General features: G+C 73.4%; 39 protein-coding genes, 1 pseudogene and 1 riboswitch (1 of these 41 only partly in view). Of the genes and pseudogenes, 27 read left to right on the top strand and 13 right to left on the bottom strand.

The window, feature by feature from the left end:
* Together ACZ6S8_RS14010 and ACZ6S8_RS14015 are read right to left on the bottom strand one after the other, a co-directional pair.
* Positions 1-809 carry the 5' portion of an SCO0930 family lipoprotein gene (locus ACZ6S8_RS14010; RefSeq protein WP_469455388.1) on the bottom strand. 163 nt of this gene lie to the left of the window's left edge, so only the first 809 of its 972 coding nucleotides appear in the window; it begins with the start codon at positions 807-809; the stop codon falls past the left edge of the window.
* A 117-nt stretch (positions 810-926) separates the two neighbouring features.
* Positions 927-2,030, bottom strand: a complete 1,104-nt coding sequence (locus ACZ6S8_RS14015; RefSeq protein WP_469455389.1) for a GDSL-type esterase/lipase family protein — start codon at positions 2,028-2,030, stop codon at positions 927-929.
* Between the two features lie 422 nt (positions 2,031-2,452).
* Between ACZ6S8_RS14015 and ACZ6S8_RS14020 the strand changes: the two genes are divergently transcribed.
* Both ACZ6S8_RS14020 and ACZ6S8_RS14025 read left to right on the top strand, forming a co-directional pair.
* Complete coding sequence (locus ACZ6S8_RS14020) at positions 2,453-3,943, top strand: amino acid permease (RefSeq protein ID WP_469455390.1); 1,491 nt, start codon at positions 2,453-2,455, stop codon at positions 3,941-3,943.
* Between the two features lie 10 nt (positions 3,944-3,953).
* Entirely contained in the window at positions 3,954-4,409 is a 456-nt protein-coding gene (locus ACZ6S8_RS14025) for an Lrp/AsnC family transcriptional regulator (RefSeq protein WP_007262967.1), read from the top strand.
* Positions 4,410-4,454: 45 nt separating this feature from the next.
* On the opposite strand, the gene ACZ6S8_RS14030 is transcribed toward ACZ6S8_RS14025, so the two are convergent.
* Positions 4,455-4,760, bottom strand: coding sequence for a WhiB family transcriptional regulator (locus tag ACZ6S8_RS14030; RefSeq protein WP_469455392.1), 306 nt, complete (start codon positions 4,758-4,760; stop codon positions 4,455-4,457).
* An 81-nt stretch (positions 4,761-4,841) separates the two neighbouring features.
* Positions 4,842-5,534, bottom strand: a complete 693-nt coding sequence (locus ACZ6S8_RS14035; RefSeq protein WP_469455394.1) for a GNAT family N-acetyltransferase — start codon at positions 5,532-5,534, stop codon at positions 4,842-4,844.
* Positions 5,535-6,021: 487 nt separating this feature from the next.
* Here ACZ6S8_RS14035 and ACZ6S8_RS14040 point away from each other — a divergent pair, with 487 nt between their 5' ends.
* From ACZ6S8_RS14040 to ACZ6S8_RS14050, 3 genes are all read left to right on the top strand, one after another.
* Positions 6,022-6,405 carry a hypothetical protein gene (locus ACZ6S8_RS14040; protein WP_469455395.1) on the top strand — a complete coding sequence of 128 codons (384 nt, stop codon included), beginning with the start codon at positions 6,022-6,024 and terminating at the stop codon, positions 6,403-6,405.
* Positions 6,406-6,595: 190 nt separating this feature from the next.
* A complete protein-coding gene (locus ACZ6S8_RS14045; protein ID WP_469455397.1) occupies positions 6,596-7,396 on the top strand; it encodes a carbon-nitrogen hydrolase family protein in 801 nt (266 codons plus the stop codon).
* A gap of 42 nt (positions 7,397-7,438) precedes the next feature.
* Positions 7,439-9,151, top strand: coding sequence for a flavin monoamine oxidase family protein (locus tag ACZ6S8_RS14050; RefSeq protein WP_469455399.1), 1,713 nt, complete (start codon positions 7,439-7,441; stop codon positions 9,149-9,151).
* Between the two features lie 81 nt (positions 9,152-9,232).
* Here the strand turns inward: ACZ6S8_RS14050 and ACZ6S8_RS14055 are convergent, their stop codons facing one another.
* The 3 genes from ACZ6S8_RS14055 to ACZ6S8_RS14065 form a co-directional block, all read right to left on the bottom strand.
* The gene (locus tag ACZ6S8_RS14055; RefSeq protein WP_469455401.1) at positions 9,233-9,934 is read right to left on the bottom strand and encodes a DUF5995 family protein; all 702 of its coding nucleotides are present in this window, start codon (positions 9,932-9,934) and stop codon (positions 9,233-9,235) included.
* A gap of 76 nt (positions 9,935-10,010) precedes the next feature.
* Positions 10,011-11,432 (bottom strand): uracil-xanthine permease family protein, encoded by a 1,422-nt coding sequence (locus ACZ6S8_RS14060; RefSeq protein WP_469455402.1) that lies wholly within the window; start codon positions 11,430-11,432, stop codon positions 10,011-10,013.
* Between the two features lie 117 nt (positions 11,433-11,549).
* Positions 11,550-12,764, bottom strand: a complete 1,215-nt coding sequence (locus tag ACZ6S8_RS14065; protein WP_469455404.1) for an MFS transporter — start codon at positions 12,762-12,764, stop codon at positions 11,550-11,552.
* A 55-nt stretch (positions 12,765-12,819) separates the two neighbouring features.
* Between ACZ6S8_RS14065 and ACZ6S8_RS14070 the strand changes: the two genes are divergently transcribed.
* From ACZ6S8_RS14070 to ACZ6S8_RS14085, 4 genes and pseudogenes are all read left to right on the top strand, one after another.
* Complete coding sequence (locus tag ACZ6S8_RS14070) at positions 12,820-14,007, top strand: ROK family transcriptional regulator (RefSeq protein ID WP_469455406.1); 1,188 nt, start codon at positions 12,820-12,822, stop codon at positions 14,005-14,007.
* A 51-nt stretch (positions 14,008-14,058) separates the two neighbouring features.
* Positions 14,059-15,705, top strand: a pseudogene (locus ACZ6S8_RS14075) (alpha/beta fold hydrolase).
* Between the two features lies 1 nt (position 15,706).
* Positions 15,707-16,351: a hypothetical protein gene (locus ACZ6S8_RS14080; protein WP_469455408.1), complete on the top strand. Its 645-nt coding sequence runs from the start codon at positions 15,707-15,709 to the stop codon at positions 16,349-16,351.
* A 132-nt stretch (positions 16,352-16,483) separates the two neighbouring features.
* Complete coding sequence (locus ACZ6S8_RS14085) at positions 16,484-17,056, top strand: hypothetical protein (RefSeq protein WP_469455409.1); 573 nt, start codon at positions 16,484-16,486, stop codon at positions 17,054-17,056.
* A gap of 51 nt (positions 17,057-17,107) precedes the next feature.
* Here the strand turns inward: ACZ6S8_RS14085 and ACZ6S8_RS14090 are convergent, their stop codons facing one another.
* Positions 17,108-17,275 carry a hypothetical protein gene (locus ACZ6S8_RS14090; RefSeq protein WP_469455411.1) on the bottom strand — a complete coding sequence of 56 codons (168 nt, stop codon included), beginning with the start codon at positions 17,273-17,275 and terminating at the stop codon, positions 17,108-17,110.
* A 159-nt stretch (positions 17,276-17,434) separates the two neighbouring features.
* On the bottom strand, positions 17,435-19,804 hold the full coding sequence (locus tag ACZ6S8_RS14095; protein ID WP_469455413.1) for a chitinase C-terminal domain-containing protein: 2,370 nt from the start codon (positions 19,802-19,804) through the stop codon (positions 17,435-17,437).
* A gap of 279 nt (positions 19,805-20,083) precedes the next feature.
* Positions 20,084-20,214, top strand: a riboswitch (FMN riboswitch).
* Positions 20,215-20,382: 168 nt separating this feature from the next.
* Between ACZ6S8_RS14095 and ribD the strand changes: the two genes are divergently transcribed.
* From ribD to ACZ6S8_RS14145, 10 genes are all read left to right on the top strand, one after another.
* On the top strand, positions 20,383-21,537 hold the full coding sequence (ribD, locus tag ACZ6S8_RS14100; protein WP_469455415.1) for a bifunctional diaminohydroxyphosphoribosylaminopyrimidine deaminase/5-amino-6-(5-phosphoribosylamino)uracil reductase RibD: 1,155 nt from the start codon (positions 20,383-20,385) through the stop codon (positions 21,535-21,537).
* Positions 21,538-22,161 carry a riboflavin synthase gene (locus ACZ6S8_RS14105; RefSeq protein WP_469455417.1) on the top strand — a complete coding sequence of 208 codons (624 nt, stop codon included), beginning with the start codon at positions 21,538-21,540 and terminating at the stop codon, positions 22,159-22,161.
* Positions 22,158-22,811, top strand: a complete 654-nt coding sequence (locus ACZ6S8_RS14110) for a nicotinamide mononucleotide transporter family protein (RefSeq protein ID WP_383923714.1) — start codon at positions 22,158-22,160, stop codon at positions 22,809-22,811. Before ACZ6S8_RS14105 ends, ACZ6S8_RS14110 begins: the two co-directional genes overlap by 4 nt.
* Positions 22,808-24,109 (top strand): bifunctional 3,4-dihydroxy-2-butanone-4-phosphate synthase/GTP cyclohydrolase II, encoded by a 1,302-nt coding sequence (locus ACZ6S8_RS14115; protein ID WP_469455419.1) that lies wholly within the window; start codon positions 22,808-22,810, stop codon positions 24,107-24,109. Before ACZ6S8_RS14110 ends, ACZ6S8_RS14115 begins: the two co-directional genes overlap by 4 nt.
* A gap of 77 nt (positions 24,110-24,186) precedes the next feature.
* On the top strand, positions 24,187-24,675 hold the full coding sequence (gene ribH / locus ACZ6S8_RS14120) for a 6,7-dimethyl-8-ribityllumazine synthase (RefSeq protein ID WP_150520523.1): 489 nt from the start codon (positions 24,187-24,189) through the stop codon (positions 24,673-24,675).
* A 32-nt stretch (positions 24,676-24,707) separates the two neighbouring features.
* The gene (locus ACZ6S8_RS14125; RefSeq protein WP_351275676.1) at positions 24,708-24,989 is read left to right on the top strand and encodes a phosphoribosyl-ATP diphosphatase; all 282 of its coding nucleotides are present in this window, start codon (positions 24,708-24,710) and stop codon (positions 24,987-24,989) included.
* Positions 24,990-25,064: 75 nt separating this feature from the next.
* Complete coding sequence (gene hisG / locus ACZ6S8_RS14130; RefSeq protein ID WP_469455422.1) at positions 25,065-25,913, top strand: ATP phosphoribosyltransferase; 849 nt, start codon at positions 25,065-25,067, stop codon at positions 25,911-25,913.
* Between the two features lie 50 nt (positions 25,914-25,963).
* Positions 25,964-26,428 (top strand): PH domain-containing protein, encoded by a 465-nt coding sequence (locus tag ACZ6S8_RS14135; protein WP_469455424.1) that lies wholly within the window; start codon positions 25,964-25,966, stop codon positions 26,426-26,428.
* 200 nt (positions 26,429-26,628) lie between these two features.
* Positions 26,629-28,101: a hemolysin family protein gene (locus ACZ6S8_RS14140; RefSeq protein ID WP_469455426.1), complete on the top strand. Its 1,473-nt coding sequence runs from the start codon at positions 26,629-26,631 to the stop codon at positions 28,099-28,101.
* On the top strand, positions 28,098-29,174 hold the full coding sequence (locus ACZ6S8_RS14145; RefSeq protein WP_469455427.1) for a hemolysin family protein: 1,077 nt from the start codon (positions 28,098-28,100) through the stop codon (positions 29,172-29,174). The genes ACZ6S8_RS14140 and ACZ6S8_RS14145 overlap by 4 nt, the downstream gene beginning before the upstream one ends.
* A 135-nt stretch (positions 29,175-29,309) precedes the next feature.
* Here the strand turns inward: ACZ6S8_RS14145 and ACZ6S8_RS14150 are convergent, their stop codons facing one another.
* Together ACZ6S8_RS14150 and ACZ6S8_RS14155 are read right to left on the bottom strand one after the other, a co-directional pair.
* Complete coding sequence (locus tag ACZ6S8_RS14150; RefSeq protein WP_469455429.1) at positions 29,310-31,241, bottom strand: AAA family ATPase; 1,932 nt, start codon at positions 31,239-31,241, stop codon at positions 29,310-29,312.
* 380 nt (positions 31,242-31,621) lie between these two features.
* Entirely contained in the window at positions 31,622-32,266 is a 645-nt protein-coding gene (locus ACZ6S8_RS14155; protein WP_469455431.1) for a uridine kinase family protein, read from the bottom strand.
* A gap of 124 nt (positions 32,267-32,390) precedes the next feature.
* On the opposite strand from ACZ6S8_RS14155, the gene ACZ6S8_RS14160 reads away from it, so the two are divergent.
* The 6 genes from ACZ6S8_RS14160 (at position 32,391) to ACZ6S8_RS14185 (ending at position 37,690) form a co-directional block, all read left to right on the top strand.
* On the top strand, positions 32,391-33,752 hold the full coding sequence (locus tag ACZ6S8_RS14160; protein WP_469455432.1) for a peptidase C39 family protein: 1,362 nt from the start codon (positions 32,391-32,393) through the stop codon (positions 33,750-33,752).
* 173 nt (positions 33,753-33,925) lie between these two features.
* A complete protein-coding gene (locus ACZ6S8_RS14165) occupies positions 33,926-34,078 on the top strand; it encodes an SCO1431 family membrane protein (RefSeq protein ID WP_469455435.1) in 153 nt (50 codons plus the stop codon).
* A 437-nt stretch (positions 34,079-34,515) separates the two neighbouring features.
* The gene (locus ACZ6S8_RS14170; RefSeq protein WP_469455437.1) at positions 34,516-34,941 is read left to right on the top strand and encodes a GntR family transcriptional regulator; all 426 of its coding nucleotides are present in this window, start codon (positions 34,516-34,518) and stop codon (positions 34,939-34,941) included.
* Positions 34,934-35,863, top strand: a complete 930-nt coding sequence (locus ACZ6S8_RS14175; RefSeq protein ID WP_469455439.1) for an ABC transporter ATP-binding protein — start codon at positions 34,934-34,936, stop codon at positions 35,861-35,863. Before ACZ6S8_RS14170 ends, ACZ6S8_RS14175 begins: the two co-directional genes overlap by 8 nt.
* Positions 35,860-36,876, top strand: a complete 1,017-nt coding sequence (locus ACZ6S8_RS14180; RefSeq protein WP_469455441.1) for a transporter — start codon at positions 35,860-35,862, stop codon at positions 36,874-36,876. The genes ACZ6S8_RS14175 and ACZ6S8_RS14180 overlap by 4 nt, the downstream gene beginning before the upstream one ends.
* 37 nt (positions 36,877-36,913) lie before the next feature.
* Complete coding sequence (locus tag ACZ6S8_RS14185; RefSeq protein WP_469455443.1) at positions 36,914-37,690, top strand: class I SAM-dependent DNA methyltransferase; 777 nt, start codon at positions 36,914-36,916, stop codon at positions 37,688-37,690.
* 45 nt (positions 37,691-37,735) lie between these two features.
* On the opposite strand, the gene ACZ6S8_RS14190 is transcribed toward ACZ6S8_RS14185, so the two are convergent.
* Both ACZ6S8_RS14190 and ACZ6S8_RS14195 read right to left on the bottom strand, forming a co-directional pair.
* The gene (locus ACZ6S8_RS14190; RefSeq protein WP_469455473.1) at positions 37,736-38,725 is read right to left on the bottom strand and encodes a DUF6114 domain-containing protein; all 990 of its coding nucleotides are present in this window, start codon (positions 38,723-38,725) and stop codon (positions 37,736-37,738) included.
* Between the two features lie 92 nt (positions 38,726-38,817).
* The gene (locus ACZ6S8_RS14195) at positions 38,818-39,534 is read right to left on the bottom strand and encodes a DUF6230 family protein (RefSeq protein WP_469455445.1); all 717 of its coding nucleotides are present in this window, start codon (positions 39,532-39,534) and stop codon (positions 38,818-38,820) included.
* 40 nt (positions 39,535-39,574) lie between these two features.
* Here ACZ6S8_RS14195 and ACZ6S8_RS14200 point away from each other — a divergent pair, with 40 nt between their 5' ends.
* Together ACZ6S8_RS14200 and ACZ6S8_RS14205 are read left to right on the top strand one after the other, a co-directional pair.
* Positions 39,575-40,312: a TetR/AcrR family transcriptional regulator gene (locus tag ACZ6S8_RS14200; protein ID WP_469455447.1), complete on the top strand. Its 738-nt coding sequence runs from the start codon at positions 39,575-39,577 to the stop codon at positions 40,310-40,312.
* Positions 40,313-40,459: 147 nt separating this feature from the next.
* Positions 40,460-41,632, top strand: coding sequence for an acyl-CoA dehydrogenase (locus ACZ6S8_RS14205; protein WP_469455448.1), 1,173 nt, complete (start codon positions 40,460-40,462; stop codon positions 41,630-41,632).
* The last annotated feature ends 541 nt before the right edge of the window (positions 41,633-42,173 follow it).

Genomic DNA, 42,173 nt, shown 5'->3' on the forward strand with positions numbered 1-42,173 from the left:
TAGTTCTTCTCGATGATCCCCTTGGCGTTCGCCTTGTCCACCGGGGGCACGGCCGGCCACTTCTCCAGGCAGGCGCCCTCGCACTTGGAGACCATCGGCCACTGCGTGTCGGGCTTGAAGCGGTAGACGGTCATGCCCTTCCCGTCGACGATGTGATCGCCGAGCTTGGGGTCGTTGGCGACGGTGAGCGCCCCTTCCGCCTCGGCCGCGCCGCCCGCACCGGCACCCGCTCCGCCCGCCTCGGGCGCCGGAGCCGGCGCTGCCGCGGCGGCCTTGGCCGCCTTCTTGCCGTCCGGGCCGAAGGCGAACCACACGCCGCCGACGCCCTGACCGTTGACGTCGCCCGCCTTGGTGTCCTTGTTGAAGCGGTACGCGGGCCAGCCGGCCACCGTCAGCTGCTTGCTGCCGTCGGTGCGCTCGACCTCGCCCAGCAGGGCCGGGTCCATTCCGGCGGCGGCGGTCACGTCGCCCGCCGAGACCACCGGCCAGGTCTTCTCGCAGTCGCCCTCGCAGTTGGACTTCGGCGGCTTGGCGACGTCCTTGTCGAAGCGGTAGAGGGTGAGCCCGGCGCCGTCGGTGAGGACCTGCCCCAGCTGCTCGTTGGCGGCCGCCGCGAGCTGGCCGGCGGGCTTGGCTCCGGCCCCGGCGGCCGCGTCCGCCACCGGAGCGCCGTAGGGGTCCTGGGCGGAGGCGGCACCGGCGGGCTGGGTCGTGTCGGCGGCCTTGTCGTCCGAGGGGCCACAGGCCGTGGCCGCCAGGGCGACGACGATCGCTGCCGCTGCAAGGGTGGTTCCGCGCTTCATGCCCATGTCGTTCTCCCACGTGTGTGTCCGTCATGTTGTCTCCGCCGGAGCGGCGGCAACTGTGCCCAGGACACGGGGTGGTGGGCGCGATCCGTTCAAGGCGGCCGGTGTGGTCTCTTTCACTCACCCCGCGTCGAACCCGGCCCGCCGCAGGGCCGTGACCACAGCGAGGCCGAGGACCTGGTGCCCCGCGTCGTTGGGGTGCAGTCCGTCCGCCAGGTGCTCGGGTCCGAGCAGGTCACGGCCCGGGAGCACGGCGAGGCGGTCGTCCCCGGCCGCGATCCGGTCGCGGGTCGCGCGCTCCATCGCGTCGCGCAGGGCGCCCAGGGTGGCGCCGAGCCGGTTCGGGGTGCGCTCGGCGTCGGGCCGCAGGAGCGGCGAGACCAGCAGCAGCGGGGTCCGGGGGTGCCCCTGGCGGACCAGTTCGAGGAAGGCGCGCGTGGTTTCGTACAGCAGCGGAGCCGAGAACGGCACCCGGGACCAGCAGTTGGTGCCGAACGCGAGCGTGAGGACGTCGGCGGGGAGTCCGGCGAGCTGCTCGGCCGTGGCGAGTTCGCCGCGCGCGGCCCCCGCGTAGCCGAGGTTGACGGTGTCCCACCCCAGGGCGCGGCCGGCGACCGCGGGCCAGCCGTGGGCCGGGCGGGTGGACCACCAGCCCTCGGTGATGGAGTCGCCGTGCACCACCCAGCGCGGGGCGGACGGCGCCGGGGCGAGGCCGCCGCCGATCCCGCGCAGCCCGAGCACCAGCGGGGACTGCGTCTCGGGCGGGTGGATCGTGAACGGGCCGGTGCCTCCGCCCAGTTCGATGCGGACCACGGATTCCGCCGCCGGTTCGGTGAACGCCTCCGAGACCACCCCGTGGCGGTCCCACAGGGCGAAGCCGTGCGCGAGGTCGTGCAGCGCGTCGGTGGGGCCGGGCAGGGTCGCCCGGTAGTGGATCTCCACCGCCCGGGCCGTCGCGGTGGTGAACTCCAGCCGGACCCCGATGGGCAGGCCGGCGCGCTCGCCGGTGTCCCAGGGCAGCCGCATGGTGTCCGCCGGGTCGGCGCGCACCGGGCGGCCCCCGTCCAGCCAGGCGACGCCGCGCAGGAACGGTCCGGGGTCCTGCCACCCCCCGCCGGTGCCGGTACCCGTGCCCGTGTCCGCGCTCGTGTCCGCGTTCGTCTCCGTATGCGTATCCGTTCCTGTGCCCATGCCCGTACCCATGTCCGTGCCCACGGGGTCCACCCCTCTCTCCTCCGGCCGCCCCGCCCACCCCGGAGCCGCCGCGTTCACCCGTACCCCGCAGGACCCGGTTCCACCGCCGCCGGGGTGCGCCGATCCGTGCGGACCTGCGGGTCCAGGCGGCACGGTGCGGCAGATCTGACGAGGTGTCAAGAAAGGGGGTCGAGGTCGTCTGCGCAGCGATCGATCATCCGTGCGCAACAAAGGACCATGGAGAACGGATCCGCGCAACGATCGTCCGCCAATGTGCAAGGATGGTGCATTACGGGCGGTATCACTCAGCTCGTAGGCTCACTCGCTGTACGTGGAGTGGCGTGGACCGCCTGCTCGGCGGTCCCCCATGCCCAGGCTCTGCCTGCTCCTGCTCCGGACCGCTGCGGTCGATGCCTCGCAACCCCCACCCGCAGCAACCAAGGAGTCCCCTCGTGCTCGATCACGGCCAGGCGCCACCGCTCTCGTCCGAGCCCCGCAGGCCCGCCCACCCGCTGCTGCGCCGCAAGCCCGTCGAGCAGCTGGTCGCCGAGGGCGGCCAGGGTGAGGGCGGAGCGCTCCGCCGCTCGCTCACCATGTGGCAGCTGACCATGATCAGCATCGGCGCCACCCTGGGCACCGGCATCTTCGTCGTGCTCGGCGAGGCCACTCCGATCGCCGGCCCGGCCGTCTTCATCGCCTTCATCGTCGCGGGCCTGACCGCCCTGTTCTCCGCCCTCTCCTACGCCGAGCTGGCGGGCTCCATACCGGTCTCGGGCTCCTCGTACTCGTACGCCTACGCCACCATGGGCGAGCTCGTCGCCTGGGTCTGCGGCTGGTGCCTGATCCTGGAGTACGGCGTCTCGGTCGCGGCCGTCGCCGTCGGCTGGGGCCAGTACCTCAACGAGCTCCTCGACGGGACGCTCGGCCTGACCATCCCCGAGGCCTTCTCCGCCCCGCTCGGCGAGAACGGCTACATCAACCTGCCGGCCCTGGTCGTGGTCCTGCTGTGCATGGTCTTCCTGCTCCGCGGCGCCAAGGAGAGCGCCCGGATCAACTCGATCATGGTCGGGATCAAGATCGTCACGCTGGTGCTCTTCTGCGTCATCGGCTTCATGGGCATCAAGGCGGGCAACTACACCCCGCTGGCCCCGCTCGGCGTCACCGCGATCAGCACCGCCGCCGCGATGCTCTTCTTCTCGTACATCGGCTTCGACGCCGCCTCCACCGCCGGTGAAGAGGCCAAGAACCCGAAGCGCGACCTGCCGCGCGCGATCATGCTCTCGCTGGGCATCGTCACCGCCCTGTACTGCCTCGTCGCCCTGGTCGCGGTCGGCGCCATGCCGTGGCAGGAGTTCGAGGGCAGCGAGGCAGCCCTGGCCAAGATCATGGAGAACGTCACCGGACACGCCTTCTGGAGCGTCGTCCTCGCGACGGGCGCGGTCGTCGCCATCGCCAGCGTCGTCTTCGCCGTCCTCTACGGCCAGACCCGCATCCTCTTCGCGATGTCCCGCGACGGCCTGATCCCGAAGGCCTTCGCGAAGGTCGACCCGAAGACCGGCACCCCGCGCGTCAACACGATCATCGTCTGCCTCTTCTGCGGGATCCTGGCCGCCACCATCCCGCTCGGCGAGCTGGCGAACGCCACCAGCATCGGCACGCTCTTCGCCTTCGGCCTCGTCAACATCGCGGTCGTCATCCTGCGCTACACCCGCCCCGAGATGAACCGCACCTTCAAGGTGATGCTCTTCCCCGTCACGCCCATCCTGGGCTTCCTCTGCTGCGGCTACCTGATGACCCAGCTGTCGGGGCTCACCTGGGCCGTGTTCGGTGGCTGGATGGCGGTCGGGCTCGTGCTCTACTTCTTCTACGGCATGCGCCGCTCCAGCCTGGCCACTGTCGCCTCCGAGGTCACCCCGGCCGCGGAGGCCGCTGAAGAGAAGTGATCCACCCTCTGTGCGACTGAACGATCTCGACGAACGCATCGTGCACGCCCTCGCCGAGGACGCCCGCCGTTCCTACGCGGACATCGGCTCCGAGGTCGGGCTCTCCGCCCCCGCCGTGAAACGGCGCGTGGACCGGCTCCGCGCGGAAGGCGCCATCACGGGCTTCACCGTCCGCGTGGACCCCGCCGCGATGGGCTGGGAGACCGAGGGCTTCATCGAGATCTACTGTCGCCACAACACCTCGCCGGACGACATCCGGCGGGGTCTGGAGCGGTACCCCGAGGTGGTGTCCGCGTCGACCGTCACCGGCGACGCGGACGCCCTCGTCCAGGTGTTCGCCTCCGACATGCGGCACTTCGAACGGGTGCTGGAGCGGATCGCCGGGGAACCGTTCGTGGAACGGACGAAGTCCGTCCTGGTGCTCTCGCCGCTGCTGCGCCGCTTCACCTCGGGAGCGCCGGCCTAGGCCGGCCCGCCCCGCGCGGCCCGCCCGGCGTCGCGGCGCGCCCGCCTACCGCCGGGCGCGGCCCGGCAGGGCTGGCTCGCGCCCCTCCAGCAGCGCGCGGCGCTCCTCCTCCGTCAGGCCGCCCCAGACGCCGAACGGCTCGCGGGTGTGCAGCGCGTGCGCCAGGCAGGCGCTGCGGACCGGGCAGCCCGCGCAGATCCGCTTGGCCGCCGCGTCCCGCTCCTCCCGGTCGTCGCCCCGCTCTCCGGCGGGGTGGAAGAACCGCCCGGACCCCAGGTCCCGGCAGGCGGCGCGGGACTGCCACTGCCAGGAGCGCTGCGCGGAACCGGGCTGGCGTGCGACGTCGGACATGTCAGTTCCTCTCCGTGGGTTGTCCCCGCGTGTGACCACTGGACCGCCCGCGAAACCCCGCCGGGAGCCACCCGCGTCCGGTCAGGACGCCCCGGACGGCGTGCGGAGCCCCAGGAAGAGCGGCCGGCGCCGCGGAACGAACCCCATCGACCCGTACAGCCGCAGCGCCCCCGCGTTCTCCTGCGCCACGTGCAGGAACGGGCTGTCACCCCGCTCGCGTACCGCCGCGGCCACCGCGCGGACCAGGCGCCCGGCCAGCCCCCTGCCCCGGTGCCCGGGGTGCGTGCACACCGCGCTGATCTCCGACCATCCCGCCGGCCGCATCCGCTCCCCGGCCATCGCGACCAGCCGGCCCCCGTCCCGGACGCCCAGGTACGTGCCCAGCTCGACCGTGCGGTCCAGGAACGGCCCCGGCTTCGTCAGCCCCACCAGCTCCAGCATCTCCGGCACGTCCGCGAGCCCCAGCGGGACCGCCTCAGGGGCGGGCTCGGACCGCACCGCCCGGCCGTCCAGCTGCACGCCCGGTACGGACACCACGGTGTGCCACCCCGCCGGCGGGGTCACCAGCCCCGTCACCCACACGTCCTCCCCGGGCCCCGCCAGCGCGGCCAGGTCCGCCCAGGCGCGGGGATCGTCCGGGTCCGCGAGGGCCGCGAACGGGGTCGCGTCCGCGCGGTAGCGCGCCGCCAGGCCGACCGGCCCGTGCTCGGCGAAGCTCCGGTGCGGTCCGGCCAGCGCGGCCCAGACCGGATTGTCGAGTGCCTCGGGGGACATGCGTACGGGCTCCTTCTCCTCGGCGCTCCTGCGCGCTCCTCGGCGCGGCGGCGCGATCGGTGCCCACCGCCTTCTTGACGGCTCCCGGCGCCCGCCGGGAGACTGCGGGGGACGGCCGTGACGGCCGGTGCCCGCCGCGGGAAGCCTAGCCACCGCAGGACGGGCCGCCGACGACGGGAACGGGGGTGCGAGCGGTGCGGACGGACCCCACGGAGCACACCCGGACGCGGACCCCCCGGCGCTGGTGGCTGACCCGGCGCCTGCACATCGACCTCCTGCGCGTCTGCAGCGCCTTCGGCCCCCGCGCCTGAGCTCCGGACCCCGTACTCCAACGGCCCGTACGAGGCCGCCCCGACCCCACCGGGCGGGCCCGTACGCGCCACACCCGTACCCGGTACGCCGTGTTGACCGACGGCCCGGCCGCGCGCCCCACCGCGCCCCGGCCCCGCCGCGCCCCGGCGACCCCCGCGCCAGTCCCAGGAGTGCCATGTCGCCCACCGTCCTGCCCCGCACCGGTCCGGCCCCCGCCCTGCGCGGCCGCATCGGCGCCGGCTTCTCGCCGGTCCCGCACCGCTACCACCTGTACCTGTACGCAGGCTGTCCCCGCTCCGCGCAGGTGGCCGAGGCCCTCGCCCGGCTGGGCCTGACGGACTCCGTCGCCGTCACCGTCCTCGGCCGCGACCCCGACGCGCCCGGCCACACCGCCCTGCGCCTGGCCTACGAGGCCGCCGGGCACCACTACGCCGGCCCCGCGGACGTCCCCGCGCTCTGCGACACCTGGAGCGGCCGCGTCGTCTCCGACCACGCCCCCGACATCCTCGACGACCTGCGGCTCCTGGCGGCCCACCCGGCCTTCCGCACGGCCCGCTGACGGGGCACCGCAGGGGGCATTCGAGGGTCCCTGGGGGTCCCGGAGGGGCGCCGCGCAACGAATCGCCGGGCGGGCCGTGCAATGCGCAACGAATCGATGCGCAGCGCGCAACGGTCACGGCTTGTCCGCGTCGAACGCGCGAACGTACCGTCGTATGACCCCCACACCCCTCCTGCCACAGAGGTAGTCCATGCCCCCGCTGCGCACCGCCCTCCTCCAGAGCTCCGGACGGCTCGGCGACACCGCCGAGAACCTCAAGGAGCTCGACGGGGCCGCCGCGCGCGCCGCGCGGAGCGGGGCCGGGCTCCTCGTGACCTCGGAGATGTTCCTCACCGGGTACGCCCTGGAGGTCGAGGACGTCGCCGCCCTCGCCGAACCGGCCGACGGCCCGTCCGCCGTCGCCATCGGCGAGATCGCCCGGCGCCACGGGGTGGCCGTCCTGTACGGCTACCCCGAGCGCGCGGGAGGCGCCGTCTTCAACGCGGCGCAGCTCATCGGCGCCGACGGCGCCCCGCTCGCGAACTACCGCAAGACCCACCTCTTCGGCTCCTTCGAGCAGGACGCCTTCACCCCCGGCGACACCCCCGTCGTCCAGGCCGACCTCGGGGGGCTGCGGGTCGGCATCATGATCTGCTACGACGTGGAGTTCCCGGAGAACGTCCGGGCCCACGCGCTCGCCGGCACCGACCTCCTCCTGGTGCCGACCGCGCAGATGCACCCCTTCCAGTTCGTCGCCGAACAGCTCGTCCCCGTACGGGCCTTCGAGAACCAGATGTACATCGCGTACGTCAACCGCACCGGCCCGGAGGGCGAGTTCGAGTTCGTCGGACTCAGCTGCCTGGCGAGCCCCGACGGGGTCACCCGGACCCGGGCCGGACGCGGCGAGGAGCTGGTGTTCGGCGAGGCCGATCCCGAGCTGCTGAGCGCCTCGCGCAGGACCAACCCGTACCTGCGCGACCGCCGCCCGGGGCTCTACGCCTCCCTCGTCTGAGACCACTTCCCCCAGCCTGCCGCCCGCAAGGAGCCGTACCCCATGACGTCCACGGTGCCCACCACCGCCGTCCCGCACAGCGACGGACGGCCGCCGATCACCATGTTCGGCCCGGACTTCCCGTACGCGTACGACGACTTCCTCGCCCACCCGGCGGGCCTGGGCCAGCTCCCGGCCACCGAGCTCGGCACCGAGGTCGCCGTGATCGGCGGCGGCCTCTCCGGCATCATCTCGGCCTACGAGCTGATGAAGATGGGCCTGAAGCCCGTCGTCTACGAGGCCGACCAGATCGGCGGCCGGCTGCGGACCGTCGGCTTCGAGGGCGCCGGCACCGAGGGGCTGACCGCGGAGATGGGCGCCATGCGCTTCCCGCCGTCCTCCACGGCCCTGCAGCACTACATCGACCTCGTCGGCCTGGTCACCGAGCCCTTCCCGAACCCGCTGTCCGAGGCCACCCCCTCCACCGTCGTGGACCTCAAGGGCGAGTCCCACTACGCCGAGACCATCGCCGACCTCCCGCAGGTCTACCGCGACGTCGCCGCCGCGTGGAACGAGTGCCTCGACGAGGGCGCCGACTTCTCCGACATGAACACCGCGATGCGCGAGCGGGACGTCCCGCGCATCCGCGAGATCTGGGCCAAGCTCGTCGAGAAGCTCGACGACGAGACCTTCTACGGGTTCCTCTGCAAGTCCGAGGCCTTCCAGTCCTTCCGCAAGCGCGAGATCTTCGGCCAGGTCGGCTTCGGCACGGGCGGCTGGGACACCGACTTCCCGAACTCCATCCTGGAGATCCTGCGCGTCGTCTACACCGAGGCCGACGACCACCACCGCGGCATCGTGGGCGGCTCGCAGCAGCTCCCGCTGCGCCTGTGGGAGCGCGAGCCCGAGAAGATCGTGCACTGGGCCCAGGGGACCTCGCTGTCCTCCCTGCACGGCGGCACCCCGCGCCCGGCGGTCACCCGCCTGCACCGCACGGCGGGCAACCGCATCACGGTCACGGACTCCTCCGGCGACATCCGCACCTACCGCGCCGCGATCTTCACGGCCCAGTCGTGGATGCTCCTGTCGAAGATCGAGTGCGACGACACGCTGTTCCCGATCGACCACTGGACGGCGATCGAGCGCACGCACTACATGGAGTCGAGCAAGCTCTTCGTGCCGGTGGACCGGCCGTTCTGGCTGGACAAGGCCGTCGACGGAGCGGGGAACCCGACGGGCCGCGACGTCATGTCGATGACCCTCACCGACCGCATGACCCGCGGCACCTACCTGCTCGACAACGGCCCGGACAAGCCCGCCGTCATCTGCCTCTCGTACACGTGGTGCGACGACAGCCTGAAGTGGCTGCCGCTCTCCGCGAACGAGCGGATGGAGGTCATGCTGAAGTCCCTGGGCGAGATCTACCCGAACGTCGACATCCGCCGCCACGTCATCGGCAACCCGGTCACCGTGTCCTGGGAGAACGAGCCCTACTTCATGGGCGCGTTCAAGGCCAATCTGCCGGGCCACTACCGCTACCAGCGGCGCCTGTTCACCCACTTCATGCAGGACCGCCTCCCCGAGGACAAGCGCGGCATCTTCCTCGCGGGGGACGACATCTCCTGGACGGCGGGCTGGGCCGAGGGCGCCGTGCAGACCGCGCTGAACGCGGTCTGGGGCGTCATGCACCACCTCGGCGGCTCCACCGACGCCTCCAACCCGGGCCCGGGCGACCGCTACGACGACATCGCCCCGGTGGAACTCCCGGAGGACTGAGTCCCCGGTACCGCAACGACGGGCCGTCCCCGCGCGAGCAGCGCGGGGCGGCCCGTTTCCACGTTCCTGCGCCGCGCGCCGTCAGTGCCCGCCGAGCAGGCCCGTCACGGCGCGATGCCCCGAGGGGCGGGCGGGGCACGGCACCGCGACGGGGGTCAGCAGACAGCGGCCGACCAGGCCGACGCCCGCGTCCAGGGACTCGCGGAACTCCTCCGCCAGGTCGGGCGTGCGGCGCAGGGCCCACAGCAGCCGGGCCGCCGCCCAGGCGCCCGCGCGGGCGCGGTCCAGGCTCCAGGAGCCGACCAGGTGGGTCAGCGGGTCGGCGATCTCCAGGAGGTCGGGGCCCGGCATCAGCTCCTCGCGGATGTGCTCCTCCAGCGCCACCAGGGTGTCGCCGACCCGGTCGAAGTCCGCTTCCAGCGCGGCCGGTTCGCAGTCCAGGGCGACGCAGGTCGCCACGACGGCCACCGCCAGGTCGTGGCCGATGTGCGCGTTGATCCCGGCCAGGGCGTGCTGCAGGGGGCGGACCCCCGGATGGCGCCGGTGCTGGAGCAGCGGACGCCAGCAGGCCGGGGCCCGGTCCGCCTCCACCGCCGCCAGGTAGTGCTCGGCGAACCGTACGCCGAGGGTCTGCGCCCGTCGGGGCGCGGGGAAGTCCCCGAGCCCGATGCGCCGGTGCAGGGTCTCCGTCACCGTCAGGTAGACCCGGTTGAAGACGGCGACACCGTCCTGCGGCGGGAGCCGCTCGTCCAGGGCGCGCATCCGCGCCAGCACCGCTTCCATGGGAGGCAGGGTCGCAGGCGCCGGCCCGGATGCGGGGAACTTGGCCGTACGCTTCGCCGGTTCGGGCGAAAACGCGTCAACGGGGCTTGCCCGGGCCGCCTCCGCCGTCCTGGGCGCCTCCGCCGTCCGGGTCGTCGTAGGTGGAGGTGCCGGAGTCGAGGAGCGGCTCCTGCTGCTTGAGGTGCGCGGGGGCGAAGTACCGCAGGGCGTGGTAGCCGCCGACCACCACGATCGTGCCGAGCGCGATGCCGCCGAGTTCGAAGGTGTCGGTGATCTGGAGCCGGACCCCGCCGATGCCGATGATGATGCCCGCCGCGGCCGGCACCAGGTTCAGCGGATTGCGCAGGTCCACCCGGGCGTTCAGCCAGATCTGCGCGCCGAGCAGGCCGATCATGCCGTACAGGATGACGGTGATGCCGCCGAGCACCCCGCCCGGGATCGCGGCGACGACCGCGCCGAACTTCGGGCACAGGCCGAAGAGCAGGGCGAAGGCGGCCGCGGCCCAGTACGCCGCCGTGGAGTAGACGCGGGTGGCCGCCATGACGCCGATGTTCTCGGAGTAGGTGGTGTTCGGCGGGCCGCCGACCGCGGTGGAGAGCATGGACGCGGCGCCGTCGGCGGCGATGGCGGTGCCCAGCTCGTCGTCGAGCGGGTCGCCCGTCATCTCGCCGACGGCCTTGATGTGCCCGGCGTTCTCGGCGATCAGCGCGATCACCACGGGCAGGGCGATCAGGATGGCCGACCACTCGAAGGCCGGGGCGTGGAAGGCGGGCAGCCCGATCCAGTCGGCCTTGCCGACCCCGGACAGGTCGAGGCGCCAGTGGTCCACGGCCTCGCCGCCGCCCACCGGCGAGTTGATCTTCCCGAAGACGAGGTCGAAGACCCAGGAGATCGCGTACCCGAAGACCAGCCCGAGGAAGATCGCGATGCGCGACCAGAACCCGGGCAGGCACACCACGGCCACCCCGGTGAACACCATGACCAGCAGCGCCGTCCACTGGTCCTGCGGCCAGTACGTCGAGGCCGTGACCGGCGCCAGGTTGAAGCCGATCAGCATGACGACCGCGCCCGTCACCACCGGCGGCATCGCCGCGTGGATGATCCGGGCACCGAAGTGCCGCACCGCGAGCCCGGAGAGGAAGAGCGCCACCCCGACGACGAAGACCGCGCCGGTGACCACCGCGCTGTCCCCGCCGCCCGCCCTGATCGCCGCGGCGACCCCGACGAAGGAGAGGGAGCAGCCCAGGTACGAGGGGACCCGCCCGCGCGTGGCGAGCAGGAAGATGGCCGTGGCGACGCCGGACATCATGATGGCGAGGTTGGGGTCCAGGCCCATCAGGACCGGGGCGACGAAGCTCGCGCCGAACATCGCCACCACGTGCTGGGCGCCCAGCCCGGCGGTACGCGGCCACGACAGCCGCTCGTCCGGCCGGACCACCGCGCCCGGGGCGGGGGTCCGCCCGTCTCCGTGCAGGGTCCAGCGCACGCCGAGGCCCATGTTCCACCACTTCCGTTTCCGCCGGCCGATCGAGCGTCCAGGCCGTGGGGCCCCGGCGCCGGAACGACGCCCCACCGGCGCCGCGTCGACGAGAGGGCCTCGGCGGCCAGCGATATATTACGGCCGTATATCCGCAGGTTCGTCCCGGTCGCCCCGCGCGGCTTCCTGCGCCACCGGCTTCGGCCGCAGTACGGCGGCGCCCGCGATCAGCGCGAACGCCAGCAGGGTGACCAGGCCGAAGGAGACGACGAGCGAGGTGGCGTCCGCGACGGCGCCGATCGCGGACGGGGCGATCAACCCCGAGGTGTACGTGATCGTCGCGACGCCGGCGATGGCCTGCGCCGGGGCAGGCCCGCTGCGCGCCGCGGCCGCGAAGGCCAGCGGCACCACGACCGCGATGCCGAGGCCGATCAGCCCGAAGCCGGCCAGCGCCGCCCCGGGATGCCGGACGAGGACCACGAGCAGCCCGCCCACGGTGGCCAGCACGCCGCCGGCCCGGACCGTGCGCACCGGCCCGAACCGGTCCACCACGCGGTCGCCGACGAGGCGGGCGACGGCCATGGTGAGCGCGAAGGCGGTGGTGGAGGCGGCGGCCAGCCCCGCGTCCGTGTGCAGCACGTCCCGCAGGTACACCGCCGACCAGTCCAGGCTCGCGCCCTCCGCGAAGACCGCGCAGAAGCCGACGGCGCCGATCAGCAGGGCCGACTTCGGGGGCAGGGCGAAGTGCGGCGGGGCCTCGGCCTCCTGATCGCTCCTCAGGTCCAGTACGCCCTGGACGGCGACCAGCCCGGCCGCGGTCAGCGCGACCGCCGCGATCAGGTGGTGCAGCCGGGCGTCCGCGCCGGTGTGCGCGGCGACCGTACCGGCGGCGGAGCCGAAGAGGGCGCCCAGGCTCCACATGCCGTGCAGGGAGGACATGATCGAGCGGCCGAGCCGGTTCTCGGTCTCCACGCCCAGCGCGTTCATCGCCACGTCCGACATGCCCGAGGTGGCGCCGTAGACGAAGAGCGCGAAGCAGAGGGTCGGCAGGTTCGGGGCGAGGCTCGGGAGGATCAGGGACAGGGTCCACATCGCCAGCAGTGCGCGCAGCGCGGAGCGGGCCCCGAAGCGGTGGTTGATCCGGCCGGCCAGCGGCATCGCCAGGGCCGCGCCGAGGGCGGGGAAGGCGAGCGCCAGGCCCAGGGTGCCCGCGCTCAGCTGGGCGTGGTCCTGGATCCAGGGGATGCGGGTGGCGAAGGAGCCGGTGACGGCGCCGTGCGCGCAGAACACGGCGGCGATCGCGAAGCGGGCATGGCGCAGGCGCGCCGGGCTGAGGTCGGTTTCCCCGGTCATGGGCGATAAACTATCAGGGACCCTGCCTGATAGTTAGTGGCCGTGAATCCCTAGGATGGGCGCCGTGACTCCTGCTCCCGCCCCGGCCCCCACCCCCCCTCCGGTCGCGGCCCCCGCGCCGGCGCCGACCCCCGCCTCGCCGAGCACGGCGCGCGCCATCAACGACCGCCTGGCCCTGCGGCTCCTCCAGGAGGCCGGGCCGCTGACGGCCAACCAGCTCAAGGCCCGTACCGGCCTCTCCCGCCCCTCGGTCGCCGACCTCGTCGAACGCCTCACCGGAGCCGGGCTGATCGAGGTGGCCGGCGAGTCCGGAGAGCAGCGCCGCGGCCCCAACGCGAAGCTGTACGGGATCGTCGCCCACCGCGCCCACCTCGCCGCCCTCGACGTGCGCACCGACAGCGTCACCGCCGTGGTCACCGACCTGCTCGGCCACCCCCTCGCCGAGGCCGCCCTGCCCGTCGGCGCCCCCGGCGACGCGGTCGACGCCCTCCTGCGCACCGCCCGCGGCGCCGGAGCCGCCGACCTGCACACCGTCGTCGTCGGGGCCCCCGGCCTGGTCGCGCCGGGCACCGGTGAACTCCGCGACTCCAGCGGCCTGCCCGCCTGGCACCGGGACCTGGTGACGGCCCTCCAGCGGAGCCTGCCCGCCGTGGTCGTCGTGGAGAACGAGACCAACCTGGCCGCCCTCGCCGAGCAGCGCCTCGGCGCCGCCCGCGACCTGGACTCCTTCGTCCTGCTGTGGCTCGGCGCCGGCGTCGGCGCGGCCGTGGTCCTGGACGGCCGGCTGCGCCGGGGCGCCTCCGGCGGGGCCGGGGAGATCGGCTTCCTCCCCGTACCCGGCACCGGCGGCCTGCCCTCCGCCACCGACTGCGGCGGCGGCTTCCACGCCCTGGCGGGCCGGGACGCGGTCACCGCCCTCGCCCGCGCCCACGGCTACGGCGGCCCGGCGGAGGAGGCCGTCGCCGGGGCGGCCGGGGAGGCGTTCCTCGACGCCCTGGCCGAACGGCTCGCCCTGGGCGCCGCCGCGGTCGCGGCCGTCCTGGACCCGGGCTGCGTGGTCCTGGGCGGTGAACTGGGCCTCGCGGGCGGCCCGTCCCTGGCGGCAAGGGTGGCCCGCCGCCTCGCGACGCTGACCCCCCTCCCGACGGAGGTCCGCGCCACCTCCCTGGGCGGCCCGGCGGTCCTGGCGGGGGCCAGGCTGGCGGCCCGGGAGGCGGCCCAGGACGTCCTGTTCGGCGGCTGAGCGCCGTCCCGGCCCCGATGCCGAGGGCTGCGGCGTGCGTGAATGGGGGGCATGTTCACCGACTTCACCCACGTCCACGACGGCGAGCGCCTGCGCGGCGCGTACGCCGGCGATCCGTCCGGGGCCACCGCCGTGGTGCTGCACGGCGCGGGCACCGGCAGCGCGGAGCGACTGCGCCCCCTGGTCCGGGAGTTCGCGGCCCGTGGCGTCCGCGCCCTCGCCTTCGACTTCTCCGGGCACGGCGAAAGCAGCGGCAGGCTGGCCGAGTTGAGCCTGCGGTGACGGTTCGAACAGGCCGTGGCGGTGATCGACGCGTACGCCGGGACGGACGGGCCGCTCGTCCTGGCCGGGTTCAGCATGAGCGGGCAGACCGTGGCGGACCTCGTCCGGCACTACGGGGAGCGCGTGGCGGCGCTGGGGCTGTGCGCGCCCGCCGTGTACGCGGCCGAGGCGTGGGACGTGCCCTTCGGGGACGGGAACGGCCCGTTCAGCCGGATCATCCGGCGTCCCGACAGCTGGCGGGAGGCGCCCGCCCTCCAGGCGCTGCGGTCCTACGAGGGCCGGGCGGTGCTCGCCGTACCGGGCACGGACGCGGTCATCCCGCCCGCGGTGACCGAGGCGGTACAGGACGCGCTGGCGACGCGCGCGCAGTACACGCGGTTCGACGTTCCGCAGGCGCAGCACCGGCTGGGCGACTGGTTCCGCGAGCACGGCGACGACCGGAGCGCGTTCGTCGACGCGGTACTGACCGGCCTCGGCGACCGCGGCTGGACGGCCACGCGCGCATGGGTGGCCGAGCAGCTCGGCCACGACCGCCCGGTCACCGACGCGCGGCTCCTCCACGGCGGCTGGAGCTCCCACATGCGCCGGCTGTCGCTCGACGACGGCGCGGACGTGGTGCAACGGACCTTCGTGAAGCCGTTCTTCCGCCGTCACGCACCCGGGCTGCTGGCCCGCGAGGCGTCCGTTCTGAGGCTGCTCGCCGGGCACCAGGACATCCCCGCGCCCGGATTCGTCGCCGTCGACGCCACGGCCGAACACTGCGACCACCCGACCCTGCTGATGACCGCGCTGCCGGGCCGCGTCCGCGTGGACGAGGAGGACCTCGACCGGCGCGTGGACCTGCTGGCCGCCCAGCTCGTCCGGGTGCACGCCGTCGTACCGGAGGGAAGGCCGCGCCCCTACGAGGCGTGGACCTCCCCGAAGGACGTCCGCGCCCCGGACGGCCCCCTGTGGGAGCGGGCCGTGGACGTGATCCGCCGCGACCCGCCGTCGTACGAAGGCTGCTTCCTGCACCGCGACTTCCACCCCGGGAACGTGCTCTTCGCCGGATCCGGCTCCGCGCTGCGGATCACCGGCGTGGTGGACTGGGTCGAGACCTCGTGGGGGCCCGCCGACCTGGACGTGGCGCACTGCTCGACCGCGCTCGCACTGCTGCACGGCCCGGAGCGCGGGCTGGAGTTCCGCGAGCGGTACGAGGCGCACGGGGGGCGCGACCTCGCCGACGGCCCCGACCACCTGTACTGGCGGCTGCTCGACGCGCTGCACTACTGCCCCGACGCGTCGAACCTGGCCGGTCCGTGGCGTGACCTGGGGCGGGGCGATCTGACGTCCGCGGTGCTGGCCGAACGGCTGGAGGCCTACGTGGACGGGCTGTTGAGACGATACGGTCGACCGGTCGCCGGACAGGGAGCGTGAGGTGAATCCTCCGCGCAGCCGCTTCACCTCCGTGCCGGCCGTCCTCGGCGCGGGCGCCGTGCCGGCCGCGGGCGCCGTGCTGGGCGCGACCGGTGCGCTCGCGGGCACGTTCGACGGGCCGGTCGCTCAGGTCGGGAGCCTCGTGTTCGCCGGGGGGTGGTCGTGGGCCTGCTTCGGTTTCCTCGTCGGATACACCCGGCGGTCGAAGGCCGCGTCGGCCCTGCTGGCCTCTTCGTCGCTGGCCCTCGGCGTGATCGTCTACTACGGACTCAAGGCCCTCCGGCCCGCCGCACCGATCGGAATGGAGGCCTCGGAGGTGATCCACAGCGAAGTCAACCTGGCGGGAATCGTCGTCTGGGGAGCAGCCGCCTTCCTCTTCGGCGCCCCGCTGGGGCTCTTCGGGAATCTGGCGCGGATCCCCGGGATCGGCGGCCTTCCGTTCCGCCTGCTCGTTCCGCTGATCGTCTGGATCGAGACCTCCGCCCGTCTCGGGGGTGAAGCGGACTCCGCCGGGCGGGTCGCCGCACTCACCTGGAGCGCGCTTCGCGTCCTCGCCGTCCTCGTCGCCGCGGCTCTGGTGGCACACGTGGTGTGGACGTGGCTCAGGCGGTACGGCAGCGCGAAGGCCGACGCCGCTTCGGGCTGAAGCGCACGGCGATCGACACGGTGATCGCCACGGTGATCGAGGGGTCACCCACGAGCACGGGGGCGTACGCCGCGTTGCCGCCTCCAGGTGGTTGCGGATGCCGGGGCCCCGCCGGCGCGGTACGGGTAGTCCATGACGCAGAAGCAGGACAAGGCCGGCGACGGGGCCGGCGCGCGCCCCGCGCAGCAGCGGGGAACCGCCTACGCCGCGCTCGCCGGAGCACTGATCGGGGCCCTGGCGGGCCTCACGGGCAGCACCCTCGCCTACTTCGAGGCCAAGGACGCCCACCGGGAGGAGGCCGGCGCCCGCCGGGCCGACATCCGGCGCTCCGCCTACGTCGAGCTCGCCGCGAGCACCAACAAGTACGTCCAGCAGGCCACCCAGCTGCTCACCGCGCGCCTCGACCCCGCCCGGACCGAGGAGCAGCGGCGACGCCAGTTCGAGGACAAGTACGCACCGGCCAACACGGACCTCTCGCGGGCCGTCACGACCGTGCGCCTCGTGACGACGCCCGAGGGCCGGCGCGACCTGGAGGAGATCGACGCCCGCTCGGCCCGCGTGGGGGAGCTGGCGACGGAGCGGTACCTCGAGGGCCCCGACGGCGTCGACGCCCGGAAGACCGGCGCCGCGTTCGCCGAAGCGGTACGGCAGCAGCTGGCCGCGCTCCAGCGGTTCATGGACCGGGCCGCCGCCGACGCCCTGTAGGCGGCCGGACCGCCCGCCGGCCGCCCCGCACCGCCCCCCGTCTCCCGCCCCCTACGCCCCGCGGTCCCGCAGGAACTCCGCGAACGTCACCCGGCCCACCGCGTGCCCCGGGGCCAGGTTGCCGCCCCGGCGGAAGCCCGCGTACGCCCTGCCCGCCATCGGGAGCGGGACCTCCCCGGCCGCGATCGGCTGCACCCGTACGCCGTTCGGCGGCGGCACCACCCGTCCAGCCCGCGGCCGTCGCGCAGGTCGGCCGGGTGCTCGCGCGAGCGGCGGCTGAGGGCCCGGACCCCGTGCCCGGGCCGGAACGCGGGAGGACCCGGTGGCCGCCGGGCCACCGGGTCCTCACGTTCGGTCGTTGCCGTCACCCGGGGGTGGTCAGCAGGCGCCCTGGTCCTTCCAGACGCCCCACTCACCGGTGGTGCCGGGGGCCTCGTTCTGCGTCCACCACTGGGCCTTCCAGGTGCGGCCCTGGTGGGAGACGAGACTGCCGCTGTTGTAGACCTGACCCGCCACGTACGCCGGGCTGGTGCACGTACCGCCCGGAGGCGTCGTCGGCGGCGTGGTCGGGGGAGTCGTCGGCGGGGTGGTGGGCGGCGTGGTCGGCGGCGTCGTGGGAGGCGTGGTGCCGCCCGGCTGCACCACCGTGGTGCCGCGCGCCAGGTCACCGGCGAGCGCGTAGGTCGTGCCGGAGATGTTCACGGTCCAGTTGGACGGCGTGGTGACCGGCAGGTAGTAGTTGAACGCCAGGTCGACCGAGGCGCCCGGGGCCAGCGTCTGCCAGGCCGGGAGCTTCAGGGAGACCCGGTGGAAGTCGCCCTTCAGGCCGCCCACGTTGCTTCCGGTGTGGTCGCTGCTGATCACCTTGGTGCCGAAGCCGGACTGGTCCGAGGCGTTGCCCGGCGCCGAGGTCGCGTAGTCGAACTGGAACTCGGTGCCGCCCGGGAGGGTCGACTGGGTGTTGTTGGTGATCTTGATCTTCGGGGTGATCGGGTAGTTGGAGTCGCCCAGCTTGAACTCGGTGAACTCCGTCTTGATGTCCACGGCCTGCGTCGGCAGGGCCTTGGTGGACTTCTTCGCGCCGTACGGGGCGGCGGCCTTGAACTTGTCGTACATCAGCGTGGTGAGCGTGTCGCCCATCTCGTACTGACCCTTGGCGGCGTTCCAGCCGTAGTCGCCGGCCATCTCCCAGACCATGGTGCCGCCGATGCCGCGGTTCACCACGTAGTCGGCCTTGGCCGCCACGGACTGCTCGTCCTCGGTGGAGAGGAAGACCTTCTTCTGCGCGTTCCACAGCCACGGCGCGACCAGCGTCGAGTCGTACTTGCGGGCGTAGGTGCCGGTCAGGGAGGTGTTCGCCGGGAAGCCGTACTTGGTGACGTAGTCGCCGACGACCCCCTTCTCGAGGTTCTTCGCGTGCCACATCGGGTTGGAACCGGCCGGCGACTCGACGCCGTTGGTGTCCTTGTCGTGCCACAGGTTGTCGATGCCGACGGCGCCGTCACCGCACTTGGTCAGGCCGGCTCCGGCCGGGCAGGTGGTCGCGGCCGCCTTGCCCCAGAGGCCGTCGGTGCCGCCCTGCACGTTCTTGTGGCCGCGGGTGTAGTACGGCAGGCCGATGTTGATGCGGCCGGCCGGCATGGAGCCGCGGAAGTAGTGGTAGGCCCAGTCGGTGTTGAGGTAGCCGACTCCGCCGTACTGGGAGCTGCCGTAGACGTTCGCGGCGGCCAGCTCGGCGTCCTTGCCGTCGTCGAAGAGCGAGGCGTTGGGGCCGACGTACTCGTTCCAGGCGCCGTGCAGGTCGTAGGACATGATGTTGACGTAGTCCAGGTACTTCTGCATCTGGAACGTCTCCATGCCGCGCAGCAGGTACCCGGAGGAGGGGGCGGCGACGGTGAGCAGGTAGTGCTTGCCGTCGGCGGCGCCGGCCCGGTCCAGCTTCTCGCGCAGGCTCTTCATCAGGATGTCGTAACCCTTGACGAGGCCGGCGCGGCGGGCGTTGGCCAGCTGCCAGTCGAGCGGGTTGCCCGCGTCCTTCATCGTGGTCGGGTACTCGTAGTCGATGTCGACGCCGTTGAACCCGTACTTGCGGATGAACTCGACCGAGGAGTCCGCGAAGGTGTTGATGCCGGCCTGGTTGACCGAGCCGTCGGCGTTGGTGGCCATCGAGTAGAAGCCGCCGGAGGCGACGCGGTTGCCGTCGTCGCCGAAGTAGCCGCCGGTCTCCGCCCAGCCGCCGACCGAGATCAGCGTCTTGACGTTCGGGTGCTGCTTCTTGAACTTCGTCAGCTGGTTGAAGTGGCCCTTGTAGGGGAGCGCCGGGTCCATCTCGGCACCCGCCACGCCCGGCCAGGTCATCCCGGTGGCCGCGTTGTTCGCGTTGTCCGCGCCGACGGAGATCTTGTTGTCGGAACCGACGTGCGCGAAGGCGTAGTTGATGTGGGTGATCTTCGACCAGGGGATGTTGTTGGCGAGGTAGGCGGGGGTGCCGTCCTTGCCGGTGCGCCAGCCGGTGAAGTATCCGATGACGCGGCGCTGGTGGTCGGCGCCCATCTTCTCGCGGCCCTCGGCGTCGTAGACCGAGCAGTACGGGACGTCGACGCCGGCCGTCTTGTACAGCCCGTCGGGGCGACAGCTCTCGTTGTCTGCGGCGTGCGACACGCCCGTCGAGAGCCCGGCTACCAACAGCCCGGCGATTGCGGCGCCGGATGCCAGGAGCATCGCTCTCGTACGTGTGGGGGACAGCATGGTGCCTCCTGGGGAGGGGAGGATGGCAGGACACGGCATGAATCAACTGGGACAGGATCGAAGCGTGTTGGCCCGTGACGTGCGCACATCTGACGGGCTGTTCCCGGGGAAGATGAAGGGAACGTTAAGAGGACTAGACCACCCCGTCAATAGGTCTGGACCAACTACGGGTCCGTGGGGAGTGCACCCATCCCCGCCACTCCCCGTGTGATCCAGGCCACACCCCGTCACCCGCATGGCCGAGGATCACCCGTGGCAGACTGGCTTCAGTACCAGTAGCAGCGCACTCCGGGGTCGGTGTAATTCCGAACCGGCGGTTATAGTCCGCGACCCGTCCGCAGCCAGCGGCCGGTTGACCAGGTGAGATTCCTGGACCGACGGTTAAAGTCCGGATGGGAGGCAGTGCGCGGCGGGCCAGTCACCGGTACGCCGCCGTCGGCGGTTCGTCGGCGCATCCCTGCGGATGCGTCCGAGCGGACCGTATTTCCGGCCTCGGCGTCCCCGCGTGTGCTGTACCGCTTCATCTGTCGTATCCCGACAGGCCCCGGAGTCCGTGCCCGACGTGGCAGGAGGACCCGGTGGCGACACACGCCGCGCACGCAGCACCCGATGCGGACAGCCGCGCCATGCGCCGAGCCGTCGAGCTCGCCGCCCGCGGACTCGGCTCCACCAGCCCCAACCCCGTCGTCGGCTGCGTCATCACCGACGCCGCGGGCACGATCGTCGGCGAGGGCTGGCACCAGCGGGCCGGCGGCCCGCACGCCGAGGTCCACGCGCTGCGCGCGGCCGGCGACGCCGCCCGCGGCGCCACCGCCTACGTCACCCTCGAACCCTGCAACCACACCGGCCGCACCGGCCCCTGCGCCCGCGCCCTCGCCGACGCCGGCATCGCCCGCGTCGTCTACGCCGTCCCGGACCCGAACCCGCAGGCCAGCGGCGGTGCAGCCACCCTGCGCGACGCAGGCGTCGCCACCGAGGGCGGTCTGCTGCGCGACGAGGCCGAGGCGGGCAACGCCGCCTGGCTGACCTCCGTACGCCTGGGCCGCCCGTACGTCCTGTGGAAGTACGCCGCCACGCTCGACGGCCGCATCGCCGCCGCCGACGGCACCAGCCGCTGGATCAGCTCGGCCGAGTCCCGCGCCGACGTCCACCGGCTGCGCGCCGAGGCCGACGCCGTCGTCGTCGGCTCCGGCACCCTGCGCGCCGACGACCCGCACCTCGCCGTCCGCGGCGTCGAGGGCGCCGTCCAGCCCCTGCGCGTCGTCCTCGACACCCACGCCACCGTCCGGCCCGGCGCCCGCGTCCTGGACGGGGCCGCCCCGACCCTGATCGCCGTCTCCGAGGACGCCGACACGCGCCACCTCGACGGCGTCGAGGTGGCGCGGCTCCCGTACGACGGGGGCGGCGAGGGCGACCGGAGCGGCAAGGGCGGCCTCGCCGTCGGCGCCCTCCTCGGCGAGCTGCACCGGCGCGGCGTCCGCTCCGTCCTCCTCGAAGGCGGCCCGACCCTGGCCGGCGCCTTCGTCGCCGCGGGCGCCGTCGACCAGGTCGTCGGCTACCTCGCCCCCGTCCTCCTCGGCGCGGGCCCCGCCGCCCTCGCCGACGCCGGCATCGGCACCCTCACCGAAGCGCTGCGCCTGCGCATCACCGACACCGCGCGCATCGGCACCGACCTCCGCATCACCGCCGTCCCCGCGGCCGCGTCCGTCCCCACAGCCCCCAAGGAGCACTGAGTGTTCACCGGAATCGTCGAAGAACTGGGCGAGGTCACCGCCGTCGAGCAGCTCACGGAGGCCTCCCGCTTCCGCCTGCGCGGCCCCGTCGTCACCGAGGACGCCAAGCACGGCGACTCCATCGCCGTCAACGGCGTCTGCCTGACGGTCGTGGAGAGCGCCGACGGGGAGTTCACCGCCGACGTCATGCAGGAGACCCTCAACCGCTCCGGCCTCGGCGCCCTCGCCCCCGGCTCCCGGGTCAACCTGGAGCGCCCGATGACCCTCGGCGGACGGCTCGGCGGCCACCTGGTCCAGGGGCACGTGGACGGCACCGGGGAGATCCTCTCCCGCACCCCCTCCGAGCACTGGGAGATCGTCAAGGTCGCCCTGCCCGCGCACCTCGCGCGCTACGTCGTGGAGAAGGGCTCCATCACGGTCGACGGCGTCAGCCTCACCGTGGTCGAGGCCGCCGCCGACTGGTTCACGATCAGCCTCATCCCCACCACCCTCGCGCTGACCACCCTCGGCATCAAGAAGCCCGGCGACCCGGTCAACCTGGAGGTCGACGTCCTCGCCAAGTACGTCGAACGCCTGCTGGCCGCCGGCGTCGACCCGCTGACCGCCCGGGGGACCGACCAGTGAGCGCCCTGACCTGGCTCAACGCCGAGGCCTTCGAGGTCTTCGGCCAGAAGGTCATCTGGTCCGACATGATCGGCAACCTGATGGGCCTGGCCGCCCTCGCCCTCGGCTGGCGGCGCTCCATATGGACCTGGCCCGCCCAGCTCCTCTCCGGCCTCATCCTCATCGCGGCCTACGCCTCCGCCCACCTCGCCGGCGGCGTCGGCAAGCAGCTCCTCGTCATCGGCGTGGCCGTCTGGGGCTGGCGCGCCTGGCAGCGCGGCAGGCAGCAGGCCCAGGACGGCTCCATCGCCGTACGCACCGCCACCTGGAAGGAGCGCGGACTGCTCCTCGCCGGCGCGGTCCTCGGCACCCTCGCCGTCGGCGGCCTGTTCACGCTCTTCCCGCACCTGTCCTGGAGCCCCTGGGCCGACGCCTACATCTTCGTCGGCACCATCGTCGCGATGGTCGCCCAGGCCCGCGGCCTGGTCGAGTTCTGGTTCGCCTGGCTCCTCGTCGACCTCGTCGGCGTCCCCCTCGCCTTCAACAACGGCCTGGCCTTCTCCGGCCTCGTCTACGTCGTCTACTTCGCCCTCGTGCTGTGGGGCGCCTACGACTGGTACCAGCGCTCGCGCACCACCCCCGCCCCGGCCCTGGAAGGAGCAACGGCATGAACGCCGTCAAGACCCCGCTCAAGCCCGTGCCCGACGTCCCGGAAGAGTCCTTCCGCCTGGACCCCGTCGAGCAGGCCATCCGCGACATCGCGGCCGGCCGGCCGATCGTCGTCGTCGACGACGAGGACCGGGAGAACGAGGGCGACCTCGTCATCGCCGCCGAGAAGGCGACCCCCGAGATCATCGCCTTCATGATGAGCGAGTGCCGCGGCCTGATCTGCGCCCCGATGGAGGGCCCCGAACTGGACCGGCTCGAACTGCCGCAGATGGTCCTGCACAACACCGAGTCGATGCAGACCGCCTTCACCGTCTCCGTCGACGCGAGCGGCGCCCACGGCGTCACCACCGGCATCTCCGCCGCCGACCGCGCCACCACGCTGCGCCTCCTCGCCGACGGCGTCAGCGGCCCCGCCGACTTCGTCCGCCCCGGGCACGTGTTCCCGCTGCGCGCCAAGCCCGGCGGCGTCCTGGTCCGCAACGGCCACACCGAGGCCGCCGTCGACCTCGCCCGCCTCGCGGGCCTGCGCCCCGCCGGCGCCATCGTGGAGATCGCCGGCGAGGACGGCGTCATGCTGCGCCTGCCCGAGCTGATCCCGTTCGCCCGCAAGCACGGCCTGACGATCATCTCCATCGAGGACCTGATCGCCTACCGCCGCTCCGCCGAGCCGACCGTGCGCCGCGAGGCCGAGGTCAGCCTGCCGACCGCCTTCGGCGAGTTCACGGCGTACGGATACCGCTCCACCGTCGACGGCGTCGAGCACATCGCCCTCGTGCACGGCGACATCGGCGACGGCCGGGACGTCGTGGTCCGGATGCACTCCGAATGCCTCACCGGCGATATCTTCCAGTCCCAGCGCTGCGACTGCGGCCCCCAGCTGCACGCCTCGATGGAGCGCATCAGGAACGAGGGCCGCGGCGTGGTCGTCTACCTCCGCGGCCACGAGGGCCGCGGCATCGGACTGCTGTCCAAGCTCCGCGCGTACGAGCTCCAGGAACGCGGCCGCGACACCCTCGACGCCAACCTGGAGCTGGGCCTGCCCGCCGACGCCCGCGACTACGCGGCCGGCGCGCAGATCCTCACCGACCTCGGGGTGCACAGCGTCCGCCTGCTGACCAACAACCCCGAGAAGTCCGCCGCCCTCGTGCGCCACGGCATCGCGGTCTCGGCCCGCGAGCCGATGCCGACCGAGGCCGGCGAGCACAACCTGCGCTACCTGCGCACCAAGCGCGACCGGATGGGCCACGACCTGCCCTGGCTGGAGCAGGCCACGGCCACGTCCGCCTGCGGCAGCCAGTAGCCCCGCACCCCACACCCCGTACACCCGTACGCCGGCACCACCCCACCCCACCCCACGAACCACCGAGGAGCAGAGCTGTGAGCGGCAAGGGCGCACCCGAACTGAGCGTGAAGAACTGCGGAGACCTCCGAGTCGCCGTGATCGCGGCCCAGTGGCACGAGAAGGTCATGGACGGACTGGTCGACGGCGCCCTGCGCGCCCTGCACGAGCTGGGCATCGACGAGCCCACGCTCCTGCGCGTCCCCGGCAGCTTCGAGCTCCCGGTCGTGGCGAAGGTACTGGCCGGTCGCGGATACGATGCCATCGTCGCCCTCGGCGTGGTCATCCGCGGCGGCACCCCGCACTTCGACTACGTCTGCCAGGGCGTCACCCAGGGCCTGGTACAGGTGTCGATCGACACCGGAGTCCCCGTCGGCTTCGGCGTGCTGACCTGCGACAACGACGAGCAGGCACTGGACCGTGCCGGACTCGAGGGGTCGAACGAGGACAAGGGGCACGAAGCGGTCACCGCCGCCGTCTCCACCGCCATGACCCTGCGCACCGTCAGCGAACCCTGGCGCCAGTAGGCAGCGCGGGACCCCTTATTCTGAGGACCATCATGGCGAACACATCCCCCAAGAGCTTCGAAGAGCTCTTCACCGAGCTCCAGCTCAAGGCAGCCACCGGCGACCCCGGCACGTCCCGCACCGCCGAGCTCGTCGGCCAGGGCGTCCATGCCATCGGCAAGAAGGTCGTCGAAGAGGCCGCCGAGGTCTGGATGGCCGCCGAGTACGAGAGCAAGGAAGCCGCCGCCGAGGAGATCTCCCAGCTGCTCTACCACGTCCAGGTGATGATGGTGGCGCGCGGGATCTCCCTCGACGACGTCTACGCGCACCTCTAGGCCGGAGCACGCGGCGCGGGCCCACGCACCGCGCCGCCGCACACCCTCACGCACCTACGCACCAAAGGAAGACCCATGCTGCGCATCGCCGTCCCCAACAAGGGTTCCCTCTCCGGACCGGCGTCGGCGATGCTCCATGAGGCCGGCTACCGCCAGCGCAAGGAGTCCAAGGAACTCGTCACGGTCGACCCGGACAACGAGGTCGAGTTCTTCTACCTCCGCCCGAAGGACATCGCGATCTACGTCGCCTCGGGCAAGCTCGACATCGGCATCACCGGACGCGACCTGCTGCTCGACTCCGGCGCCAACGCCGAGGAGATCCTGCCGCTGAACTTCGGCCGCTCCACCTTCCGCTACGCCACCAAGCCCGGCACCGCGAAGGGCCCCGAGGACTTCGGCGGCATGACGATCGCGACCTCGTACGAGGGAATCGTCGGCAAGCACCTCGCCGAACTCGGCGTCGAGGCCTCCGTCGTCCACCTGGACGGCGCGGTCGAGACCGCCATCGAACTGGGCGTCGCCGAGATCATCGCGGACGTCGTCGAGACCGGCACCAGCCTGCGCAACGCGGGCCTGGAGGTCATCGGCGAGCCGATCCTGAAGTCCGAGGCCACCGTCATCCGGCGCACCGGCGCCGCCACCGACGACCCGAAGGTCTCGCAGTTCCTGCGCCGCCTGCAGGGCGTCCTGGTGGCCCGCAGCTACGTGATGATGGACTACGACTGCCGCGCCGAGCACCTGGAGCGCGCCGTCGCCCTCACCCCGGGTCTGGAGTCGCCCACGATCTCTCCGCTGCACAACGAGGGCTGGGTCGCCGTCCGCGCGATGGTCCCCGCCAAGGAAGCCCAGCGGATCATGGACGACCTGTACGAGCTCGGCGCGCGCGCGATCCTCACCACCTCGATCCACGCCTGCCGGCTCTGACGCCCTCCGTCCCCGCCGCGATCCTCCTCCCAGAACCGAGCACCGCCACCATGGCCGAGTCCGCCGCCCAGCCCGTCACGCCCGCCCTGCCGGTGACCTTCCGGCCGACCCGCACCCGGGCCGTCCTGCTGGGCGTCGGGCTCGTCATGTTCGCCACCATCACGGCGATCGCCCTGCTCCTGGAGAACCTCGGCCCGGGGGAGCGGCTCAGCTTCGTCTTCACCGCGGTCCTGCTGACCTCCGTCCTGGTCCTGCTCAGCCGGCCCAAGGTCGTCGCGGACGAGTCCGGGGTCACCGTGGTCAACCTCACCACCACCCGCCGCCTCGACTGGGCGCAGATCCTGCGCGTCAACCTCCGCCCCGGCGACCCGTGGGTGTTCCTGGACCTCAGCGACGGCACCAGCCTCCCGGTCCTCGGCATCCAGCCCGGGGTCGCCAAGGCGCAGGCGATCGGCGACGCACGCGCCCTGCGCGCCCTCGTGGAGACCCGCGGAACCGGCGCGGCCGACCGCTGAGCCCGCCCAAGCTCGTGGCCGCGTACCGTTGCGGCCGCGATCTCAATGACTACCCTGGTTGGCGGGGCGCAGCCGTGCGCCCTCCCACCGGCCCCGGACCCCGTGGCCCGCGGGCACCTGCGACTTGAGGAGTGACTCCCTCCAGCAATGGACGGATCGTCCGGTAGTACACGCGCCGCCCTCCCCCCGGAGGCGGCGGCATGACCATCCCGCTACTCCTGCTCGTGGCGGCTTTCGTTCTGATCCTCGCGAACGGTTTCTTCGTGGCGGCCGAGTTCGGCCTCGTCACCGTCGAGAAGCCCGAGGCCGAACGCGCCGCAGCCGAAGGTGACCGCCGTGCCCGCACGGTCGTCACAGCCCTGCGGGAGCTGTCCTTCCAGCTCTCCGGGACCCAGCTCGGCATCACCATCACCTCCCTCGTGGTCGGCATGCTCGCCGAGCCCGCCCTCGCCGCACTGCTGGCCGGGCCGCTCGCCGCGACCGGCCTGCCCGCGGGAGCCGTCTCCGGCGTCGCCGTCGTCATCGGCATGCTGCTCGCCTCCGCCGTCCAGATGGTCGTCGGCGAGCTCGTACCGAAGAACTGGGCGGTCTCCCGGCCGCTCCAGGTGGCCCGCTTCGTCGCCGGCCCGCAGCACGCCTTCTCCCGCGTCTTCCGGCCCGTCATCGCGGGCCTCAACGCCGTCGCGAACCACCTGGTGCGCGCGCTCGGCGTGGAGCCGACCGACGAGATGGCCTCGGCCCGCACCCCCGGCGAACTGGTCTCCCTGGTCCGCCATTCGGCCCAGGCCGGCGCCCTGGAACAGGACACCGCCGACCTCTTCGTACGGACCCTCTCCCTGGGCGGGCTCACGGCCCAGCACGTCATGACCCCCCGGGTGAAGGTCAGCGCCCTCCAGCACACGGCGACCGCCGCCGACGTACTCAACCTGACCCGCGCCACCGGTCTGTCCCGCTTCCCGGTCTACCGGGACCGCATCGACGAGATCACCGGCGTGGTCCACCTCAAGGACGCCCTCGCCGTGCCCGAGGCCGAGCGCGGACGCACCTCCGTGAGCCGGATCTGCGTCGCCCCGCTGCTGGTGCCCGGCTCCCTGCCGGTGCAGCCCTTGCTGGAGCGGCTGCGCAACGAGCAGCCCATGGCCGTGGTCGTCGACGAGTACGGCGGCACGGCCGGTGTGGTCACCCTGGAGGACATCGTGGAGGAACTCGTCGGCGAGGTCCGCGACGAGCACGACCTCGCGGAGGACGACAGCCCCGAGCTGACCGCCGTACCCGCCGAGGACGGCCGTCCCGCGTGGGAGGCCGACGGCAGCTGCCGGGTGCAGGCCCTGCGCCGGATAGGCCTGGAGGTGCCCGAGGGCCCGTACGAGACCGTCGCCGGCCTCGTCGCCGACCTGCTCGGCCGGATCCCCGCCCCCGGGGACCGCGCGGAGCTCCCGGGCTGGCGGCTGTCCGTCCGCCGGGTCCGCCGCAACCGCGCCGAGCGGGTCCGGCTGGTCCGGCTCACCGCCGTCCCCGCGTCCGGCCCGCCGGGCGCCCCGTCCGGGGCCCCGCCGGGCGGGACCCGGCGCGCCGCCGCCCGGTCGGCGGGCGCCGCGTCCGGCGCCGGTCCCGGCCGGTGCGACGCCCCGGCCCCGCAGCAGACCGCCGAGCTGGAAGGCGCCGCCCGGTGAACGCCCTCCAACTGCTCTTCGCGCTGCTGCTGGTGCTCGCGAACGGCTTCTTCGTCGGCGCCGAGTTCGCGCTCGTCTCCGTACGGCGCAGCCAGATCGAACCGCTCGCGGCCGGCTCCACGCGGGCCCGCCAGGTGCTGTACGGCCTGGAGAACCTGCCGCGCATGATGGCCGCCGCGCAGTTCGGCATCACCATGTGCTCGCTCACCCTCGGCGCGGTCGCGGAGCCGACCGTGGCCAGGCTGCTGGAGCCGGTCTTCCACGCCGTCCACGTGCCCGAGGGGCTGATCCACCCCCTCGGCTACGTGCTGGCGCTCGCGGCCGTGGTGTTCCTGCACCTGGTCATCGGCGAGATGGTCCCCAAGAACCTCGCCATGGCCGCGCCGGAGCGGACCGCCCTGTGGTTCAGCCCGGGCCTGGTGGCCTTCGCCCGCCTGTGCGGTCCGGTCACCACCGCGCTCGGCGCCTGCTCCACGCTCGTCCTGCGGCTCTTCAAGGTCGAGCCCAAGGACGAGGTCGAGGCCGTCTACACCCGGGCCCAGCTCGGCCGGCTCGTCGAGGACTCCCGGCAGGCCGGGCTCCTCGACCCCGGCGAGCAGGAGCGCCTGGAGGACGCGCTGGAACTGGGCAGCCGCCCCGTCGCCGACGTCCTCCTCGCGCGGGAGCGGATCGTCACCGTCGCCCCGACGGTGACCCCGCGCCAGATCGAGCAGCTGACGGTGCGCACCGGGTACTCCCGCTTCCCCGTCCGCTCCGACAGCGGCGCCTTCATGGGCTACCTGCACGTCAAGGACGTGCTGGACCTGGAGGACCGGGAACGGGCCGTCCCGCAGCGGGTGTGGCGCAGGATGACCACCGTGTGCTCCACCCTCCCGCTGGACGACGTCCTCAGCGTCATGCGGCGGGACGCCACCCACCTGGCCCAGGTCGCCGACCCGGGCGGCCGCGTGCTGGGGCTGGTCGCCATGGAGGACGTACTGGAGATGCTGGTCGGAGAGGTGCGCGACCCCGCGCACCGCCCGGCCCCGCCCGCCCGCCGCGGCGCCCGCCGCGAGGAGGCCCTGGCGAGCTGACACCGGCCCGGCGAGCTGACACCGGCCCGGCGAGCTGACACCGGCCCGGGTCCGGCCCCCTGCGCGGGGGCCGGACCCGGGCCGCGCTCCGTGCGGGGCCGCGGCCCGTACGGAGAGCGCCTCGCGCCGCGAGGGCTACAGCGGGTCCGGGCGGTCCTGGGGGCCGCGGCCGGAGAGGACCTCCCCGTACGCCTGCATCAGGTCCGGGAGCCGCAGCGTCGACAGGTCGTCGCGCGAAGGGTCGCCCGCGAAGCCCGCCAGCCGCAGGTCCCGGTAGGCGCAGCTCTTCTCGTACAGGGTGCGCAGGAAGCGGCCGTTCCCGAGTTCGTCGATCCACCCCTGTTCGACCACGTGTCCGCTGATGCTGCGCAGCTCCTCCAGGGCCTCGTCGTCCCAGCGGTCCCCGTTCGCGTCCGCCAGCACCCCGCCGATCGCGGTCAGTTCCGGCGGCCGGTAGCTCGGGAAGTCGACCCGGGTCGTGAACCGCGAGGACAGCCCCGGATTGGCCGACAGCAGCCGGTCCATTCCGGCCGGATAGCCCGCGAGGATCACCACCAGGTGGTCGCGGTTGTCCTCGGCCCGCTTCAGCAGCACCTGGAGGGCCTCGTCCCCGTACGCGTCGCCCTTGCTGTAGCCCGAGTTGGAGAGGCTGTACGCCTCGTCGACGAACAGCACCCCGCCGATCGCGGAATCGATCAGCTCGTTCGCCTTCACCGCGGTCTGCCCCAGGAACTCGCCCACCAGATCGGCCCGCTGGGCCTCCACCAGGTGGTCCCCGCCGAGCAGCCCGAGCGCGTAGAACACCCGGCCGAGGATCCGCGCCACCGTCGTCTTGCCCGTGCCGGACGGACCCGAGAAGACGAAGTGCCGCTTGGGCGGCTGCACCGGCAGCCCCTGGCCGGCCCGCAGACGCGCCATGTGCAGCTGCGCGGAGAGCGCCTTCACCTGCCGCTTCACCGGCTCCAGGCCCACCATCCGCTCCAGCTCCGCCAGCGCCTCGGCCAGCGCCGCCGGGTCGGAGGGCCCCGCCGGCAGCCCTTCGGGCACACCCTGCGGCGGCACCGGCCCCTTGCGCCGCGCGCCCTCCGCCCGCCCCGGGGGCGGCCCGGGGGGCACCAGCGGTCCCGGCGGTACGAGCGGTCCGGGCTCGGCCTGGTCGCCCGGGGCGACGTCCTGGACGGGACCGCCGCCGCCGAGGGCCACCGCCGCGTAGTCCCCGCCGGCGGGGGAGGGGCCGTGTCCCGCGTAGCCCCCGTAACCCGAGTGGCCCGCGAGTCCCGCCAGGCCGGCCATGCCGTCGGAGTCGTCGCCGTCCTCGATCGCCGTCAGCCGGGCCGCCGTGTCCATGAACGAGGGGTCGACCCGGTGCACCGCCCGGTACAGCGGCAGCGCCGCCGCGCTGCGCCCGGTGCCCTCGTGCGCCCGCGCCAGCCAGTACCGCAGCTCCTTGCGCTGGGGCTGCTCGCTGCGGCACCGCATCAGCGCCGCCGACAGCATCGGCTCGGCCTGCCCGTACATCTCCAGGCGGACCCGGGCCATCCCGCCGAACAGGCCCGCCTCGATGCCCAGCAGCGGATCGTCCACCAGCGGTTCCGTGTGCCGCACCAGCTGCTCCCAGTCCTTGACCAGGTAGGCCCGGCAGGCGTGCAGGAAGCGCACCTGCGCGTCGGTGTCCACGGGCGGCAAGGCGGCGAGCGCCTGGTCGAGCTCGGGTACGTGCCGGCCGTCCAGCCAGTGCGAGGCGTGGGCCAGCAGCAGGTCCCGCCGGCTCTCCAATACGGGCTGAACCCACCAGCCCAGCCAGTACCAGGAGTTCAGCGTCCGGCGGTGCCGGGCGCGCTGTTCCCCGAACCGGTCCCGGTGCGCGTACATGCGCAATAACGCGTTGGTGGTGTCCACCCGCAGCGCGTGCAGGCCCAGCCAGGCGTCGGCCATCGCGGGATCGAGGCGTACGGCCGCCCGGAACTCCTCCTCGGCCTGCGGGTACGCGCCCATGGTGCAGGCGTCGACCCCGCGCAGCCAGGCGAGTTCGGCCGGGGCGTGCGTGCCCGGCGTGCCGAAATCCATCAGGTCCCCCACAAGCCTGCCCCCGTGGTGCGCGGCAACCCTCGCGTACTGCACGTGAGTTGCCTGTTGCGCCGATGAAATCAGGGCTGCATCGTACCTGCGCTCGCGCACCATACGTAGGGTGCGGCGAACCCGGTTCCCGCGTACGCCCCGGGCGTACGCGGTGACTCAGGGTGAGGAAGTGCGGGGCGGCCGCCCGGCGCGACAGCGGCGCCCGGCACGGACGCGGGCGCGGCGAAGCCCCCGATCACGGGGGAACGATCGGGGGCTCCGTGTCCGCGGAGGCCCGCGAGGGCCCCGCACGGAGAACGTAAGGCCGGTGCGGTATCCGGGTCAAGCCGGTCCGTGACGGCCGCCGCGCGGCGCGGTTCCCGGGCGGCTCAGGCCCGGGGGAGCCCGTCACCCTCGGTGAGGGAAGGGGGCGTTCGTGCGATCGCAGGGGCCCCGGAAGACCACTCATATCCCGTACCGCACTGGCGTACCAGGGTCCCGGCGAAGGGGCGCGAAGGATCGTCCGAGAAGTGCGCGAGCTCCGCGCGCTCCCATCCGTCCCAGAAGTCGGACAGTTCGCCACCGTCCCGGTTCCGCCCGCGCCCCCAGGCCTGCGCACGGGGCGTCTCCATCCACAGCAGCCGCGCCAGACACGGGCGCAGCGCCCGCCGCCCGGCCCCGACCCCCTCGACGAGCAGCACCGGCGCCGGCTCCAGCACCCGGAGCGGACCGAAGGCCCGCGCCGTCCAGTCGTACGGGGCCCAGCGCGCGGGCCGTCCGGCGGCGAGCGGTTCCAGCACCTGCGCCCGCAGCCGGTCCTCCCAGCCGAACAGCTCCTCGTGGGTGGCCACATCGTCCAGGTGCAGCACGGGCGCACCCCCCAGCGCGGCGGCCAGCCGCCCGGCGAAGGTGCTCTTGCCGGAGCCGGCGTGCCCGTCGATCCCGACGAGCCGCACCGGACCGAGGGACGGCGGCAGCGCGGCGAGCTCCCGCGCGAGCGGTTCGAGGGACGGACACGACGGGGAGGGCTCCACGGAGTCCAGCCTACGGCCGGACCGGTCGTCCCTCCCGACACGGGGACGCGGCTTCGGCGCGGGGCCACCGGGAACTGGAAGGGTGGAGCCACCGAAGCCCGACCACCCCTGGGGGAACCCCGCGATGACCGCACCCACACCGCGCAGGGCCGTACTCGTCGCCGCACTGGCGGTCGCCACCGCGGCCACCGCCGCCACCGTCTCCGGAGGCAGCGCCTCGGCGGCCGCCGCGCGGGCCCCCCGCGGAACGGGCCGCACGGTCGACAACCGGTTCTGGCACTCGTACGAGCACTGGCGGGCCGGCATCCACCAGGGGACCGCCGCCGTCGGCGGCGCCCGCCCGGGCCTGGAGATCGAGGCGCCGGCCGGCCGGACCGAATACGCCGACCCGCACACCGGGAGGAAGAGCACCTGGGAGTACGCGACCTGGACCTCCCCGGTGCACCGCTCGACGGTCCCCGCCACCGAGGCCATCGCGTCCTGGAACGCCCGCACCCCCGCCGGCACCTGGATCCGGATCGAGCTGCGCGGCACCTACACCGACGGCACCGCCACCCCCTGGTACGTCATGGGCCGCTGGGCCTCCGGCGAACGCGACATCCGCCGCACCTCGGTCGACGGCCAGACCGACGGCAGGTCCACCGTCTGGACCGACACCCTCGCCGTCGACGCCCCCGCGAGCGGGCTGCGCATCAGCGACTGGCGGCTGCGCCTGACCCTGTACCGCACGCCCGGCGCCGACCGGGGACCCATGGTCTGGCTGGCCGGCGCCATGGTCTCCGACGTCCCGGACCGCTTCACCGTCCCCGCGGCGGCCCCCTCCGGCCGGGCCCACGAACTGAAGGTCCCGCGCTACTCGCAGGAGACCCACACCGGGCGGTACCCCCAGTACGACAACGGCGGCGAGGCCTGGTGCAGTCCCACCTCCTCGCAGATGATCATCGAGTACTGGGGCGGCCGGGCCAGCGCCTCCGCGCTGAACTGGGTCGACCCCGGGTACTCCGACCCGCAGGTCTGCCACGCCGCCCGCTCCACGTACGACGCGGCCTACAAGGGCTGCGGCAACTGGCCCTTCAACGCCGCCTACGCCGCCACCTACCGGGGCCTGGCGGGCGTCGTCACCCGGCTCGGTTCGCTCGCGGAACTGGAGACCCTGGTCCGGGCGGGCATCCCGGCCATCACCTCCCAGTCGTTCCTGCCCGGCGAACTCACCGGCGCGGGCTACGGCACGGCCGGCCACCTCATGACGGTCGTCGGCTTCACCGCGGCGGGCGACGTGGTCGCCAACGACCCGAACTCGCCCGACAACCCCTCGGTCCGCCGGGTCTACAGGCGTCGGGAGTGGGAGAACATCTGGCTCCGCACCAAGCGGCACAACGCCGCCGGCAAGGTCGTCTCGGGGACCGGAGGCGTCTGCTACCTGTACGCCCCGGCCGCGCCGAGCGCGGCGCAGGTCGCGGCGCTGCGGGCCGTCGGAGTCCTCTAAGGCTCCCGCTGACCTGACGGCCCGTACGAGCGGAACGTCACGGGACAGTCACGGGACCAACGGGCCCCCCGCCGGACCCCGGCCGCGCAGGCCGGGGTCCGGCGGCGTGACGCGCGCCACCCGTGACGATCGTCTCTCCCGCGAACGCCCCGAACGCTGGCACATTGGACGGCATGAACGCGAACACCGCGGCCCCCGCCGCCCACGCCCGGGACCTCGTCGGCACCGGGGGTCCCAAGGAGGACTCCGCCTGGCTGGAGCACATGCTCGGCTGGACCCTCGTGGTGGTCATCGCCATGTTCGTCACCCAGATCGGCTGGCTGTAACCGCTTCCGAAGCGTTTCCGCGCCGCCGAAGCCGTCCCTCCGTCGCAGCCGCCCCGGCCCCACCGCTTCCGGCGCGGCCGGTGCCGCCTCCGCGGCCGTCGCCCCGGCATGCATCGCACGTGACCGGCCCGCGCCGCACGTGACCGGCCCGGACCTGCCCGGGGGCTGCCCCCGGGGCCCGCGCCGCGCCGCCGTCCGGGCGCGCCGTTCCGGGCCCGCCGCCGGACCCCGTCCGCCGCGCCGCGCCTGAACCCCGTACGTCCGCAACTCCCCGGGCCCGTCCGCCCGTACGCACCCCCGCCCTCTCCGCCCCGGCCGACCGACCGCGCTCGCGCGGCCGGCCCTTCGGCATGCCCCGGAGCCGGGGGCCCCGTTTGACGGCTGGAGATCAAGTCTGCACTATTCCACTAACCAGTTAGTGGAATGAGGTGGAGGGCATGGAGTTCCGCGTCGACCGGCGCAGCGGCGTCGCCACCTATCTGCAGCTCGTCAACCAGGTCAAACAGGCGCTGCGGCTCGGCGTCCTGGAACCAGGCGACCAGCTGCCCACGGCCCGGGAAGTCGTCGCGGCCACCGCGATCAACCCGAACACCGTGCTGAAGGCCTACCGGGAGCTGGAACGCGAAGGGCTCGTCGAACCGCGTCCCGGCGCGGGCACCTTCGTACGCCGCTCCCTCTCCCGGCCCGAGGCCGCGGCCGACTCGCCCCTGGGTCTCGACCTGGCGGCCTGGGTGGCCCGGGCCCGCGCGGCGGGACTGGAGCGCGAGGACGTCTCCGCGCTCATCGCCGCCGTCGTGGACGCCGGCTTCACCGCGTCCGGATCACATCCGGACGCCCCAGCAGAGAGGAACCCGCGTGAGTGACCCGACCGTCGCCACGGCGCTCCAGGCAACGCGACTCGGAAGGGAGTTCCGGGGGCGCTGGGCCCTGCGCGACTGCGACGTCGACCTCCCCGCCGGCCGCGTCACCGCGCTCGTCGGCCCCAACGGCGCCGGCAAGAGCACCCTGCTCCAGCTGGCCGCCGGACTCCTGCGCCCCACCGCCGGACTCGTACGCGTCCACGGCCGCACCCCCGGCACCCGCGAGGCCCGCGAGACCACCGCCTTCCTCGCCCAGGAGAAGCCGCTGCACCCCCGGTTCACCGTCGCCGACACCCTGCGCCTGGGCCGCAAGCTCAACCGCCGCTGGGACCAGGACCTGGCCGAGAGCCTCGTCAGGGCGGGCGGCATCCCGCTCACCGCGCGCGTCGGAGGCCTCTCGGGAGGCAACCGCACCCGCGTCGCCCTCGCCGTCGCCCTCGGCAAGCGCGCCGAACTCCTCCTGCTGGACGAGCCCCTGGCCGACCTCGACCCGGTCGCCCGCCACGAGATCACCGGCCTCCTCATGTACCAGGCGGCCGAACACGGCGTCGGCATCGTCATGTCCTCCCACGTCCTGGCCGAACTGGAGGACGTGTGCGACCACGTCCTGCTCCTCAAGGACGGATCCGTCCGGCTCGCCGGCGATACCGACGAGATCCGCGACGCGCACACCCTGCTCACCGGCCGGGCCGACCCGATCGAGACCGACGGCCTGCCCCACACGTTCGACCGCTCGACCGTCGTCCACACCACCACCGCCGGACGCCAGGTCACCGCCCTCGTCCGCACCCCGCCCGGCACGCCGTCCACCTCCGGCGCCCCCGCCGGCGACCCCCGCTGGATCGGCGAGACCCCCTCGCTGGAAGCCGTCCTCCTCGCCCACCTGCGCGCCCCGCGCCCCGACCGTACGGAGGCAGCCGCATGACCGGCGCCCTCTGGCTGGCCTGGCGCCAGCAGCGACTCCAGATCATCACCGGCGCCGTGCTGCTCCTGGCCCTCACCGCCTGGGTCGTCCACATGCGCTCCGAGATGATGACGCTGATCGACGCCTACGGCTTCGTCCCCTGCAAGGGCTGGAACGGCGACTGCGGGAACCTCGGCACCTACCTCATCCTCGACGGCAGCACCGGGTCCATCAGGGCCCTGGGCCTCCTCGGCTTCGCGCTCCCCGCCCTCATCGGCGTGTTCTGGGGTGCGCCCCTCCTCGGCCGGGAGATCGAGAGCGGCACCGTCAAGCTCGTCCTCACCCAGGGCATCGGCCCCCGCAGCTGGTTCGCCGCCCGCTTCGGCCTCGCCGCCCTGTGCACCGTGACCGCCGCCGCCGTCATCGCGGCCCTCGTCGCCTGGTGGTGGGCGCCCGTCTCCAACACCCTCTACGGCCTCTACTGGCACGACGTCGCCGTCTACAACGCCACCGGCCCCGCCTCCGTGGCCTGCGCCCTGCTCGGCCTGACCACCGGCACCGCGGCGGGCCTGCTCGTACGCCGGGTCCTGCCCGCCATGGCGGTGACGGCCGTCGCGCTCGGCACCGTGTTCGTCTTCACCACGTACTTCCGGCGCAGCTGGGTCGAGCCCGAGACGCGGGTCACCCCCGGCACGACCCCCAAGGAACTGATCGGCAGCGCCTGGTCCAAGGGGTACGGGTACCTCACCCCCGACGGCCGCGAGCACTCCATCGACGAGTACTGCCAGACCTCCGGCGAACCGCTCAAGCGGTGCATGGCCGAGCACGGCTTCGTCGCCCGCTACCACAAGGTCTATCCCAGCAGCGACTTCTGGGTCTTCCAGTGGATCGAGACCGTGCTGTACCTCGGCGCGGCCGCGGCCCTGATCGCGCTGATCCTGTTCGTCCTGCGCCGCCCCGCGGGGAACTCCGCCACCGCCCGCTCCACCGACCGCAGCACCCCGGCCGCCACCACGGCGACCGCCGGCGTCTGACCGACCACCGCACACGACCCACCCGGGGGGACCCCTCATGGCAACCAAGAAGAACCTCCAGGCCGACCGCGCCAGCGTCGCCCACAAGGTCCGCTACGCGCTGAGCAACCCGACCCGCATCGCCCCGTACGTGAAGCGCGCCGCGCGCGACACCTGGCTGCGCCACAAGCACCCCGACCACGTCGGCTACTACCGCGCGGTGATGGCCTCCGACACCGGCCGCAACCCCGAGGCGGCCGTCGGCAGCCAGACCCACGACCGCTGGCTGGCGCTGGGCAAGATGCAGTTCGACTACCTGGCGGAGCACGGCCTCACGCCCGGCCACCGCATGCTCGACATAGGCTGCGGCAACCTGCGCGCCGGCTGGCGCTTCATCGAACACCTCGACGCCGGCCACTACTACGGCATCGACATCTCGCCCGACATCCTCATCGCGGCGAAGCAGACCCTCACGACGCGCGGCCTGCAGGACAAGCTGCCGCACCTGACCATCACCCAGGACCTCACCCTGGACTTCCTCCCCGACCGCCACTTCGACGTGGTCCACGCGCACAGCGTCTTCTCCCACTCGCCGATCGAGATCATCGACGAGTGCCTGGCGCACGTGGAGCGCGTCCTGGCGCCGGGCGGGTGGTTCGACTTCACCTTCGACCGCACCGAGGGCGCCGAACACCAGGTCCTGCGCGAGGACTTCTACTACCGCACCGGGACCCTGATCGACCTCGCCGCCCGGCACGGGCTCACCGCCCGCTTCATGGACGACTGGGAGCGGCTCGGACACGGCCAGTCGAAGATCCGCGTCACCACCGGCTGACCCGGCCGGGCCGGGCAGCCCCGCCGGGTCCCGCCCGCGCCGGGATCACGAGGCCTCCAGCCGCAGCCCGTCGGTGACGATCACGTCGGAGGTCACCAGCGCCTGCTCGGCGCTGACCCGGGTCATGAAGACGAACGGGGGGATGACCGGGGGAGCGGGCAGCCCCTCGGGGCTGAAGGTCACGCACAGCAGGCCCTCGATGCAGCCGCTGAACCGGGTGAGGTAGAGGGTGACGTCACCCCGCAGTTCGAGGGAGGCGGCCGAGAGCCCGTACTCCTGGCGCCCGTCCCGCGTGCGCAGCCGGTAGTCGCGCAGCGAGGCCGCCCGCATCTTCAGCACCAGCACCTTCAGCGGCCCGTCCACCGTGGGCACCTGGGTGACCCCCGCCAGCGCGAACCCCTCGGGGGCGAAGAGCGAGGTGGTCACCGTCGGCGGGGTCCGCGCGGCCGTCGGCGGCCCGGCGGCCGGTGCGGCCCTCGCCTGCGGGGCGCCCGCCACCAGGGCGCCGAGCAGCACCACGGGCAGCGCGGCGGCGAGCGTCCGCGGACCGCTGCCGTCCGGACGCGGGGCGTGCTTACGACAGCCCGCCTCCCGTTCCCCGTCGGTCCCTCGATCTCCACCTGCCTCCTGTTCCCTGGCCGCCTCTTGTTCCCCGCCATTCCCTCCGGCGTCCCCCGGTGCGGGCAGCGGGGTCCAGCCGAAGGCCATCGCGCTCCCCGCGATCCCGAGCAGCATGCCGACGAGGAAACCGCCCAGGTTGGTGGCGACGAACGACAGCACCGAGAGCAGCAGGGCGTGCAGGGAGACGTAGGCCCGGGCCTGGGGGAGGAACCACAGGAACAGCCCGGCCAGGACCAGCGCGACGCCGATCCCGATGGCCGCGATCCCGCCGAGACCGAGGCTCACCAGCACCGTCAGCGGGGAGAGCGGGACCAGCACCAGCTCGATCCCGCCCAGCAGCACCAGCAGACCGCCCCAGAACGGCCGGGTCCGGCGCCAGACCCGCAGCCGCTCCCGCTGCTGCGGGTACGGCAGCCGCCGCGACGGCCACCTTCCGCGAGGGGTGCCCTCGTCCCCCGGATCGCGCCGGTCACGCGCGGGGCGGGAGCCGCGTGACCCGCGTACGCCTAGAAGCACTTCGTGCCGTCCAGGCTGACGTTCAGCCGCATGCCCTTGAGCTTGAAGTTGCCGCCGGTCGCGGACCAGGCGTGCGACCGCACGCCCAGCACCTCGACGTTCCCGGCCTGGAGGCCGAACGCGCCGGGCTCGCCCCGGACCCCGCCCACCCGGTCCAGCGTCGAGGCGTCCCGGCCGATCTCGGCCGTACCGAAGGTGGCGTCGCCGACGAGGTCCTCCCCGTCGATCACCAGGTTGCCGGCCGTGACCTCCCCGGCCGGGCCGCCGGCCGTCAGTTTGAAGACCACCGTCCCGAGCGGAGTGTCCACCTCGGCGGACTGGCAGATGTCGCTGAGGGTGGCCTCGCCGATGCCCAGCAGCGCCACCGGATGGCCCTTGCCGTCGACGGAGCGGTCCGTCTGCACGTAGGAGGCCAGGCCCTTGCTGCTCAATTTCGAAGAGGAGACCTGGAAACTGGTCCCCGATACGGCGAAGGAGGCGGCGAGCGCGCCCTGCGCCATGACCATGGCCAGCGCCCCGACCGCGACGAGCGCGGGCATCGCGACGGCGGCCGTCTTCTTCCAGCGGACCCGGCCCTCGGTGGGCCACTGCATGCGCTGCATGCGCTGCGGGCGCTGCGTGCTCTTGCCGGTACCCATGATGTTCCTCCCGTACGTCGTCAGGTGCGCAGGGAAGTGCGGAGCGAGCTCGGCACACAGGTCTGCCATACTGCGGGCATCCTGTGGCAGTTCGAGGCTAGGGCTGAATTTGAATAATAGTCAACAGCGCGGAACGACCGGACGTTCGCAGGTTCGCAGGGTCGAACTCATAGCAACCGGACGCAAGTTGTTCGCGGACACCTCGTACGACGCGCTCTCCATGGACGACATCGCCAAACAGGCCGGGGTCGCCAAGGGGTTGATCTACTACTACTTCAAGAGCAAGCGCGGCTACTACCTCGCCATCGTCGAGGACTCGGTCGCCGAGCTCGTGGCCCGCGCCGGCGGCGAGACCGACCTCCCCGACGCGGAGCGGGTCCGCCGGACCATCGACGGCTACCTGCACTACGCCGAGCACCACCACGCCGCCTACCGCACGATCGTCACCGGAGGCGTCGGCTCCGACGCCGAGGTCCTCGCGATCCGCGACGCGGTCCGCGAGGAGCTGGTCGCGACCATCGCCGAGGGCGCCTACGGCCACCGCGCGGTCCCGCCGATCGCCCGGCTCGCCCTCGTGGGCTGGCTCTCGGGGGTCGAGGGGATCACCCTGGAATGGATCGGCGGCCTCGGCGGGCCGGGTGCCCCCGGCGGTTCCGGCAGCCCGGGTGGCGCCGCCCCGGTGGCGGGTCAGCCCGGCCGCGCCGAGCTGGGCGCACTCCTCGTCCGACAGCTGCGGGCCACCCTCACGGTGATCGAGGAGTTCGTCCCGGAGTGCCCCGCTCCGCCCGTTCCCGACGGCCCGGCCGCCCATCGAGTCGATCTTGCACCGGTGACGGGAAGCCCCTGATCGGGCATACTCAACCCGCCGCAGCCTCTGAACAGCCCCTTCCGCGATCCGGGAGGGGCAGCATCGGCTGTAGAGAACCGAGACCCGGCGTCGCGTCACACACCTCACGCGTCGCCGCCGTGCCCGACGAGGGAGGAGAGCGCCGCCATGACCGACCGCGCCCCGCAGCCGGTGGACCGTCAGCTGCCCACCGAGGAGTCCCGGGACCTCCTCGCGCTCGTACGCGAGATCGCCCAGCGTGAGATCCGCCCCCGGGCCGCCGAGGAGGAGGACTCCGGGCGCTTCCCGCGCGAGGTCTTCACCCTGCTCTCCGAGGCGGGCCTGCTCGGCCTCCCGTACGCCGGGGAATTCGGCGGCGGCGAGCAGCCGTACGAGGTCTACCTCCAGGTCCTGGAGGAGCTGGCCGCGGCCCGCCTGACCGTCGGCCTCGGCGTCAGCGTGCACTCGCTGGCCTGCCACGGCCTCGCCGGCTACGGCACCAAGGAACAGCAGGCCGCCCACCTGCCCCCGATGCTCGGCGGCGGGCTGCTCGGCGCCTACTGCCTCTCCGAGCCGGCCGCCGGCTCGGACGCCGCCTCGCTGTCCACCAAGGCCGTGCGCGACGGTGACGACTGGATCATCACCGGCACCAAGGCCTGGATCACCCACGGCGGAGAAGCCGACTTCTACACGGTCCTCGCCCGCACCGGCGCCCCGGGCCCCAAGGGCATCACGGCCTTCCTGGTCCCCGGCGACGCGGAGGGCCTCACCGCGGCCGTGCCCGAGAAGAAGATGGGCATGAAGGGCTCGCCCACCGCCCAGCTGCACTTCGACGGCGTACGGGTGCCGGACGCGCGCCGCATCGGCGAAGAGGGCCAGGGCTTCACCATCGCCCTGGCCGCGCTGGACGCGGGCCGCCTGGGCATCGCGGCCTGTGCCATCGGCGTCGCGCAGGCGGCGCTGGACGAGGCCCTGGCGTACGCGCTGGACCGCAAGCAGTTCGGGCACCCCATCGCGGACTTCCAGGGGCTGCGCTTCATGCTGGCCGACATGGCCACCAAGATCGAGGCGGGCCGGGCGCTGTACCTCGCGGCGGCGCGGCTGCGCGACGCGGGCAAGCCGTTCTCCCGCCAGGCGGCGATGGCCAAGCTGTTCTGCACCGACTCGGCGATGTCCGTCACCACGGACGCCGTGCAGGTCCTCGGCGGCTACGGCTACACGGCGGACTTCCCGGTGGAGCGCCTGATGCGGGAGGCGAAGGTGCTCCAGATCGTGGAAGGCACCAACCAGATCCAGCGCATGGTCATCGCCCGCCACCTGGCGGGCCCGGAAACCCGCTAGGGCGGATCGGGGGAGCGGGACGGTCCGGGGCTGGACCGTTGCGCGGGTCAGCCTCCCAAGATCAGCCTTCGAAGAGGGGTCCGCTCGGCCAGATCGGCGAGGAAGCGACCCGTGCCCATTCGGCGTCCCGACGCCCGGGCACGGTCCGGCCGTCGGCGGCCCAGCGGGCGATCATGGCGCTGTAGATGGGCGGATCGGGGTGCCGGGGCCTGAACCCCTGCCCCTGCCCCTGTCCCTGTCCCTGTCCCTGCCCCTGCTGAACCGATTCTTCGTAGCCGGGCGGTGTCGCCCGCCGACGTCGTCCCGTCCGTGGCGCGGTTGTCTCAACCATGGTCATGCCCGGGCAACGCGGCACGCGAGGCCCGGGTAACCGCCCCCACACCCCGAGGATGCGTTCGAGGCGTAGCCGGGGGTGCCGGGGGCGGTACTCGTGTCGGGCCGGAGCGCGAGGTGGTGGGGGTTTCCCGTCAGTCTCATCGTCTCTCCGGGTCGGGCCGTCCCCTCAAGGGCGCTCCCTGCGGTCGCGTCGCTACGCGATGGC

The organism is Streptomyces sp. NPDC048461 (assembly GCF_055587105.1).

Bases quoted from the DNA above. Each gene is read 5' to 3' on its own strand.
- ACZ6S8_RS14115 (WP_469455419.1), top strand. From the start codon at position 22,808: ATGAACGCCGTCAAGACCCCGCTCAAGCCCGTGCCCGACGTCCCGGAA.
- ACZ6S8_RS14050 (WP_469455399.1), top strand. From the start codon at position 7,439: ATGACGTCCACGGTGCCCACCACCGCCGTCCCGCACAGCGACGGACGG.
- hisG (WP_469455422.1), top strand. From the start codon at position 25,065: ATGCTGCGCATCGCCGTCCCCAACAAGGGTTCCCTCTCCGGACCGGCG.
- ACZ6S8_RS14125 (WP_351275676.1), top strand. From the start codon at position 24,708: ATGGCGAACACATCCCCCAAGAGCTTCGAAGAGCTCTTCACCGAGCTC.
- ACZ6S8_RS14045 (WP_469455397.1), top strand. From the start codon at position 6,596: ATGCCCCCGCTGCGCACCGCCCTCCTCCAGAGCTCCGGACGGCTCGGC.
- ACZ6S8_RS14035 (WP_469455394.1), bottom strand. From the start codon at position 5,534: ATGTCCCCCGAGGCACTCGACAATCCGGTCTGGGCCGCGCTGGCCGGA.
- ACZ6S8_RS14150 (WP_469455429.1), bottom strand. From the start codon at position 31,241: ATGGATTTCGGCACGCCGGGCACGCACGCCCCGGCCGAACTCGCCTGG.
- ACZ6S8_RS14170 (WP_469455437.1), top strand. From the start codon at position 34,516: ATGGAGTTCCGCGTCGACCGGCGCAGCGGCGTCGCCACCTATCTGCAG.
- ACZ6S8_RS14040 (WP_469455395.1), top strand. From the start codon at position 6,022: ATGTCGCCCACCGTCCTGCCCCGCACCGGTCCGGCCCCCGCCCTGCGC.
- ACZ6S8_RS14060 (WP_469455402.1), bottom strand. From the start codon at position 11,432: ATGGGCCTCGGCGTGCGCTGGACCCTGCACGGAGACGGGCGGACCCCC.
- ACZ6S8_RS14140 (WP_469455426.1), top strand. From the start codon at position 26,629: ATGACCATCCCGCTACTCCTGCTCGTGGCGGCTTTCGTTCTGATCCTC.
- ACZ6S8_RS14165 (WP_469455435.1), top strand. From the start codon at position 33,926: ATGAACGCGAACACCGCGGCCCCCGCCGCCCACGCCCGGGACCTCGTC.
- ACZ6S8_RS14085 (WP_469455409.1), top strand. From the start codon at position 16,484: ATGACGCAGAAGCAGGACAAGGCCGGCGACGGGGCCGGCGCGCGCCCC.
- ACZ6S8_RS14160 (WP_469455432.1), top strand. From the start codon at position 32,391: ATGACCGCACCCACACCGCGCAGGGCCGTACTCGTCGCCGCACTGGCG.
- ACZ6S8_RS14070 (WP_469455406.1), top strand. From the start codon at position 12,820: ATGGGCGCCGTGACTCCTGCTCCCGCCCCGGCCCCCACCCCCCCTCCG.
- ACZ6S8_RS14065 (WP_469455404.1), bottom strand. From the start codon at position 12,764: ATGACCGGGGAAACCGACCTCAGCCCGGCGCGCCTGCGCCATGCCCGC.
- ACZ6S8_RS14055 (WP_469455401.1), bottom strand. From the start codon at position 9,934: ATGGAAGCGGTGCTGGCGCGGATGCGCGCCCTGGACGAGCGGCTCCCG.
- ACZ6S8_RS14135 (WP_469455424.1), top strand. From the start codon at position 25,964: ATGGCCGAGTCCGCCGCCCAGCCCGTCACGCCCGCCCTGCCGGTGACC.
- ACZ6S8_RS14185 (WP_469455443.1), top strand. From the start codon at position 36,914: ATGGCAACCAAGAAGAACCTCCAGGCCGACCGCGCCAGCGTCGCCCAC.
- ACZ6S8_RS14030 (WP_469455392.1), bottom strand. From the start codon at position 4,760: ATGTCCGACGTCGCACGCCAGCCCGGTTCCGCGCAGCGCTCCTGGCAG.
- ACZ6S8_RS14205 (WP_469455448.1), top strand. From the start codon at position 40,460: ATGACCGACCGCGCCCCGCAGCCGGTGGACCGTCAGCTGCCCACCGAG.
- ACZ6S8_RS14195 (WP_469455445.1), bottom strand. From the start codon at position 39,534: ATGGCAGACCTGTGTGCCGAGCTCGCTCCGCACTTCCCTGCGCACCTG.
- ACZ6S8_RS14180 (WP_469455441.1), top strand. From the start codon at position 35,860: ATGACCGGCGCCCTCTGGCTGGCCTGGCGCCAGCAGCGACTCCAGATC.
- ACZ6S8_RS14095 (WP_469455413.1), bottom strand. From the start codon at position 19,804: ATGCTGTCCCCCACACGTACGAGAGCGATGCTCCTGGCATCCGGCGCC.